We start from the raw sequence: 56,487 nt of genomic DNA on the forward strand, positions 1-56,487 counted from the left end.
AGCAGCCACATCCAGTCGTCAAAATTGACCCGCATGGTGCCGTCCTTGACCGGCAGATCGATCTTGTATGTCCAGTTGAAGGTATCACCACGCTCGACCCCGCTGGCAGCGCCCAGAACGCCAGGCGCAGTTCCGGACCAGGTGTCCTGACCGGTTTTGATCAGGGTCCAGATGCGTTGTTCGGTGGCGCCGTCGTCATAGACGAAATCCTCGATCAGGGTCAGGGTTTCACCATCCCAGGTGCCTTGGATATCCACCGTAAATCGGCGGGGGACATTGCCCAGAACATCCTGAAACTGACCATAGGCTACGGTTTTGCCTTCAAAGAACTCCTCAAGGTTCAACTGCCGGTCGGACAGAAAGCTTTTAGGTAGGCGCGGCTTGGCGGAACAGGCGGTCAGCGCGGCAAGCCCCGCGATGGCAAGGGCCGCGATCAGGATGCGGCGGGGCGTCATTGCAAGGTCCTCGTTTCTGCCGCGGTGTCATAGCCATTTGAACCGCTGACATGCGCAGCTTTAGCTTCGGGCGCGGGGCGCATGGTGGCGACCAGTTCAGCGACCTTGATGCCGAATTTGCGCATCTCGGACCGGTTCATGATCACACCGTTCTCGGTCAGGTACATCCAATCGGTGACGTCCAGTGTGTGCCCGCCCGCGTCTTGGGGCAGGATGATCCGATAAGTCAGCTTCACGGTCGATCCCGAAATTGTGCCGTGACCCTCACCGACGATATCTTCTGCCGTCGCGGTAAACGTGTTGCCCGTGCCCAGCGTCAGATGCCATTTGCGGGTCATCTTCTTGCCGTTGGAATAGGTGAAATACTCGGTCAGCGTGCCGGTGTTGCCATTCCATTTCCCCACCATACGGGCGACAAAGCTGTTCGACATCTTCCCATTGGGGCCATAGACCAGCCCTTCGGACAGGATTTCGCCGTTCAGGACTTCTTTCATTTTAAAGGCAGGCCCGGTGCCGCTGTAATCGGCAGGGGATTGCGAGCGAAAGCTTAGGAACCGGCGCTGAGCTGCAACTAGAACAAGGATGGCAAGCAGTAGGATAGCTACGATAGTCATTTGGCTGAGACCTCAGAAGGCAACGTCAGGACCAGCCCGAACGCGCCGAGTTTCAGGATGCAGGGCAGCACGGCATAGGCGAGGGTGAGCGTCCGCAACGCCTCGGCCGAGTTTGCCTGTCCTGGGGTGAACCCGCTGCGTTCCAGCAGCGGCAGAGTGAAAAAGGCAGCGAGCGCGAGGCCCAGCTTGCCAGCGAATGACCAGATGCCAAATGCGGCGGATGCGTTCAGCCCCGCCCGCGTCAGCGCGACTGAGAACATCGCGGGCAGCACCACCATATCCGCCCCCAGTGCCGCGCCCGAGGCCAGGCAGATTGCGGCGAACCCGGTCAGATTACCGGCGGACAACAAAGCTGCGCCAACAAATCCCGCGATCGACAGGGGCATGGCGATGATCAGTGTTCGTTTCGGGCCAATCCGGTTAGCCAGCTTTGCCCAAAGCGGAACGCTGGCCCCGGCGCTGAGGAAGAACAGGATCAGCAGTGGTCCGGCTTTTCCCGGCAATTGCAGGCGATCTTCGACAAAGAACAAAAACAGGGTCGAAGTGATGGCCACTGGCAAGCTGTTGACCAGCGCCAGCAGCAGCAAGCGCAGCGCACCAGCTTGTGCGAGCCCATTGAACGACAGGCCATCGCCAGTAATCGGGGGTCGGCGCCAGATTGGGATCGTCAGGGTCAGGGTGAAGATCGCGATCAGGCCCAGAAACAGGCCAAAGGCGGGATAGCCCTGCGCGCTGGCTCCGAATCCTACGAAGAAGGCTGGGGCGCTGGCTGCAAGGATGACGCCTGTCAACTGCCCGCCTTCGCGCCATGCGGCCAATCTTATCAACTCTTTCGGCTCTGGCTGTATGGCAAGCGTCGCGCTGCGACCGTAAAGCAGGATGGTGCCTAAGCTGTAGGCTGAGAATAGTAGAATTAAAACAGAGACTAATAAGGCAATATTTGTTCCCGGCGGCAGTCCAAACAGCATTGGAAACCCGATCGCCAAACCAATCGCAGCGGTCGCAGCAAACAGCAGTTGCGCGTTTGGCCATCGGTCTATGGCCCAACCAATCAGCGGATCCTGCACCAGATCGATTAACCGGATCACCAGCAGAACGGTGCCGATCACACCCAACCCGATACCAAGATTAACGGCAGCAAATCGCGGCAGATGGATATATAGCGGTATCCCCGCCGCAGCGAGCATCAGCGCATACAGACTGACACGCGGGTACAGCATCATCCGCCCTTCAATTGCCGGGTGAAACTGCCCGATCGGGTGTTGTCGCCCAGAAAAATGGACATAAAGGCGCTTTTGGCGCCGGGATAGGACAGGGTACAGGTCTTTTGGCCGTTTCGCCAAAATCCAACTTTGTTCGGGCCTTCCGAGATTGCAATATAGTTGTCGCCCTTGCTAACCGCCTGAAAACACTTCTGCAACTGGGCCTGCGTCGGGGCAGGGTTTCCTTGTCGAGCCATCTCATCCAACGTCGATTCAACCAGTGCTTTCTGTTTCAGGGATTTGCGATAGGTCAGCTGCAATGCAAAGTCCTGCGTCCAATTGAGCGTGCTGCCTTGCGGCGTATACAGCTTGGCTTCGTAGATCGGCATGCCCAAAAACCGGAAGGTTGCGCTGCCTCTGAGTTGCGCATCAGTCAGCGTCTGGGTGATCGGTGACGCGGCCAACCCGCCCGGGGCCAGCACGATCACAGAAAACAGTGCAGCGCGGCAGGTATCAGAGATCAGCCGAGGCAGGGATGGCCGGGTCTTGTGCAGGAATGCCATTGTCAGCTCCGAGTGTGTGCGGGGTGCCGTTAAGGCGCTCAACAACATGCATCGCGCTGGCAATCCCGTCTTCGTGAAATCCATGCCGGTTGTAAGCCCCGGCAAACCAGGTTCGGTTCTGTCCCTGCATCTCGCGGATTTGCCCCTGAGCTTTCAGGGCCGCTTTGTCGAACACCGGATGGGCAAACTCGACCTTGTCATAGATTTTACCCGCAGGAATTTCCGAAGATGCGTTCAGCGTCACAAACAGCGGATCGCTGTCTGGAATATTCTGCAGTCGGTTCATCCAGTAAGTCACGCCAACATTCCCCGCTTGCGAACGGTAGGTCCAGCTGGACCAGCACGCGCGACGGCGGGGCATCTGGCTTGGGTCGCAATGCAGGATAGCCGTGTTCGGTTGGTAACGAATAGAGCCTAACGCAGCTCTTTCCGCATCTGTTGCGGTCTCGCCCAGAATGGCAAGGGACTGATCGGAATGGGTGGCCAATATGATTTCGTCGAACAGATCAACCTGACCTTGGCTGTGGACAGTCACACCGGCATCGCCGCGTTGAATATGCTCAACCGGGCAGGCCAGACGGATTTCACACCCGCGCTCACGTAACGCGGCATCGATGCGGCGGACATATTCGATGCTGCCGCCCTTGACAGTGTACCATTGATGCTGATTGGCGCGACCACTGGCCAGCAGGGCATGGTTGCGGAAGAATTGTACCAGCGAGCGGGCCGGGAACTGATCCACGAACTCCACCGGAGTGGACCAGATCGCGCCGCACATCGGCATCAGGTAATTGTGGCGGAACCAATGACCCAGACGCAGCTGATCGACCAGCTCTCCGATCGTGGTGTCATCGTCACGTGCGGCTTCGGGGGCTTCTTTGCCAAAGCGCAGGATGTCCGCGATCATCTTATAATAGGCAGGCCGCGCGAGGTTGCGTTTCTGCGCCGTCAGGGTGCGCAGGTTGTTCAGACCGTATTCAATGCGGCCGTTGTCGATGGTGGCACCAAAGCTCATCTCGGATTTGATGACGGGCACGTTCAGCTCATCGAACAGGCGCGTCAGATAGGGGTAGGTGGCATAATTGAAGACGATGAAACCGGTATCGACAGGTTGGTCGCCGTTTTTGCCTGCCATGACGGTTCGGGCATGGCCGCCCAGCCGAGGTTCGGCTTCGAACACGGTCACATCGTTGTTTTTTGACAAATAGTAAGCGGCCGACAGACCTGAGATACCTGCACCTACTACCGCGATTTTCTTGCGTACGCCTCGGGTTTCGTCGAACATGCCATCCTCTTTGTGCGACATTTTACAATAGGATACGCAGGAAATGCCGGGGTGGATCAATCGGATTAGAAGTTTTTCGCAAAAGCACTATGTTGTCACGGCTGGAGTTTTGATCCAGTGCGTCGCTCTGGCCGTAAAATCTTAGACACAACTGTATTGGTCAGGGCATGAGCAGCTTTGAAGGAAAAACCTATTGGATCGTTGGCGCCAGCGAAGGGCTGGGCCGTGCTTTGGCCGAGGCGCTGAGCCGTCAGGGCGCACATCTGATCCTGTCTGCCCGCAATACCGAGCGTCTGACCGAGATTTGTTCTGCCCTGCCAAATGCGCAAGCTGTTCCGTGCGACGTGACAGATCTGGACGCTGTACGTCGTGCCGCGGTCGAGGCCGGAGAGGTGGACGGGTTGGTCTATAACGCCGGAGCTTATGAACCGATGCGCTCTGCCGATTGGAATTCCGAGGCCGTGCTGGCGATGACGGATGTGAATTACACGGGTGCCCTGCGGGTTCTGGGTGAGGTTGTACGCAGGTTCGTACGCAGGGGTCGGGGGGATATCACGCTGATCGGGTCTTTGTCGGGGTATCGGGGTTTGCCCGCGGCGGTGGGGTACGCGGCCAGCAAGGCAGCACTTGTTTCGTTGGCCGAGACCATGCGGTTCGACCTGGCGGGCACAGGGGTAACGGTGCGCATCGTCAATCCGGGCTTTATCAAGACCCGCCTGACCGAGAAGAACACTTTCAAGATGCCGATGCTGATGACGCCCGAGGATGCAGCGGACCGGGTGGTCAAAGCGATGTCACGTCGCCGATTCCGTACTGATTTTCCAGCACCATTTTCCTGGCTGGTGCGTCTGATCGACTATCTGCCTGATTGGCTGGTTTATCGTGGAAAATAGACTCTAACAAAACTGTCCCTGGCAAAACCATCCTGCCGACATGGTACCGCCATGGCCATAAAACAGCCACAGCCGCTCGCCCTGTTCGGTCACCACCACCCAGTAATCGCGCACGCCGCTGCGCCAGTTGGGATCGTCCAGCCACCATTCCGGCGCAATGCGTTCCGGGCCCGTGGCTTGTGCCAGTTGCCAGTCGCGCCCACGCCAGCGAAAGGCGCTGGGCACGTCCGGGGTTTCCGGCGCCATCACCGGTTCGGGTTGCCACATCTGCAAGGGGCGGGGACGCGGAGGGGCAGGCCAGTCATGCGCCGGTTCCGACCAGGCTGCGGCCAGCGTCTGCGCCGTCTTCTCGGGGATATGTGAGGCCGCCGGGTGCCGCCGCGTGATCGCCTCCAGCCCCACGCGTGCGCCCAGCTTACCGATCAGGTCGTCGACGGCGGTGTTGCCCTCAAGCCGATCCCGCACGGCGCGGTGGGCCTCGGCATGACCCGCCATGGTGCGGGCGTGGATAGGCTCGGTCTGGACCGCCACAAGCCGCAGCATGTCGATGCCATAACCTGCATCAATCTTGTCGATTTTCATCTCTAACAAAGGGCGAATGCGGTATTTGTCAAAGGTCGGGCGGGCCAGACCAACCTCGATAATCTCAGCCGCCTGATCGGCGCGATGTGCCTCAAGCCGCAGGGTGCGAACGCCGCGGCCTTTCTCCTCCAGTTTTGCGCAAAGCGTGGGCAGTATCCGATCAATGGCGGCCATGACGTCTTCGATCAGACCGATTGGGTTGGGCAGGGTCATCCGCACCGCAAAGCGATGGGGCGGACGGGCGGGCGAGACCGGTTCGGGCGCGCTGCCCATGGCCTGATCCAACCGCAGCACCAGACCCCGCCCGAACCGCCGCGCCAAACTGGCACGCGGCTGGCCCAACAGATCGCCGATCCGGCGCAGGCCCAGCCGGTTCAACTGCGCCACGGTCTGATCCTCCAACCGCAGCGCCGCGATGGGCAGGGGGCTGAGCGCGCCATAGGATTGTCCCGGCGCTGCAATCCGCGCGCCACCACCCAAGGCCATCACCTGCGGCGCGGCGCCACCTTTGGTCCAGTGCCGCCGTTTGGTGGCGCGGGCACGGGTGGCACGGGCCTCTTGGCTGATGGCGTCGCCGTTGCGGTCGGATGTGGCCTCTTGCCCGGCGTATCGCGCCAACGCCCAGGCCGCGCCCAGCGTGTCGGCGATGCCCATCTGTACGCTCAGGCCCATATCGGCGCAGTCGACCTCAAGTACGCTCAGCAACGCCTCTTCGCCGCCGAACAGATGGGCGCAGCCCGACAGGTCGACAATCAGCCCGTCCGGTGATTCTTCGGCCACCCAGGGGCTGAATTTGCCTGCCCAGCGGCGCAAAGCGGTTAGAAACGCGGTCTCGGCGGGGGTATTGCGAGGGCGCGTCACAAGATTCGCGCACATGGCATGGGCATCGCGCACCGGCTGACCCACGCGCAACCCGGCGGCCTGAGCCTGTGCATTCAGCGAGGTGACAACCTGCATGTTCGCCTGCTCGGCCACCACGGCCAAAGGCCCATCCTGCAGGCCCCGCGCAGCGCGGACCAGCCGTTCAGCCCCCAGACGGGGAAACCAGAGTGAGAGTATTCGTCGTTTGGGCATCGGCAGACATCAAAATGTTCCCATTTTGTTCTTACCGTAGAATCATACCCCGAGTCCACGCCTACCCGCAGGTCAGACGCTGAATGATCCCGGCGTCATTGACGAACACGTTCAACCGGTCGATGCGGTAATCCTGCGTGGCCAAATCATCCGGCCCTAACACACGCGCGCGTTCAGGCAGCTGGCCCTGAATGGTCGAAACCGGTTGACCAATGGAATCGCCAAAGGGTTCACCCTCGCAAAAGGCCAGATCGACCGGTGCGGCTTCGGGTGCAAGGCGGGCGTCTTCCGGTGCGGGTGGCGTTTCGGCACAAGCGGCCAGCAAGATCAAAATCGGAATAAATCGGCGCATTGGCGTTCCTCTTTGCGGCAATGTCGTTTCTGCAATATCAAATCATTAGCCGATCTGTCACCAAAGCGCAGTTGAAAACCCTCTGCGATTGACGCAGGGTCGGGGCAAAGAAGACAGGGAGACAACGATATGCGTACCCGTGCCGCCGTCGCCGTTCAGGCCGGCAAACCCTTGGAAGTGATGGAAGTAAACCTCGAAGGCCCCAAAGCGGGCGAGGTTCTGGTGGAAATCAAGGCCACCGGCATTTGCCACACCGATGAATTCACCCTGTCGGGTGCTGACCCCGAAGGGTTGTTCCCCGCCATTCTGGGCCACGAAGGCGCGGGCGTGGTGGTCGAGGTCGGCCCGGGAGTGACCAGCCTGAAGCCGGGCGATCACGTGATCCCGCTCTACACCCCGGAATGTCGCGAATGCGAATATTGTCTGCACCCCAAGACTAACCTGTGTCAGGCGATCCGCGAAACCCAAGGTAAGGGCCTCATGCCCGATGGCACCTCGCGCTTTTCGACGCTGGATGGCGATCCGATCCTGCACTACATGGGTTGCTCGACCTTCGCTAACCACACGGTCCTGCCCGAGATTGCGCTGGCCAAGGTGCGTGAGGACGCTCCGTTCGACAAGATCTGTTACATCGGCTGCGGCGTGACGACCGGTATTGGCGCGGTGATCAACACCGCCAAGGTCGAGATTGGTAGCCGCGCCATCGTGTTCGGTCTGGGCGGTATCGGCCTGAACGTGATCCAGGGCCTGCGTCTGGCCGGAGCTGACCAGATCGTTGGCGTTGACCTGAACCCGTCCAAGGTGGAAATGGCCACCAAGTTTGGCATGACCGATTTCGTGAACCCCAAAGAGGTCGAGGGCGATCTGGTCTCCTATCTGGTCAACCTGACAAAGGGCGGTGCGGATTATACATTCGACGCCACCGGTAATGTCGGTGTGATGCGTGACGCGCTGGAATCGGCGCATAAGGGCTGGGGAGAATCGATCATTATCGGCGTAGCGCCTGCTGGTGCCGAAATCTCGACCCGCCCCTTCCAGCTGGTCACAGGCCGGTCGTGGCGCGGCACCGCCTTTGGCGGTGCGCGGGGCCGGACCGATGTGCCCAAGATCGTTGATTGGTACATGGACGGGAAGATCGAGATTGACCCGATGATTACCCACACCATGGGTCTGGACGACATCAATCACGGCTTTGACCTGATGCATAAAGGTGAGAGCATCCGGTCGGTGGTTGTTTACTGATAAAACTTGAAAAATCTGAAAGGGTGGGCTTTTGCCCGCCCTTTTTGTCATTACATTCCATGTTACGAATAAAATTTATAGTTGAGGGATTGAGGTGACAACAGGAAGGACAGACCGCCTTGCGGTTCTGATTGATGCGGACAACGTGCCCGCAAAACATGCCGAAGAGATTTTTGAAGAAATAGCTACTTTAGGCGAAGCTGGCCTGAGGCGCATTTACGGTGATTTCTCGAACGGGTCGCCACAAGGTTGGGACGCTAAGTCATTGGCCAAATACGCCATTGTTCCCCACCAACAATTTGCCAATACATCCGGTAAAAACTCCAGCGATATCGCGTTGGTGATTGATGCCATGGACATTCTGCACTCGGAACGGTTTGGTGGGTTTGTTCTGGTGTCGTCTGACAGCGACTTCACCCGACTTGCTAGTCGGATCCGGGAACAGGGATTGGATGTTTTTGGTATTGGAGAACGTAAGGCACCCAAAGCCTTTGTCACAGCGTGCAATAGATTTATTTACGTTGAGAATATCGAAAAAACTGCATCAGTCAGCCAGCCGGCTGAGACTGCGGCCCCCCAAAAAACAAAATATGATCTGAACCATGCCTTCCAGTTGATTCACAATGTGGTTCGGAACACAGATGAGCCAGACGGATGGGTTAGGCTTGGGCTCGTTGGCAGCCAACTCAGCAAAATCTACGCGGATTTCGATTCCCGTACTTACGGTTACAAGAGGTTGAGCGATTTGGTGCGTGCGACCGGAAAATTTGAAGAAAAAGGGGCGAACGGCCACTTTATGATCAGGCATAAGGACAGCTGAAAAAGGCTGTCAGAGATCCCTGAATTTGCGTGTTTTTGCCCTTACTCCCCCGGCCGTGACGCCCCGGTATCTGACCGCGGTGACCGTACCCGCAGAACAGGGGTGTTGGCCGAGGTGGTGTTGGTGCGGCTTTCGCGCCAGACTACATAGACACCGGACGCGATGATGACGCTTGCGCCAACCGCCACCCAGATGTCCGGGCGTTCACCAAAGAAAACCATGCCAAAAATCGTGGCCCAGATGATCTGGCTGTACTGGCTGGGGGCAATAACGCCCGCAGGCGCGGCGCGATAGGCGAGAATGATCAGGTGCTGGGCGATCACCGAGAACACGCCGACCAGCGCCATCATTGCCAGATGCAGCAGCGAGGGCGGCAGATACACGGCGGGTTGGGCAAGGCTCATCGCCACAATGGCCAGCAGCATCGGGTATAAGATCAATACGGCCGAGCGTTCCTCATTCCCGATCTTGCGCACCAGAACGGATGCAAAGGCGCTGCAGAACGCGGCCGTCAGGGCGGCGAGGTGGCCCAATGTGATATCGGTCGCGCCAGGACGCAGGACGATCAGCACGCCGATCAGGCCGATGCCGACAGCGGCCCAGCGTTGGGCGCGGACGACCTCTCCCAAAATCGGAATCGACAGGACGGTGACGATCAGCGGGAAGGAAAACAGCAGCGAGTAGACCTCAGCCAGCGGCAGAACCGAAAAGGAATAGAAAGCACAGACCATGGACGAAACCATCAAGGCCGAGCGAAGCAGTACCAGCCAAGGGTGATGGGGCAGGAAGTTCCCGGTTGTCCGGTCGGTCAGGATTGTCACCGCCATCGGCACGAAGGAAAACAGCGTGGCGAAAAAGATGATCTGCATCACCGAATAGGTCCCGCCCAGCACTTTGATCAGTGCGTCATGGCTCGCAAAAACTGCAAAGCCCGCAAACGCATAGCCAAGACCCCGGAGGGTGGTGTTTTGAGTGCTCATGAGTCTGGCCTCGGGTGATGTGCGGTGTTTAGGACGGCACGGAGTGATCTCGGGCTGTCTATTCGCGCTGCATAAACCCATTTTGCAGAGTCTGATAGCCCCTATTTTACCGCTAACATGTCAAAGCCGGTATGATATCCGATCATCGCAGGATCGGCGGCGCGTCCTTAGGCTGACGGGCAGACTGAACACCCGCTTTCATCCCCACACCGATACGACGCGCCAAGGCGACCCAGGGAATGGCGGTTTCCGGTGGCAGCATCCGGGTGGCGACCTCTTCGAACAGATCTAGCCAATGGGCGAAGAATTCGGGTTTTACATCGGGCCGCTCGATATGAACCCGCTGTGGATTGCCGTCATAGCTACGCTCGAACAGGATGGCGTTGCGCCAGAAGGCGGCAATTTTTTCCTCATGCGCGGGCCAGTCATCGACATGTCGGTTGAATATTGGCCCCAGCACATTGTCTTCCCGGACACGCGCATAGAAAGCGCTGACCTGCGCGTTGATTTGCTCGGGAGTCGCGGGAAATCGCGGAGGCAGGGGTGGTCTGGACATGGGTGATCTCGGGGTTTCGATTCTGTTCGCGGTCAATAGCCGGTTCAGGGGTTACGCTACAGGGGTGGTTTTGTCGCGCTGGTCCGGTGTCAGAATATGCCGCAGCAGGGCCACCGGATGCGCCTTGAGGCTGAGGCGGGTGGCGACGTAATCCTCGACCACCTGTTCGCCCAGTGTCATCTGCGGCAGGTAGGCTTCGGGTTCATCCAGCGCCTCGCCTTCCAGATCCCGCGAGAACAGCGGCAGCGGTTTCGCGGTGGCAATCGCCTTGGCCTGCCACAACGCCTCGCGCCGGGTCAGATCGCAGGCGGCGAAGGCATCGGCTTCGGCCAGTCGTTCGATCACCGACGGTCCAAGGCCCGCACGACGCCAGACATCGTCGACCTGATGGTAGCCGTTGCCGCGCGCGGCGGTCAGCCAGCTGGCGTCTTCCTCGCTAAGGCCTTTGATCTGGCGAAACCCCAGCCGCAGGGCCAACCCGCCATGGCCGTCGGGTTCCATCACATTGTCCCAGAAACTGGCATTGATGCAGACCGGGCGCACCTGAACCCCATGTTCGCGTGCATCCCGCACGATCTGGGCAGGCGCATAGAACCCCATCGGCTGCGAGTTCAGCAGCGCGCAGGCGAAGATGCCCGGGTGATGGCATTTGATCCAGGCCGAGGCATAGACCAGCAGCGCAAAGCTGGCGGCGTGGCTTTCGGGGAAGCCATAGGACCCAAAGCCTTCGATCTGTGAGAAACAGCGCTCGGCGAATTCGTCATCATAGCCGTTGCGCTTCATGCCGCGCAAAAACAGCGCGCGGAATTCGCTGACATTGCCGTGTTTCTTGAAGGTCGCCAGCGAACGGCGCAGGCGGTCGGCCTGTTCGGGTGTGAACCCCGCGCCTACAATGGCGATCTGCATCGCCTGCTCCTGAAAAAGCGGTACGCCCAGCGTCTTTCCCAGCACCTCGCCCAACGCGTCCGAGGGGAAGCTGACCTCCTCTTCTCCGTTGCGGCGGCGGATATAGGGATGGACCATGTCGCCTTGGATGGGGCCGGGGCGGATGATGGCGACCTCGATCACCAGATCATAGAAATTGCGGGGCCGCATCCGGGGCAGAAAGTTCATCTGCGCACGTGATTCTACCTGAAACACGCCGATACTGTCTGCCTTGCACAGCATGTCATAAACCATTGGGTCCTCGGGCGGCAGGGTGGCCAGCGTATAGCTGGTCTGGTGGTGTTGGCCGATCAGGTCAAACGCCTTGCGGATGCAGGTGAGCATTCCGAGGCTGAGGACATCGACCTTGAGGATACCCAGAGAGTCGATGTCGTCCTTATCCCAGCAGATGACCGTGCGGTCCTCCATCGTGGCGTTTTCGATGGGGACCAGCTCGTCCAAACGCCCCTCGGTGATGATGAAACCGCCGACATGTTGTGAAAGGTGGCGGGGAAAGCCGTTGATCTCATAGACCAGCATTAGAGTCTGTTTTAGGCGGCGATCCTCGGGGTCGAGACCGATTTCGCGCATGCGTTCAGCCTCGAGCCCGGCGGCAGAGAAAAAGCCCCAGAGTTGTGAGGATAAGGCTGAAATGGTGTCTTCGGTCAGGCCCATCGCCCGCCCGACCTCACGAATGGCGCGTTTGCCGCGATAGTGGATCACGGTGGCGCAGAGACCCGCACGGTGGCGGCCATAGCGGTCGTAGATGTGCTGGATCACCTCTTCACGCCGTTCATGTTCGAAATCGACGTCGATATCGGGGGGCTCATCGCGGGCCTCGGACACGAAGCGTTCAAAGACCATGGTGCCCATCTCGGGGCTGACTTCGGTGATGCCAAGGCAGAAGCAGACCACCGAGTTGGCCGCCGAGCCCCGCCCCTGGCACAGGATACCGCGTGAGCGGGCGAAATGGACGATGTCGCGCACGGTCAGGAAGTAGGGTTCGTATTTCAGCTTGCCGATCAGGGTCAGTTCATGCGCCAGCATCTTTTGCGCCTTTTCCGACGCGCCCGCCGGATAGCGCCATTTTAAACCCTCATGCGCCAGGCGGTGCAGGCGTTGAGTCGGGGTTTCCTGTTCGCTACCTTCGCTGGGATATTCATAGCGCAGCTCGTCCAGAGAAAAGGTTAGTTGTTCGCTGAGTTGATGGGCGCGGGTGACCGCGCCTTCGTGGCCTTTGAATATCCGCAGCATCTCGGCCTCAGACCGCAGGCGCTGTTCCCCGTTGGCCAGCGCTTCGCGACCGAGCTCATCGACTTTGCGGCGTAGGCGGATGGCGGTCACCACATCGGCCAGCTTGCGACGGGTGCCGTGATGCATCAGCGGTGTGCCACTGGCTAGGGTGGGAATGCCGAGTTGCTTTGATTCAGTCTCTAATAAAGAGAAATAGACAGTATCTGCACCATCATACCGGGGATGCATCAGCAGATGCATCCGCCCGGCAAAGCGGCGCGTTAGCTGTTGCGCCTGTGTCCGCCATCCGTTCGCGCCGCCCGGAGACGGTGTCGCCTGTGGCCAGAGCAGCAGGTGGAGACCGTCGGAGAATTCCAACAGGTCGGACAGCTGTAGAATGCAGTCGCCCTTTTCGGCGCGCAGGCGGCCTTTGGACAGGATACGGCACAGGTTGGCCCAGCCCTGCCGGTTCAGGGGTAGGGCGGTGACGGTGGGCGCGTCGGTAAAGATCAGCCGCGCCGCTGGGATCAGGCGCGGCACCGCGTGGATGGGGTAAGAGAGCGGTTTGGGGATGTGATCGGGGCAAGGTGGGCCGATAGAGGTGTTCTGCGCTTCCCACTCCAGCCGTTCACGTACCTTGCGGGCGATTTCGCGCGCTTGGGTATGGGCACGGACGATTCCGGCGACCGAATTGTCATCGGCAATCGCGATGGCCGGTAGGCCAAGGGTGACGGCACGCTCCATATATTCCTCGGGATGTGAAGCCCCGGTGAGAAAGGTAAAATTCGACGTGATCGACAGTTCGGCATACATGGCGATTCCATATTATATTCACGTTTTGTTCTTTTTCGAGTCCTTTGCGCAGGAAACGGGTCGATTGGGATTTTCCGGGTGGGCATGATTGGGCAAAAGGAGACGCAAAATGTTCAAGATCACCGCATTGGCAACCGACGAAGTGCGCGCCCTTCAGGCTGGTCACCCGGATGCTTATGGCGCCACGCCAGAGCGCGCGACATCCACAGGCACAGGCAATCCATGCCGCCATTGCCTGCAGAATATTCCTGAGGGCGAAGAGATGTTGATATTGGCGCACCGGCCTTTTCTAGAGACACATCCTTACGCGGAAACGGGTCCGATATTTCTATGCGCTGCACAGTGTGAGCGGTACGAGGGGAAAGGGCTGCCTGAAATTCTGACCACGTCACCCGACTATCTGATCAAGGGCTACGGAACCGATGACCGGATCGTCTATGGCACCGGAGCGATCACAGCCACAGACCAGATTGCCACTGCGGTCAGGGATATCTTTGCCCGCCCCGATGTGAGCTATATCCACGTCCGATCCGCGCGAAACAATTGCTACCAGGCCCGAATCGACCGGGTCTAAAGCTTGACCCGGTGCATGCCCCGGCGCGGCTGATCCTGATCGTCCGCCGGGGTTTCATTCGCGCGGGATGAGGTGAGGGCGAGGAAGACATCCTCGAGATCCGCTTCTTCGGTACGAACATCGCGGATGCGAATGCCGGCAGAGCGTACGGATTCCAGAACCTGTTCGGCGCTGGTCTGGGCGCTGCGATAGCTCAATACCAGGGTGCCATCGTCTCGCAAAGCGGCTTCGACGCCTTCAGTTGTGGGAAGATTCACAATCGGGCTGTCCGGAGCAATCACCATGGTGCGGCTGTCCACCCGGCCCAGCAGGTTGGCGGTGCTGTCCTGCGCGATCATTTCGCCGTGGTTGATGATGGCGATCTCGTCGCACATTTCCTGTGCTTCTTCCAGATAATGCGTGGTCAGGATGATGGTCATGCCCTGTTCATTCAGATTGCGCACATTGGCCCACAGCATCTGACGCAGTTCGATATCCACGCCCGCCGTCGGTTCATCCAGCACAAGGATCTTAGGATGATGCACCAGCGCCTTGGCCAACAGCAGCCGCCGCCGCATCCCGCCCGAGAGGGTTCGCGCATAGGCCTCGGCCTTGTCGCTGAGGCCAACAAGCTCCAGAATCTCATCGCTGCGGCGCTGTGCTTTGGGCACGCCGTAAAGGCCAGCCTGTACCTCAAGCGCACCGCGCGGGGTGAAGAACGGGTCGAGGTTCAGTTCCTGCGGCATCACGCCAATGGCAGCACGGGACTGGCGAGGGCTCTGGTCCTGATCGTAGCCCCAGATCGACACATGGCCCGAGGTTTTCACCACCAGCCCGGCCAGGATGTTGATCAGGGTCGATTTTCCGGCCCCGTTCGGCCCCAGCAGGCCAAAGACTGACCCTCGTGGAACGGTCAGGTCGATGCCTTTCAATGCGCTCTTCTCGGGCTGGCCCTTGCCGCCACGATAGGTTTTGCGCAGCCCTTCGATCCTGATTGCCGCATCGGCCATGTGACCCTTGCCCCCGGTTTGCTCATCGCTCATAAACGCACCTAATGCATGCCCGCGAGGCCGACAACCGAAGAAGGATCGCCAGCCGTGACAATCGAAGCGCCGGAAACCAAGATCGTCGAAACCGCCCGTGTCGCCTGTGACGGCGGGGAAGGCGCATTGGGCCATCCGCGCGTCTGGCTGCAAATCCCCGGGGATATCGGTTGGGTCGAGTGTCCGTACTGTGATTGCAAATTTGTGCTGTCCGGCAGCCAGGCACAAAGCTGACAGAGTGGCAGGTGCCGCGCGAAACGGAGGCCGGATGCCATATGCAGTGCAGCTTTTGCGGCTATCGGATCAGGAGCCACTGGCAAAAGGCGGCCACAGAAATGTGTATGCCTACCCGGATCAGCCCGCGCTTTTGATCAAGGTGACACGGCCCCGTACACGCCGGAACCGCTCGTTCTCTAAACGGTTGGTGCGGCGGATATTGCCGGACACCGCCTTTCGCAACGCCTTGAAAGAGATCGAATGTGAGATGAAAGCCGCGCTGAAAAGCGGTGAGGAAATCGCGCAGCTGCCATTGGCACGGTCGTTCGGCGTTGTGCAGACAGATGTCGGGCCGGGGGTTGTGGTTGAACGGATTCAATCCAGCGATGGCCAGCTTGCGAACCATCTTTTGTCGATGTGCCGACAGCAGGGGCTGAGCGATCAGATGCTGGGTGACCTCAACCGTTTTGTGGAAAAGTTGTTCGAACTGCAGATTGTGGGCCGTGACATCCACGCGGAAAACATCGTCTACGGGTTGCGCGGTCAGACCCGGATGTTTCTTCTGATCGATGGGTATGGTGAGCGTAACCTTGTTCCCTTGCGGTCACTGAGTCGTCGTTTGAATGATCGGTCCCTAAACAAGCAGATGCAGCAAATCGCAGATCGTACAGGGCTGGTCTGGGATAAGGCGCGCAGGGTATTCATCCTCGGCTAAGCAAGCGGATCCGCAGTTTGTTTGTCTTCTGCGCTGGTCACCTGCACGGCCCTGTGGCAGAACCGTTCCCAACCAGAACGGAGCGCGTACATGAGCAATTTCGGAAAAGGATGTCACCTGCATCTGATCGACGGATCAGCTTTTATTTTTCGGGCCTATCACGCGCTGCCCCCACTGACGCGGAAATCCGACGGGTTGCCGATTGGCGCTGTGTCTGGGTTCTGCAACATGCTGCAGAAATATGTCGAAGGAAACGCCGGGCCGGACGCGCCGACCCATGTGGCCGTGATTTTCGACAAGGGATCGCACACCTTCCGCAATGACCTGTATGACCAGTACAAGGCCAACCGCGAGGCGATGCCCGAAGATCTGCGCCCGCAGATGCCGCTGACGCGCGAGGCGACGCAGGCGTTCAACATCGCTTGCAAAGAGTTGGAGGGCTATGAAGCCGACGACATCATCGCGACCCTCGCCGTGCAGGCGCGCGATGCCGGCGGACGGGTGACAATCGTTAGCTCGGACAAGGATCTGATGCAGTTGGTCGGCGGCGGCGTGGAAATGCTGGACGCGATGAAGAACAAGCGCATCGACCGCGATGGGGTGTTCGAAAAGTTCGGTGTTGGGCCGGAACGGGTGGTCGACGTACAGGCGCTGGCAGGTGACAGCGTCGATAACGTGCCGGGCGCGCCTGGGATCGGGATCAAGACGGCGGCGCTGCTGATTAATGAATATGGTGATCTGGAAACCCTGTTGGACCGCGCCGAAGAGATCAAACAGCCCAAACGCCGCCAGACGCTGATCGAAAAGCGCGATCAGATCGAGCTGTCGAAAAAGTTGGTGCAGTTGGACGAACAGACGCCGCTGGATTTCACCCTTGATGATCTTGAGGTGAAAGACCCCGAACCGGACACTTTGCTGGGCTTTTTGGCCGAGATGGAGTTTCGCACCCTGACCAAGCGCATCGCCGACAAGTTGGGGGCCGAGGCCCCGGTAATCGCTGATGCGCCCGCACCTGCGGCCGAAGAGGCCGAGGCTGAGGCCGTCCCCTTTGATGCGTCGAAATACGAATGCGTACGCGATGCCGGGGCGCTGCAAAAGTGGATTGATCAGGCATATGAGCGTGGCTGGATCGCGGTCGATACCGAAACCACCGGGCTGAATGAAATGATCGCTGAGCTTGTTGGTATCTCACTGAGTGTTGAGGCGGGTGAAGCTTGCTATGTGCCGCTGATTCATCGCGAAAGTGCAACGGATGATCTGTTCGGATCGGATGCGCTGGCCGATGGGCAAATGCCGTTGGATGAGGCTCTGACCCTGCTGAAACCGATGTTTGAGGATCCATCGATCCTGAAAATCGGCCAGAACATGAAATACGATGCCAAGATATTCAAACGGTATGGCGTCGACGTGGCCCCGATCGATGACACCATGCTGATGTCCTATGCGATGCATGGGGGCGAGCACGGACATGGTATGGATACCCTGTCCGAACGGTATCTGAGCCACACGCCGATCCCGATCAAACCATTGCTGGGCTCGGGCAAGTCGGCGATCACCTTCGACAAGGTTCCGATTGATGAAGCTACGGCTTACGCTGCCGAGGATGCGGATATCACTCTGCGCCTGTGGAAACTGTTCAAGCCGCAACTGCATCAGGTGCAGGTGACCACAGTATATGAGACGCTCGAACGCCCTCTGGTGCCGGTTTTGGCAGAGATGGAGTTGCACGGCATTAAGGTCGACCGCGACGTCCTGAGCCGCATGTCGAACGCGTTTGCACAGAAAATGGCGGGATTAGAGGCTGAAATCCATGAGCTGGCGGGAGAGAACTTCAATGTCGGCTCACCCGCGCAGCTGGGTGAGATCCTGTTCGACAAGATGGGTCTGGAAGGCGGCAAAAAGGGCAAGACCGGTAAATATTCGACCGGGGCGGATATCTTGGAAGATCTGGCAACCGAGCATGAGTTGCCGCGCCGGGTGTTGGATTGGCGGCAGCTGTCCAAACTGAAATCGACCTACACCGACGCGCTGCAGACCCATATCAATCCGGATACGGGCCGGGTGCATACTTCTTATTCGATCACTGGGGCGAACACGGGGCGTTTGGCCTCGACCGATCCCAACCTGCAAAACATCCCGGTGCGCACGGAAGAAGGGCGGCGCATACGCGAGGCGTTCATTGCCGAGCCGGGCAATGTGCTGGTCAGTCTCGACTATAGCCAGATCGAATTGCGGATTCTGGCGCATATCGCCGATATTTCGGCTCTGAAACAAGCGTTTTCAGATGGTTTGGACATTCACGCTATGACCGCGTCCGAGATGTTTGATGTGCCGCTGGACGAGATGACGCCGGATATCCGCCGTCAGGCCAAGGCGATCAACTTTGGTGTGATCTATGGCATCTCGGGTTTTGGACTGGCGCGCAACCTGCGCATCCCACGAGCCGAGGCGCAGGGTTTCATCGACCGTTATTTCGAGCGGTTCCCCGGTATTCGCCGCTACATGGACGACACCGTCGCCTTTGCCAAAGAGCATGGTTACGTGCAGACGCTGTTTGGGCGCAAAATCCATACGCCCGAAATCAATGCCAAGGGCCCACATGCTGGGTTCTCGCGCCGGGCGGCAATCAATGCGCCGATCCAAGGTACAGCAGCAGATGTGATCCGCCGTGCAATGGTGCGAATGCCTGATGCGATCAATGGGTTACCCGCAAAGATGCTGTTGCAGGTGCATGACGAATTGCTGTTCGAAGTGGCTGAGGACGCGGTGGATCAGGTGATCGACGTGGCGCGCGACGTGATGGAAGGCGCCTCGGATCCGGCGGTAAAGTTGGACGTGAAGCTGAGCGTGGACGCGGGGCAAGGGGCCAACTGGGCCGAGGCGCACTAGCTGCTAAAAACAAGGGCAGCGCAGTTCATCAGGCCCGGCGGGCCCTCTTCACAGCGGGTCAGTCCTGTGGCCTGACCAGGCGGTTGACCAACCGTTGCACGGATGGGCCAAGCAGCAGGATGACGGTGAAGGCGATGGGCCAGCAAAAGGCCCAGGACGCTATCCAGTCGCTGACGGTGTTGGGGCCAAACCCGATGGCTTTTACCGTCGCGATCCCGGTCACCAGGCAGGACATGAGGCCCGACATGATCAGGCTGAACAAGGCGCGGGAAAAGCGGGCGGGGATCATTGCGGGCATCCTGATGGTCTTGTTTCCCCTGATGTGCTGTATTTTCCGTCAAAACGCCAGAGCTAGCCCCGCATCCAGTCAAGGCTGTCCGTTGTTCGTGACGTGGAGGCAATATATTCGGCGCTGACCCAGCCGGAATAACCCGTTGCGTCCATCGCTGCGAACAGACGTTGGAAATCTGTCGGTCCGCGCCCCGGTTCACAGCGGTCGGGGGCGGCGCCGATCTGGGCGTGAACGATCCGCGGGTGAAAGCGATTCCAGACAGTTTCCGCGTCATCGTGGATCATATGAGCATGAAAGCTGTCATATTGCAGGCCGACATTGGGGCGGTTCACACGGTCCAGCACCTGCATTGCCAGATCGTAATCGTTCAGAAAGTACCCGGGCTGGGAAACCGGATTCAGCGGTTCGATCGTGAACTGCTGTTGCGGGGCAAAATCGGCGGCCCATTGCAGGTTGCGCACGAAACAGTCCTGCGCGTCCGAACCCGCGGCATAACCCGACATGATGTGGATCAGCCCTGGTCGTAGGATCTCGGCATAGCGCAAGACACGGCGGATATCGGATTGAAACCGCGCCTCGCCGCCCGGAACTGCGGCATAGCCGGGCTCACCCCCGGTGTAATTGGGCGGCGGCGCGTTGATCAGAACAAGTTCCAGTCCATTTGCCAGCAGCGCGCGGCGCGTTTCCTTTGCAGCCGGTTCATAAGGAAACAGAATTTCGACCGCTTTGAACCCGGCGTCGGCCGCCGCCTGGAAACGCTCCAGATACGGAAGCTCAGCAAAGAGCAGTGAGATATTGGCGGCAAATTTGGGCATGGGCGGTCTCGGGCAACTGTTGGCCGGACCTTAGCGGGACGGCGATTTTTGGGGAAGGGGATCAAAAACGACAGATTGTCGAAAATCGGCCAGATCGCCTGGATCAAATTAGAGACTTTTGGGGCAACGCGGCGAATCATTTTTGCGCGCCGTGCCAACAGAAGGTTTGAACACGATGGCAATGAGCCCTGACCCCGTGCGCGGGAACGCCCTTACTGTGTCTGGCGGACGGACATCCGCGGTGTCTGGCAATGGTCTGGCGGTTGCATCCATGCTGACTTGGGCGGCGGGATTTCCGGCCGCCGAGGTGCTGTTGCAAAGCTGGCCTCCGGTGGCCCTGTTTGCAGCACGATTGGTATTGGCGGTGGCGTTTCTGGTTCCGGTCTGGTTGCTGATTGACGGTGCGTCACGCGTATTGCGCGCCCGTTGGGGACATGCGTTGTTTGTTGGCGGCACGCTGGGCGCTGGCATGTTCCTGATCATTGTGGCGCAAAAACTGACTGACCCGGTAACAGTGGCCATCATCGCCTCTTGCGCGCCTTTGTTCGCGACGCTGTTGGAGCTGGCGACCGGTACACGGCGGTTGCGGTGGAATTTTGCGGTTGGTCTGGTCGTGTCGATCGTCGGCGGACTGATCGCCACCAGTGCGGTGGCTCCGGCGCAGCTGGGGTTGGGTGCGGGCTGTGCCATCCTGTCAACCGGGCTGTTTTGTTGGGCCAGCATGGCGACAGCGCGGGATTTCCCCGACCTCAGCCAGACCGGGCGCAGCACGATTACCTTGGTTGGGGGGCTGATCGTGGCTGCATTCCTGTTCTTTGCGGCAGGTCAGGCTGGCATGGATATCCTGCCCTCGGCACCGATTGATGTGCAGCAGATGGGGATGCTGGTCATCTATGCGCTGGTTTCGCTGGGGCTGAGTCAGGTGCTGTTCATCGCGTCGGTGGGCAAGCTGGGCGTGGCGTTGGCCTCGTTTCATATCAACATCGCGCCCTTCTATGTGATGCTGATCATGCTGGTATTGGGCGAAGAGTGGAATTGGACCCGCGCGCTGGGCGCGAGCATCGTCGCTGTCGCTGTGGTTCTGGCGCAGGATCGCCGGGTCCCGCGACGGGCTTAATCCGGCAGGTCCTCGGACGGAATCAAAGGAAAAAACCGCCCCCCCGACCGAACGCCGAACCAGCCATCCTGATGCTGGGCAAGGTCCACAAGGCGGTAAAAGCTTTTACGATCAATCCGCGCCTCAAGGTTTGTGCGCACCAATACATAGGGCGACGGCTCTTCTGTTTCCTTGTCGATGACAATGCGGATGGGATGATCCGGCCCCGCCACAGCGCGGTCACCGACATGCGTGCTAAAAGTCACGCTTTGCCCGTCACCTTCCCCTTCGATATCGAAATCGACGGCCACAAAGGGCGCATCCTCGACGGTGATTCCAACTTTTTCCACCGGGGTTACCAGGTAATACTTCCCGTCTTCTTTCTTAAGAATTGAGGAAAAAAGCTTCACAAGCTCGAACCGGTTGATGGGCGACCCTAAATAACTCCAGGTGCCATCTTTTGCGATCTTGATGTCCAGATCGCCGGAAAACGGAGGATTCCACAGGTGAACAGGCGGCAAACCCTTGGATTTGGTTGCTTTGACTGATGCTGCCAGACCATCAGGTGAAGGGGTCACAGGTTTTTGTCCGCTCATTGCTTTTGCCATTTCCTCTCAGCGCGATACACTTCAATCATAATAGTCCACGGAAGGGAAAGTCATGAGCGAACCTGCCGACCTCGTGTCCGAGATCGAAGCGCTGGAAAACAAGCTGCAAGAGGCCAAGGCCTCGATCACCCGTCGCTTTATCGGACAGGAACGGGTCGTTGACCTGACCCTGACTGCGCTGTTGTGCGGCGGTCACGCTTTGTTGATCGGCTTGCCGGGGCTGGGTAAGACGCGATTGGTTGAAACCTTGTCGACGGTGATGGGCCTGCATGGCAATCGTATCCAGTTCACGCCCGATCTAATGCCTGCCGATATTCTGGGGTCCGAGGTTCTGGACACCGCTGATGACGGCACCCGCCACTTCCGCTTCATCTCTGGCCCGATCTTCTGTCAGTTGCTGATGGCGGATGAGATCAACCGCGCCAGCCCGCGGACTCAGTCGGCTCTGCTACAGGCAATGCAGGAACGCACCGTAACCGTGGCGGGCGAAGATCGCCCGCTGGGCGAGCCGTTTCATGTTCTCGCCACGCAAAACCCGATTGAACAGGAAGGCACCTATCCCCTGCCCGAGGCGCAGCTGGACCGGTTCCTTGTTCAGGTCGATGTTGAATACCCTGACCGTCAGACCGAACGAGACATTTTGCTTGCAACCACAGGGGTCGAAGAAGACGAAGCCCATCAGATTTTCACCAAAGATGAACTGCTGGCCGCGCAGGTTTTGCTGCGTCGCATGCCGGTGGGAGAGTCGGTTGTGGAGTTGATTCTTGATCTGGTTCGTGCGTTCCGCCCAGAAGAGGCGGGTGCGTCCGAGCGCGTCGCAGAAACAGTTGCCTGGGGTCCAGGTCCCCGTGCGGCGCAGGCGCTGATGATGACGGTGCGGGCCCGCGCGATGTTGCAGGGGCGGTTGGCGCCAAATGCCGAAGATGTCCTGGACATGGCCCGCCCGGTGCTCAGCCACCGGATGGCGCTGAACTTCGCGGCGCGCGCGCGTGGTGATAGTCTGGCTGAGCTGATCGACTCGACGGCCGCCGGGTTAATCCGTACCGAGGCCGCGGCGTGAATGCCGCGCTGACCCTTCGAGAAAGATCCGAGGCCGAGGCATCCCGGCTGCCGCCGCTGTTGGCGCGCGCAGAACATCTGGCCGGAACCGTTTTGCTGGGCGATCATGGACGCAGGCGCTCGGGCCTTGGTGACGATTTCTGGCAATACCGCCCAGCGCAGATCGGTGACAGCCGTCGGATGATCGACCACAGGCGTTCGGCCCGCGGGGATCAGCAGTTTGTGCGTGAACGGGAATGGCAGATCGCGCAATCGGTGATGCTGTGGGTGGATCAGGGTGCCTCGATGCGGTTTGCGTCCAACAAGAACCTTCCCACGAAAGGTGACAGGGCCCGTTTGCTGGGTTTGGCAATCTCGATCCTGCTGGTTCGCGGTGGAGAGCGCGTGGGCCTAACCGGCACCACGCTGCCGCCCCGGCGCGGAAACGCGCAAATCATCCGACTGGCGCAGGCCTGGTCAGGCGATGTGCAGGACGATTACGCCTCGCCCGAGCATCGCGCCATGATCCCGCGCGCGCGTGCCGTGTTCATATCGGACTTTCTGGGCCCGATGAGCGAGGTGGAGCTGGCCCTGACCAAAGCTGCCGACCGTGGTGTACGGGGCGTTTTGATGCATGTTCTGGACCCCAGCGAGGAATCTTTTCCCTATCACGGCCGCACCGTGTTCGAGAGTGTCGGACGAACCTTGAAACACGAGACCCTGAAAGCTGGTGCTTTGCGTGGCCGGTATCTTGAGCGGCTGGCGGAGCGCAAAGAAGCGCTACAGCAATTGTGCCGGGCGACAAATTGGCAATATGGCCTGCACCACACTGAAGACAGCGCACAGGCGGCGCTGCTGTGGCTGTACCGCGCTTTGGACGGGAGCTTGCGATGACGGCATTTCTGTCAGTGATCAGCTTCACATCCCCTTGGGTATTGCTGAGCCTGCTGGCCCTGCCGATCCTGTGGCTGATTCTGCGCGCAGTTCCACCTGCACCGATCCGCCGCTTGTTTCCCGCGGTCACTTTGCTTTTGGGACAGAAGGACAAGGAAAGCGTTTCGGACCGTACCCCGTGGTGGTTGCTTTTGCTGCGGATGGTGGCAGTTGCCGCGATCATCATCGGATTAGCCGGACCGGTATTGAATCCGTCACGTATTCAGGCCGGGTCCGGCCCGTTGCTTTTGGTGTTGGATGCAAGCTGGGCCGGGGCTACTGGATGGCCAGCAACGCTGGAGCAAATTGACGCCCAGTTGGTTGAGGCCGGACGCGCGGGCCGTCCGGTATCCATTTTGCGCCTTACAGAGCCGGAAACCCCTGTCTTTCAGGCGGCAGAGGCCTGGCGCGGGCGGTTGCCGGGGATGGTTCCGGTGCCATGGCAACCAAGCGAAACCCAGATCACGCAGGCAATTGACGTGCTGGATCAGATCGAAGAGGACTTTGACACATTCTGGTTCAGCGACAAGCTGGCTTACCCGAACAGCGCCCGAATTCTGGACACTTTGCAATCGCGTGGTGACGTGACGGTGTATCAATCTGCCGCCCCGGTGCTGGCGATGGTTCCGGCAGTGTATCAGGATGGGGTTATTCAACTGACTGCAAGACGATCTGAACCCGGGCCGGCGACGGCTGTCACGCTTGTGGCTCAGGGCCGCGACCCGGCGGGTGTCATGCGCATTCTGCACAGCGCTGATGCCGTTTTCGAAGAAAATGAAACAACTGCGCAGGTGGAGCTTGCCCTGCCATCCGAATTGCGGGGACGGATCACAAGGTTCGAGATTCAGGGGCAGCGTTCGGCCGGTGCGGTAACGCTAACGGATGACAGCCTTCGCCGACGCGAGGTCGCCCTGATCGCCGGAACGTTGAACCGTGAAGGGTTGGAACTGCTCTCACCGCTGCACTATCTGACCCAGGTCCTGAGTCCCACTGCGGATTTCGTGGATGGAGGGTTGCTGGAAGTTTTACCTGCCAATCCTGATGCCATCGTTCTGGCCGATGTGGCCAAACTGTCGCCCGGGGAACAGACGGCATTGGTGGAATGGGTCGAACAGGGCGGATTATTGCTGCGCTTTGCCGGTCCGCGCATGGCCGCCAGCGACCTGGGCCGCGATTCCGAAGATGTATTGCTGCCGGTACGTCTGCGCAGCGGCGGTCGCTCGGTCGGTGGCGCGATGAGCTGGGGTGAGGCCAAGGGGCTGGCACCCTTCCCGGAAAACTCGCCTTTCTACGGCTTGCAGGTGCCCGGCGATGTTACGGTCACAACACAGGTCATGGCGCAACCAGACCCTAACTTGGCGGATCGGGTGATTGCGTCGCTGTCCGACGGCACGCCCCTGGTCACACGCAAGGCGCTGGGCTTGGGCCAGGTGGTTCTGTTCCATGTGACGGCAGATGCAGAATGGTCCAGCCTGCCGCTTTCGGGGCTGTTTGTTGAGATGTTGGACCGTCTGGCCGTGGCCTCAGCGGCGAAATCCCGGCAGGATTCGCAGCTACAGGGCACCACGTGGGAGCCGCTGCAAGTGATGGACGGCTTTGGCGCCCTGTCTGATGCGGGCAATCTGGCTGGCGTGGACGGGGTCGAGCTGATCTCGGGCACAATCGGCCCCGAATTGCAGCCCGGCCTTTATGAAAGCGGCAAACAGAAGCTGGCCTTGAATGTTCTGACAGAAGAGGCAGTGGTTAGCCCGGCAATCTGGCCTTCGGATGTACCGATCAAAGGGCAGGAGGTGAACTCTGAGACACCTGTCGGGGGCATCCTGCTCAGCCTCGCTCTGCTATTTCTGACGATTGATGTGATCGCCTCATTGGCCTTGTCTGGCCGCCTTGGTCTGGCCAAAGCGGCGGCGGTTGCGCTGGGTGCCATGCTGTTGGTGCCCGAGGCGCAGGCGCAGACGCCCGAGGATACAGAATTCGCACTGAATGCCACGCATGAGCTGGTGCTGGCCCATGTGCTGACCGGAAATGCGCAGGTTGACGATGTGGCAGGTGCTGGTCTGCGTGGCTTGTCGCAAACGTTGTTCTATCGCACATCAGTTGAACCTGCCGAGCCCTTTGGGGTGGATCTAGAGCGCGATGAACTGGCGTTTTTCCCGCTGCTGTATTGGCCGATCACTCCGGATCAGCCGCAGCCTTCGGCTGAGGCCTATGTTAAACTGAACGCTTATTTGCGGTCGGGTGGCATGATCCTGTTCGACACACGTGATGCGGATATCGCGCGCTTTGGGGCCTCGAGCCCCAATGGGCGCAAACTGCAACAACTGGCGGCCCCGCTTAATATTCCCGCGTTAGAGCCTGTTCCGGGTGATCATGTTCTGACCCGAGCCTTTTACCTGCTGCAGGATTTCCCGGGTCGCTACGCTGGTACAGAAATCTGGGTCGAGGCCGCCCCGGTGGATGCCGAACAGATCGAGGGCATGCCATTTCGCAATCTCAACGACAACGTCACCCCTGTGGTGATTGGCGGCAATGACTGGGCCGGGGCTTGGGCAATTGACCGCAACGGACAGGCGCTGTTGCCAGTCGGGCGTGGTTATGCCGGGGAACGTCAGCGTGAACTGGCCAATCGCTTTGGGGTCAATCTGGTGATGCATGTGCTGACCGGGAATTACAAATCGGATCAGGTACACGTGCCTGCGCTTTTGGACAGGTTGGGACAATGACCGGAACAGTCATCTTTGATCCGCTGATCCCGTGGCCAGTACTGGCCATTGTCGCCGCGATTGCGGTCACAGGGGTTCTGCTGGCCCTTTGGCGCGGCCTGTCTGGTTGGGCCTTGCGCGGGCTGGCGGCGCTGGTGGTGATCGCGGCCCTGGCGGGTCCGGTCTATCAGGTCGAAGACCGAGCGCCGCTGACTGATATCGTGCTGATGATCGAGGATGAAAGCGCCAGTCAGGCCCTTTCGGATCGCGCCGACCAAACCGCGCAGGCGGCCGAGGGTTTGGCTGCTGAAATCGAAGCCCGTGACAATACCGAGCTGCGCCGAATCAAGGTCGCCGACGGAGACGGGGACGAAGGCACGCAGGTCATGGCCGCGTTGAGCGCCGCACTGGCCGAAGAGCCGCGCGCACGGATTGCGGGTATTCTGGTGGTTTCAGACGGTCTGGTGCATGATGTCGAGCAGGCCCCCGACCTGCCCGCGCCGATGCACTTGCTGCAAACCGGACGTGAAAGCGACTGGGATCGCCGCCTGATCGTCCGCAATGCCCCCGCCTTTGCCATTATCGGTGAACCTGTCACCCTGACCTTGCGCGTGGAAGACAGCGGCGCTGCGCCTACCGGGGCGACCACTGCGCCGCTTGAGATATCAGTAGATGGGGCCGAGCCGGAACAATTCACCATTCCCATCGGCGTCGATGTCGAATTGCCCATCGCTCTGCCGCATGGTGGGCGCAATGTCATCCAGTTCACTGTGCCTCAGGCCGAGGGCGAATTGACCGACCGCAACAACACCGCGCTTATCCAGATGAACGGGGTGCGTGACCGGTTGCGCGTGCTGCTGGTGTCGGGTGAGCCGCATCCGGGTGGGCGGACCTGGCGCAATCTGCTGAAATCCGACAGCTCGGTCGATTTGGTGCATTTCACCATCTTGCGCCCGCCCGAGAAACAGGATGGCGTGCCGGTGGACGAGTTGTCCTTGATCGCTTTCCCAACGCGCGAGCTGTTTCTGGAAAAGATCAACGATTTCGACCTGATCATCTTTGATCGCTACAAACGGCGCGGCATCCTGCCCGCGATCTATCTGGACAATGTCACCAATTATATCAACGAAGGCGGCGCTGTTCTGATTGCGGCAGGGCCGGATTTTGCCAGCGCCGACAGCATCTTCCGTTCACCTTTGGCGCCGATTCTGCCGGCACAACCCACTGCCCGAGTGATCGAGGAACGTTTCGTGCCCATGGTGACCGATCTGGGCCATCGCCACCCGGTGACGACAGATCTGGGGGATTCCGAGGATTGGGGTGCATGGCTGCGCCAGATCGACGTCAACCACCGCACGGGTGAGCTGTTGATGACCGGTGTGGATGAGCGACCCCTGCTGGTGCTGGACCGCGTGGGCGAAGGGCGCGTGGCGCTCTTGGCGTCGGACCATGCCTGGTTGTGGAGCCGGGGTTTTGAGGGCGGCGGGCCGCAATTGGAACTGTTGCGCCGTCTGGCCCATTGGATGATGAAAGAACCCGAGCTTGAGGAAGAAGCCTTATGGGCCGAAGCCAACGGGCAGGTCATGCGTATCATCCGTCAGACATTGGAGGATGAGGTCGGACCGGTGACCATCACCCGCCCCGATGGCGAAACGCTTGAAATAACGCTCGATGAGGTCTCCCCTGGGCGGTTCGAGGCGACATATTTTGGACCCGAGATTGGCCTCTACCGTCTTCAGGAAGGTGACCAGATGGCAGTGATCGGGCTGGGCCCCGCTGCGCCGAAAGAGTTTGAGCGCACCATCGCCACTGATGAGGTGCTGAAACCCGTACTGGCCGAATTGCGCGGGGGTGCAATCCGACTGGAAGACGGGTTGCCGTCTATCCGCAATGTCCGCGCCGGGCGTCCGGCTGCTGGGCGCGGATGGATCGGCCTGACCCCGCGAGAAGCCTATGAGACGCGCGATGTCACACAGGCCGGGCTTTTACCGCCCTGGCTGGTGCTGGTGCTGGCCGGTGGCTTCTTGCTGGCCGGATGGTTGCGCGAAGGGCGACGTTGATTACTCGAACACCACGCTGACCGTGGGATCACCGGGCAGACCCGCATAGGTGACGGACGCCCCGCCTTTGCCCTTTGCAGGCGGCACAAGCGGGCCGAAAGACCCGACCGAAATCAGGTCGCCGGCTTGAAACTCGATACCTTTCGACATCAGCCATAGGGCCGCATTTGCCGGGTGCCCCAAAACGGCCGCCCCTGGGGCTTGCGCCAGTACCTCGCCATCCGCGGCGCGGAGTGTGACCGTCATATCCTGCAACGCCTGCGTCATCGCTGTAGGATCGGATACGGGAATTTCAGAGCCTAACACGCCGAGTTTCGGGGCAACGCCAATGGCGGTTAGGGTAACCGGCGTGATTGGCTCCCCCTCGGCCAGGGTAAGATCCGGCAGCTCGATAAAGGGGCGGATGGCTGAGATATGGGCAAGAACTTCGGCCGGGGTAGTCGCCTGATTGATGCCAGCGTCGCCGACAACCAGCACCAAATCGGCCTCAAAAACCGGACGCGCACCCCATGTGGCGGGTACAGTGGCCCCGTCGTCCAGCATCATATCGCGGTACAGAACGCCCTGAACCGGTTCAGATGCGCCGAACCGCTCTTGCGCGGGGGCGCTGGTCAGGCCTGCCTTATAGCCGATGATCGGCCCCAAATGTGGTTCTAACACACTGACTATCTTGGCCTGTGTACACAGCGCGTCTTCCATGCTGCCATCCGCAGAAAGGGCCGCCGTCGGCGTGTTGGTCAGATAGTCCTGCACATATTGGTCGATCTGCGCTTCTGTGGCGCAATCCGCCACCGCATGAGAACCCAGCGTGATTGCGCAGAGTATTGGCAAGTATGTTTTACGCGGCATGGCAGACCTCCAGGTTTTCGAAAACTCTGGCACGATGGTCCGTGTTCGGGCAACGGCTTAAGCACTTTTTCACGCTCTGTCTGGATGCTGGGCGCAAGTTACCCGGGATCAGCAACGATGAGTCTAGCAACCAAACTGGCACAGGAACGGCGTGCGCGGCTGGCGGCCGAGCGGCTGTTGGAAATGAAGCAGGTCGAATTGTCAGCCGCCAATCGCAAGCTGGGTTTGCATGCGATGGCCCTGACCAAACGCATCGGTGAAACCCAGGCCGAGGTCGAAACGGTCAGGGATGAAAATGAAAAGGTCAAATCCGACCTGACCGAAGCCAATGCCAAGATCGAAGTGGCCGAGCGCCGCTTGTGGCATTCGATGCAGACCATTCAGGACGGTTTCGCCTTTTTCAATGACCAAAGCAACATGATCGGGGCCAATGCCGCCTATCTCAGCCTGTTTGACGGTTTGGAAGAAGTGTCGCCGGGTATTGCCTATGCCCGTATCCTTGAGATTCTGACCGACGAAGGGTTGATTGACATTGGCGCGGAATCTCCGGCCGATTGGCAGGCCAGAATGCTGAACCGCTGGGCACAACCCCAGCCGGAATCGGTGGTGATCAAACTGTGGAATGGTGAATATTTCAAGTTGATCGACCAGCGCGGCAATGGCGGTGACGTGGTCAGTTTGGGCCTGAACATCACCGCCTCGGTTCGGCATGAGGCTGAGTTGAAGGCCGCCCGCGAACGGGCCGAGGCCGCAAACCGGGCCAAATCTGCCTTTCTGGCCAATATGAGCCATGAAATCAGAACCCCGATGAACGGCATTGTCGGCATGACCGAGTTGATGTCGGAAACCCCGCTGGACGAGGAACAGCGGCTCTATCTCAACACCATCCGCAACTCGGGCGAGGCGTTGTTGGTGATCATCAACGACGTTCTGGATTATTCCAAGATCGAGGCGGACAAGCTGATCCTGCACCCTGAACAGTTCGATTTTGAACGCTGCATTCTTGAGGTTGCGATGCTGATGCAACCCAGCGTGCGCGACAAAGGGCTGTCCTTGTTGGTCGATTATGATTTGTTCCTACCGACCTTGTTCGTGGGCGATCCCGGTCGCGTGCGGCAAGTATTGACCAATCTGGTGGGCAATGCGGTCAAGTTCACCACCGAAGGCCATGTGTTGATCCGCGTCACTGGTGTGCCGAATGCAGACACGAACACATGCGATATTCACGTTGCGATCGAAGACACCGGTATCGGCATCGAAGAGGACAAGATCGGGCACATCTTCGGTGAATTCAATCAGGTCGAAGATGAAAAAAACCGCGCATTCGAGGGTACAGGGCTGGGGTTGGCGATCACCAAGCGGCTGATCACACTAATGGGCGGGTCGGTCTGGGTGGAAAGCGAACCTGAGCAGGGCTCCTGTTTTGGATTTCGCATCTCGTTGCCCACCATCGAAGGCCCGCAACCCACACCGCCTGATTTGGCTGATCGGCTGCGCCACGTGGTCGTTGTCGAGGATCTGGCGGTGAACCGTGCCATCCTGTCGAAACAGCTAGGGCGATTGGGATCGAAAGTCACCGTTTGCGCCTCGGGGGGTGAGGCGCTGGCCGCTGTTGATGGCAGTGTGGACCTGTTGCTGTGTGATCACGACCTGCCGGACATGGATGGGTTGGAACTGGCGACCACGCTGAAAGACCGGGGCTGGGGGGATTTGCCCGTGGTGGTGATGTCGGCCAATCCCGGTGTCATCCACGCCAACCCGGCACGTAACCTGATTGACGGGGTTTTGCAGAAACCTATTCCCCGCGCCGAACTGTATTCGCGCTTGACGACATTGGGGCGGCTGCCTGTCACGCCTGAAGCTGCTTCAAGTGATCCCGAGGCACCGTCAGAGCCGCAGGGTGAACGCCAGATGCGTGTTTTGGCAGCCGAGGACAATCGGACCAATCAGTTGATCCTGCAAAAGATGGTCAAGGATTTGAATATTGACCTGCAATTCGCTGCGAATGGGCTGGAAGCCGTAGACCAGCATCAGAAATTCGACCCGGACCTGATTTTCATGGATATTTCGATGCCCAAGATGGATGGGAAACAGGCCACGGCGGAAATCCGGCGGCGCGAGATTGACACAGATCGGCATGTGCCGATTGTCGCATTGACGGCGCATGCCATGGCTGGGGATGATCAGGGCATTCTGTCGGCCGGATTGGATCACTATCTGACCAAACCGCTGCAAAAGCGGAGAATCCACCAGATGATATTGGACCATCAGCCCGAGGATGTTTTGCCTGTCATTGCCGAAGATGCACAGGCTGAATAGGGTAAGCCATGACTGATCGTGGATTTCAGCCTCGTGCCTTGGGTGAGATTGCCATTCGCTGTGCCGATATGGGCGCGATGATGGCGTTTTATGAAGATGTAATCGGGCTGGAACGCCTGAGCGGTGATCACAACAGCGCCATCACCTTTTTCCGCATCGCCGAAGGGTTTGGCGGACATACACAGGTGTTGGCTTTGTTCGACCATGCGGCCGCCCCGCGGCCTGGGTTGCGCCCGACCGGCGCCGACAAGCCCACTACCGGCGCCGGGTCATCGCTGCATCATATTGCTCTGTCATTGCCCTTTGCCGAACAAGAGGCCGTTATGCGCTGGTATGACAAAATCAGTCAGCCTTACCGCGTTGAACAATTCGGCTGGATCGGATGGCGGGGCATTTTCACCGAAGACCCCGAGGGCAACACGGTTGAGTTGGTTGCTTACGACCCATCGATGCTGGATCAGGCCTGATAGGGGCGCACGAAAACGAGTCTGTCCTCTTGCGACAGGTCCGAGCGGTATTCATATCCACCAGTGTCGAAATCCAGCAACCCTTTGGGGTCGGTCAGACGGTGTTGAACGATATATCGGGCCATCGCACCCCTCGCTTTTTTGGCAAAGAAACTGACGATCTTGGGGGTGCCGGCCTTGTCTTCCATAAAGACCGGCGTGACCACCCGCAGCTTCAACGCCTTAAGGTCAACCGCGCCGAAATACTCCTGACTGGCACAATTCACCAGAATGTCCGATCCAACCTCATCAGCTTGTGCGTTCAGCGCCTTGCTCAGCTGATCGCGCCAGTATTCATACAGGTTTTTGCCGCGCCGGGTTTTCAGCTTGCTGCCCATTTCAAGACGATAGGGTTGAATTGCGTCCAGCGGGCGTAACACCCCATACAGACCGGACAGGATACGCAGATGGTCTTGTGCCCAGGCCATTTCTTCGGCATCCAGCGAGGTCGCTTCCAGCCCCTGATAGGTATCCCCAGCAAAGGCCAGCGCTGCAGGTCGGGTCAATTCAGCGCCAGGCGAGTCCGAAAATGCTCGATACCGGTCACGGTTCAGACGGGCCAGATCGTCGCTGAGGTCCATCAGTTTTTTCAAATCGCCCAGTGTCAGATTGCGGGCGGTTTTCGACAGTCGGATCGCGTCGTCCTGAAAGTCGGGTTGCGTGACCTCAACGTCCCGCTCTGCCCAATCCAGCCGCTTGGCCGGGGAAACCACTACCAGCATATCCGCCCTCGTTTCTTGCCTGATGCTGGGTATCTAGCCCGCCTGACGCAGCACGTCCAGAAACGCGGCACCAAACCTTTCGTGACGACGGTTGCCCAGCACCTGTTCCATCCCGCGCGGGTCATTGGGGCGCAGTTGTGCGACCTTGGCCAGTTGTGAGGCCGAACAGGTCAGCGGTTTGTCAATCCCGTCGGAGCCGCGTGAAAGCCGTGTTTGAACCTCAAGCAGTCGGTCATAGATATCCCCTTGTTCGCGGCCCGCCAGTTTGCGGCGTGCTGGGTGCAATTCTTCAACCGCGCCGGTCAGCACCTCAAGGAAGGTGTCGCCGTACCGTTCCAGCTTTTTTGCGCCAACTCCGCTGATCCGGGCCATATCGTCCAAAGAGGCCGGGCGTTTTTCGGCCATTTCAATCAGGGTGCGATCGGGAAAGATAACATAGGCCGGAACTCGCGCGCTTTCCGCCAGCGCGCGACGTTTGGCCTTGAGCGCAGATAGCAGCGGCGCGTCTTCCTCGGACACCATCATCTTGACGGCGGGCCTCCGGGTGGCCTTGCGGATCGTGTCTTTGCGCAGGTTAATCTGCGCCTCACCCTTCAGGATCGGCTTGGCTGCTTCGGTCATGCGCAACGCGCCGTGGCGTTCGGGATCGGGGCGAACAAGATCGTGGCCCATCATCTGCCGGAAGATCGCCTGCCATTGCGGGCGCGACCAGTCCTTGCCGATGCCCCATGTGGACAGGTTGTCGTGCCGCCGGGCGCGAATCTTGTCGGTTTCATTACCCAGCAGAATGTCGATCAGATGGCCCGCGCCAAACCATTCCTCGGTGCGCAGGATCGCCGACAAGGCCATGCGAACGGGGGTGGTGCCATCGAACATTTCCGGAGGGCTGTCGCACAGGTCGCATTTACCGCAAGGTTCGATCTGTTCTCCGAAATACCCCAGCAGGGTCTTGCGTCGACATTCGAGCGCCTCGGCCAGCCCGAGCAGAGCGTTCAGCCGCGCGTGATCCGCCATGCGCCGTTCCGGTGGGGCGAGCCCCTCATCGATCTGGGACCGGCGCAGGCGAATGTCTTCGGGGCCGAACAGGGTCAGGGTTTCAGCAGGCCCGCCGTCGCGTCCGGCGCGGCCGATTTCCTGATAATAGGCTTCGATGGACTTGGGTAGGTCCGCATGCGCGACCCATCGGATATCGGGTTTGTCGATGCCCATTCCAAACGCAACGGTGGCAACCACGATCAGCCCATCCTCGCGGGCAAAGCGGGTTTCGACGATGCGGCGGTCTTCGGCCTCCATTCCGCCGTGATAATGACAGGCGGTGTGGCCTTCGGCGCGCAAGGCCTGGGCCAACACTTCGGTTTTGTTGCGGGTGCTGCAATAGACGATACCCGATTGGCTTTTGCGTGCCTCGGCGAAGTCGAGGATCTGTTTGCGCGGCCCGTCCTTGGCGGCAAAGGCCAGATGGATATTGGGCCGGTCAAAGCCGTGCAGGAATTTGCGCGGGGCGGTGCCGTCGAACAGTTTTTCGACGATTTCATCTTGCGTTTCGGCATCCGCTGTGGCGGTGAAAGCGGCCAAAGGCACGTCCAATGCGCGCCGTAATTCTCCAATCCGCAGATAATCTGGGCGGAAATCATGGCCCCATTGGCTGACGCAATGGGCCTCGTCCACTGCGATCAGGCTGACATTGATCCGACGCAACATGCCCAAGGCTGACCCGGCGGCCAGACGCTCGGGGGCCATGTAGAGCAGTTTCAGACGCCCGGCCTCCAACGCCTCCCACACGGCGTCGGTTTCTTCGGGGGTGTTGCCCGAGGTTAGCGCACCGGCCTCGACCCCGGCCTCTTGCAGCCCGCGCACCTGATCGCGCATCAGAGCAATCAGAGGAGAGATAACCACCGTCACCCCGTCGCGCATCAAGGCAGGCAGCTGAAAACACAGGGATTTGCCGCCGCCTGTGGGCATGATTGCCAGCACGTTTTCACCCAGCGTGACGGCATCGACGATCTCTTCCTGACCGGGGCGGAAGTCGTCGAATCCAAAGACATCTCGCAGCAAAGGCGCGGCGTCGAACATGTGCGGGGTTGCCCTGTTTTAAGGTTTATCTGCTCTTAAGACAGGACAATCACATACTAAGATTCGGTGAACAAGAGGGAACACGCGCCTCTAGATGAACCCAAACAATGTCGGCAGGATGAATTCTCGTAACGAGATAATTACAACCAATACCACAAGAGGAGTCAGGTCGATTCCACCGAGGTCGGGCATAATTCGGCGGATCGGCCGGTAGATTGGTTCAAGGATTTTGTTGAGCCCATACCAAATCTGAGCAACCACCTGTTGATGTAGATTTAAAACCTGAAAGTTGATTAGCCAACTCATGATCACGTGAATGATGACAAACCAATAGACAATGCTGAGGATGAGCATCAAGGGACCGTAAATCGCCATCATCTTCGTGAACTCCAAGTTTGTTTCGGGAGAGTTAGTAGTTGGGGCGACAAAGAGCAAGCCCGCGCCATAGAACGCTTGCGAATTGGCCCAAAGCCCCGTCATATGAAAACAACAATAAACAGGGGCGGTTATGGCAGAGATTTCCAAACGCAGGCGCATCTGGGGCTGGTGGTTTTTCGACTGGGCCAGCCAGCCGTATCACACCCTTCTGGTCACCTTTGTGTTCGGCCCCTATTTCGCCGGGGTTGCGGCGGGGTATTTTTCGGGCACCGGGCTAGAGCCGCAGGCCGCCGCCGCGCGGGCGCAGACGGTTTGGGCCAATTGCCTGACCATCACCGGGTTGATCATCGCCTTTGGCGCGCCTTTGCTGGGTGCGATGGCGGATGTGTCGGGGCGGCGCATTCCGTGGATCTTTGCCTTTTCGGCGATGTACGCGGTGGGATCTGCCGCGCTTTGGTACACGCTGCCCGATGGCTCGAACATGTGGCTGATGCTGTCGGCCTTTGGGCTGGGTTTTGTCGGCGCGGAGTATGCGCTGATCTTCATCAACTCTCAGCTGCCTGATCTGGGCGATGACAATGAAGTGGGCGAAATTTCGGGTTCGGGCTTTGCGTTTGGCTATTTCGGCGGGTTGATTTCATTGGCGATCATGCTGTTGCTGTTCGTCGAACAGCCCAACGGCAAGACGCTGATTGGCATGGACCCGATGTTCGGGCTGGATGCGGCGAGCCAGCAGGGCACGCGGTTCGTCGGTCCCTTTACCGCCGGTTGGTTCATCCTGTTCATGGTGCCCTATTTCCTTTGGGTGCGTGATGACCCGGACAGTAACAAGACTGGCAGCCTGCGTGAGGCGCTACACTTGCTGGGCAAATCCATCTCAGACTTGCGGCACCGGGTCAGTCTGGCGACCTATCTGGGTTCCTCCATGTTCTACCGCGATGCGCTGAACGGGCTGTACAGTTTCGGCGGTGTCTATGCACGGCTGGTATTGGAATGGGGGCTGATCAAGATCGGAGTGTTCGGGATTGTCAGTGTTCTGGCCTCGGCCATCTTTGCGTGGGTCGGTGGCAAGATGGATAAGAAATACGGCCCTAAACCAGTTATTTTGGTCGCGATCTGGGTGCTGATCTTTGTCTGCATCACCGTGGTGTCGATGGATCGGACGCAGATTTACGGCATCTCCTTGCCCGAAGGGTCAGGCCTGCCGGATCTGGTGTTCTTTGGCTGCGGAGTTCTGATCGGCGGTATGGGCGGTATCCTGCAATCGGCCAGCCGATCCATGATGGTGCGCCATACCGACCCAAACACGCCAGTCGAAAGCTTTGGCCTTTACGGCCTGTCCGGCCGCGCGACATCTTTTGCCGCGCCTTTGCTAATCGGGATTGCCACAACTGTTACGGGCAGTGCGCGGTTGGGGGTGTCACCGATCATTCTGTTGTTTATTCTGGGCCTGTTCCTAATGCGCTGGGTTAAACCGGAAGGGGATCAGAGCAGATGATTTTACTACGTTTTTTAGCAATAATCGCCGCGATGACATTGGCAGGAGCAGCCGGGGCGCAGCCCTTGGCCAAGCAATTGTTCGGGGCGCAAAAGCAAAGTTCACAGCAAAAACCGGCCGCGTTCGGCAGTTATTCGCGCGGATGTGCCGCGGGGTCGGTGCAACTGCCCGAAACGGGGCCGACATGGCAAGCCATGCGCCTGTCGCGTAATCGCAACTGGGGCCACCCGGAGGCGGTGGATTACGTACAGGACCTCAGCAAGTTTGCGGCCCGGCAACCGGGGTGGAATGGTCTCTATATAGGGGATATCAGCCAACCGCGTGGTGGTCCGATGACTTCTGGTCATCGCAGCCACCAGTTGGGGTTGGACATTGATATCTGGATGCTGCCCGGCGACAACATGCGGCTGTCGCGCAAAGCGCGCGAGAATATCTCGTCGATTTCCCTGCGCCGCGCCAACGGGGCCTATGTGAATGGCAATTGGACGGCACAGCACCACGCCGTGCTGCGTGAGGCGGCAAAGGACAAGCGCGTGGCGCGGATTTTCGTCTTTCCCGGCGCCAAGGTTCAGATGTGCAATGATGAGAAAGGCAACAAGGCCTATCTGCGCAAGATCAGGCCATGGTGGGGGCATCATTATCATTTCCACGTGCGTCTGAAATGCCCCAAGGGCTCGCGCGGCTGTGTCAATCAGGACGCGCCGCCCAAAGGTGATGGGTGTGCCGAGGCGCAGCAATGGGTGCGCAACATCCTCAACCCGCCGCCACCTGACCCGAACGCGCCTGCGCCGAAGAAACGCCGCGAGTATGTTCTGACCGATTTGCCCCAGCAATGCGCCGCAGTCTTGCAATCCAACTGATTGCTACTTTGCTGGCGGGTGCGGTTTGGGCGGTCGAGGTCAAGACGGCCACATACTTAAACAGCTTTGTCTGGCGCCACCCGGCGGAATGGTTTGGCGGGTTTTCAGCCCTGTATATCTCGGACAACGGTCGGCATATGCTTGCGCTTAGTGACCGGTCGGTTCTTGTCCGCGCGACCATTGCGCGGGATGAGGATGACATTACAGGGGTCCGGATCACCGGGAACTGGCCGGTTCTCTCCAGCACAGGACGGCCCTTATCCGGCGAAGCAGGGGATTCCGAAGGCATTGCGGTCGCACCGGACGGTAGCCATTACATCTCATTTGAGTCAGTGCATCGCGTTGCCCGGTACGCGACTCCCGACGCCGAAGCGCGGGTGCTGCCGCGCCCAAAGGCGTTTGAAAATCTGAAACTGAATGGGTCGTTCGAAGCCTTGGCAATCGACAATCAGGGGTGGCTGTATACCCTTCCCGAAAGAAGCCGGACCGAAGCAGGCGATATCCCCATTTATCGCTGGGACGGGCAGGGTTGGTCGACCCCTTTCGTGTTGCCACAGCGGGGCAAATTCTTGCCTGTATCTGCCGATTTTGGTCCGGATGGTCGGTTCTATTTATTGGAACGAGCCCTGTCCCTGACAGGGTTCCGCACCCGCCTGCGGCGGTGGCAGATCACAGAGGATTCTGTCGGTGCCGAAGAAAACCTGTTTACGACCGGCACAGGCACGCATGATAACCTCGAAGGGTTGTCGGTTTGGCGCGATGATCAGGGGCGGTTGCGCGCCACGATGATCTCGGACGACAACTTTCTGGTCCTTCAGCGCACTGAACTGGTGGAGTATCTGCTACCGGATTGACACATCCCAACCAAAGGTCTAAACGCACGGCTTGCCTTGGGACGGTCCCTAGGCCAAGTCGCCGCTACCTTGTCAAAACGGGCATCTGAAAACATGCAACGCGCTTATATACCCGGCATTATTGCCATGGCCGCCATTGTTGTGGCCTCGAACATTCTGGTTCAGTTCCTGATTTTTGACGGGCTGCTGACCTGGGGTGCTTTTACCTATCCGCTGGCCTTTCTGGTCACCGACATCATGAACCGCGTCTATGGCGTGGCCACGGCCCGCAAGGTGGTGTTTGCTGGGTTTGTCACCGGCATCATCTGTTCGCTGATCGGCAGCCAGATCATGCTGCAAGGTGACGGGTTCACCTATGCCGCCGTACCGCTGCGGATCGCTGTTGCCTCGGGGACGGCGTTTCTGATTGCACAGCTGACCGATGTCACCGTGTTCAATTCGCTTCGCGGTGGTCGCTGGTGGCGCGCGCCGCTGGTGTCGACCCTGGTTGGCTCGGCGCTGGACACCGCGCTGTTTTTCACCATCGCATTCTCAGCTTCTGTCACGGTTTTCGGTGCCAATGCTGATGCGGCGATCAACTGGGCGTGGGAGCCTGTGCCCTTCATGTTGACTGGTCCGATGGTGCCCCTGTGGGTGACGCTGGCCTTTGCCGACTGGCTGGTGAAGTTGTCGCTGGCGATGATTGCGCTGATCCCGTTCAAGGTGATTGTTGCGCGGTTGACCGCGCACCCGGCATAAAGGCGCGGTTGACCGCTTAGCTTGCAAAAAAAGTGCTTTGAGAATGGCGCATCTTGTGTCAGGCTCAAAGTTAACCGCAACAGATAGAAAAGGAGGTGATCCAGTGTCGAGAAAGAGATTGGAGAGAGGTGTCGGAACAACCGGGGGGATCGCCTGTTAGGGCAGCCCTTGGCGGAGCGCTCGCTCCGGCTGGTCGATTGATCTAACCGACCCAACCTCCTGTACTTTCGAAGGGCCGTCCCGCCGGGGCGGCCCTTTTTGTTTCTGCTTGTGCCGGATAAGGTCCACTTCATGTTGCGCATCACCGACGATATCACCCTGCAGGACTGGGAAATGACCGAGAGCTTTGTCCGCTCGTCCGGTCCCGGTGGTCAGAACGTGAACAAGGTCTCGACCGCAGTTGAGCTGCGGTTCGAGGCTGCGCGCTCGCCCTCCTTGCCCGATCCGGTCAAAAACAGGCTGAAACGGTTGGCCGGGCGGCGCTGGACCAAAGATGGCGCGATCATCATTCAATGCGAAGAAACCCGCAGCCAAGCCCGCAACCGCGAGATTGCCCGCGCCCGTCTGGTTGAACTGATCGTCCGCGCGCTGGTGAAACCCAAGCGGCGGATTGCGACGAAACCCACCTATGGCTCGGTCAAACGGCGGCTGGCGGCCAAAAAAGCGCGCTCGGATGTGAAGGCGCTGCGCGGCAAGGTCGCAGAAGATTGAACTGGCAGTTTCACGGTGCCTTGCTAGTTTGATAGGGCAAGGGAGAGCAAGATCATGAGGTTAGAGGGGAAAACCGCGATTGTAACCGGTGGCGCGTCTGGCTTTGGTGCCGGGATCGTGCAGAAATTCCTGTCCGAAGGCGCGCGGGTCATGATTGCCGATATCAATGGTGACGCGGCCGAGGTTCAGGCAAATCAGCTTGGGCCGAATGCGATTGCTCAGATGGTCGACGTGGCGAATGCAGTCTCGGTGCAGGCCATGGCGGATATGGCGATGGATCGGTTCGGGCAATTGGATATTCTGGTGAACAATGCCGGTGTCACGCATCTGCCGACGCCGCTAGAGAATGTCACCGAAGAGGAATTTGACCGCGTCTTCAACGTGAACATGAAATCGGTCTATCTGACCGCACGGGCGCTGGTGCCAGCGATGAAAGCGCGCGGGGCGGGTGCGATCCTGAACGTGGCCTCGACCGCGGGGCTGTCGCCACGTCCGAACCTGAATTGGTACAACGCGTCCAAGGGCTGGATGATCACGGCCACCAAGACAATGGCGGTGGAACTTGCGCCTTCGGGGGTGCGTGTAAACGCGCTCTGCCCGGTGGCCGGGGAAACACCACTGCTGAAATCCTTCATGGGAGAAGATACGCCTGAAATGCGCGCCAAGTTCCTGTCGACCATCCCGCTGGGGCGTTTCTCGACCCCCGACGACATGGCCAACGCCGCCTGTTTCCTGTGTTCGGACGAGGCGAGCATGATCACCGGCGCTGCTTTGGAGGTCGACGGTGGCCGTTGTATCTGAGGTCCATCCATGATCCCCGGACCCTGTAACCTGATCACCGATGTCTCTGGCCTGAGGGTCGGAAATGCGCAGGACGCTGCGTTGAAATCGGGAACAACTGTCCTGACGGCAGATCAGGCCTTTACCGCGTCGGTCCATGTGATGGGTGGTGCGCCGGGTTCGCGGGAAACCGATCTGCTGGCGCCGGATAAATCGGTCTCGCAAGTGGATGCAATTGCTTTGTCCGGTGGGTCGGCCTTTGGACTGGATGCCTGTTCTGGCGTCTCGGATGCATTGCGGTCGCGGGGCAGGGGGTATCCAGTGGGCGATACCGTGGTGCCCATTGTGCCCGGAGCGATCCTGTTTGATTTGTTGAACGGCGGAGACAAGGATTGGGTTGAAAACCCATATCGCGCGCTGGGACGAGCGGCTTTTGACGACGCAGATGTGGATTTTGCGTTAGGCACAGCGGGGGCCGGAACCGGCGCTTTGGCGGCGCGGCACAAGGGGGGGCTCGGGTCCGCCTCATTGGTTCTGGACAATGGGGTGACCGTCGGTGCCCTGGTTGCGGCCAACCCGTTGGGCAGTGTGACAACACCCGGCGACCGCCATTTCTGGGCAGCGCCGTTCGAGTTTGGAGACGAATTTGGCGGTTTAGGATCTGATTCAAGTGCCGGTCTTGGCTTTCCTGCTCCCAGCCTCAAGGCGCAGGCGATGCGACTTGCCGAGCCGGATAAGGGCAACACGACAATCGCTATTGTGGGCACGGATGCTGCCTTGTCGAAATCGCAGTGCCAGCGACTGGCAGTGGCAGCACATGATGGCATTGCCCGCGCCATTCTGCCGGCACACACACCAGGGGACGGAGATCTGGTCTTTGCGGTCAGCACTGGCGCGCAGACTATCGACGCCGAAGCCGGCTTGGGGCTGATCGGACATGCGGCCTCGGTCTGTCTGGCACGAGCTATTGCGCGGGCTATTTATCTGGCGACCCCGGCAGCGGGCGATCTATTGCCCTGTTGGACCGCACCACATGACAAAAGTTAAGGACTGTCTTTATGCCGCAGGGCACATTACCCTCGCGCGGCAATCTGCGCGTTGACTCTTTTTTGCGCCGACGGTCCATTCGGTGCAGCCAATTCGTATCGGAGCAAAACTCATGAATCGTATCCTCGCTACCGCAATTGTCGGCCTGCTGGCCCTTCCTGCCTATGCGGAAGGTGACGCCGAGGCCGGCAAAAAGGCCTTCAATAAATGCAAATCCTGCCATCAGATCGCTGACCCGGCCGGTGAAGTCATCGTCAAGGGCGGTAAGACCGGTCCGAACCTTTACGGTATCGCGGGCCGCACCGCGGGTACCGTCGAAGGGTTCAAATACGGAGACAGCATCGTTGAGGCTGGTGAAAACGGTCTGGTCTGGGATGAAGCCACCTTTGTCGAATACGCGCAGGATCCCAAGGCGTTTTTGAAAGATTACCTGGGTGAGACATCGGCCAAGTCGAAAATGACCTTCAAGTTGAAGAAGGGCGGCGAAGACGTCTATGCCTATATCGTCAGTGTCTCGGGCGAATAACGTCTGAAAAACCAGACCATTCGAAAGATTGCAAAAGGCCGCAGCCCCCTGCGGCCTTTCGTGCGATTGATAACAGCTTGGATCAAGGTCACCTTGGGGATACGCGGTTCATCATGCCCTTGCATGACTTCGCAAAGCCAAGCCGGTCCGGCGGCAGCCAATTCCATACATCCCGCCGCCCTGGCGGATCGGCAGCAGGAGACGACAGATGGGAATCATGATCCCGGCCTGGGTTGATGGTGAATTGACCCCCGTGGACAAGCTTGAGGCGCATGAAAAGGGCCTGCGGCACAAGGCAGTGTCGGTCTTTGTCGTGCGCGGCACCGAGATCTTGATGCAACGCCGGGCTTTGGGCAAATACCATACGCCGGGCCTGTGGGCGAATACCTGCTGCACCCATCCCGATTGGGGCGAGACGCCCTCGGAATGTGCCGTGCGTCGTTTGCGCGAAGAGCTGGGGATCACCGGCTTGTACCCGGAATACCGGCACCGGCTGGAATATCACGCCGATGTTGGCAACAACATGATCGAACACGAAGTGGTCGATATCTTTCTGGCTCATGTTCGTGGGCCGCTTAAAATCGAGCCTAATCCAGACGAAGTCATGGATATCCGGTGGATCGACTACCATGATCTGCTGGCTGAAGTGCAACGACATCCGCAGCGGTTCACGCCGTGGCTGAAGATCTATCTGCACAGTCACGCCGACACGATTTTCGGTCCTGATCTGATCATCTCGGCCACGTCCTGACCGCAACGGCTTGCAAGGGCCGCCCAAGCCGCCTAAATCAACGCGTCATGGCCAAGCAAAAGACAGACCCGAATTACAAAGTTATCGCCGAAAACCGGCGTGCGCGCTTCGATTACGCGATCGAGGACGATATCGAGTGCGGCATCGTGCTGGAAGGGTCCGAGGTCAAATCCCTGCGCGTTGGTGGGTCAAACATTGCCGAAAGCTATGCTTCGGTCGAGGATGGCGAGCTGTGGCTGATCAACAGCTATATCGCGCCTTATGAGCAGGCGAAGGTTTTCAAGCACGAAGAACGCCGCCGCCGCAAGCTGCTGGTGTCGCGCAAAGAGCTGTCGAATCTGTGGAATGCCACCCAGCGCAAGGGCATGACGCTGGTGCCGCTGGTTTTGTATTTCAACCACAAGGGCCGGGCGAAGCTGAAGATCGGCATCGCCAAAGGTAAAAAGCTGCACGACAAGCGTGAGACTCAGGCCAAGCGGGACTGGTCACGGCAGAAACAGCGGCTGATGAAGGATCACAGCTAGAAGGCCATCGCGGCCTCAACCGCGCGTTTCCAGCGATCATATGCGGCGTCGCGTTCTTGGGCGGACAATTCCGGTTCAAACCGACGATCCAGTGCCCAGGTTTCGGAAAAACCCTGTTGGTCCGGATAAACACCGGCGCGCATGCCGGCCAGCCAGGCCGCCCCTAATGCGGTGGTTTCCTGCATCACCGGGCGGTCGACCTCGGCCCCCAGATAGTCCGACAGCCCCTGCATCGCCCAGTCCGAGGCGCTGGCACCGCCATCCACGCGCAGGGTGACATCGGTGTCCGCGCCCCAGTCGCCCTGCATGGCGTGCCACAGATCGCGGGTTTGATAGGCGATGCTTTCCAGCGTGGCCTTGGCGAACTCCGCGCGGCCGGAATTGCGGGTCAGGCCAAACACCGCGCCACGGCAGTCGGGCTTCCAATAGGGCGCGCCGAGGCCGGTAAAGGCAGGTACCAGCACCACATGCTGGTTTGGATCGGCTTTTTGGGCAAGTTCACCACTTTCCGGGGCGCTCTCAATGATCTGCAACGCATCGCGTAGCCATTGCACAGCGGCCCCGGCCACAAAGATCGACCCCTCCAGCGCATAGGTGCGCTTGCCGTCCAACTGATAGGCAATCGTCGTCAGCAGGCGATTTTTGGATTCAACCGGTTTGTCCCCGGTATTCAGCAGGGCAAAACACCCCGTACCGTAGGTCGATTTCATCATGCCGGGTTGAAAACAGGCCTGCCCGATGGTTGCGGCCTGCTGATCTCCCGCCACGCCCAGAATTGGGATATCCCCCCCGAATAGGGTCGTATTTCCGAAGTCCGAGGCACAATCATGCACCTCTGGCAGCATGTTCATCGGTACGTCCAGCAGGTCGCAAATTTCGGCACTCCACTCGCCTTTGTTGATGTCGAACAACAGGGTGCGTGCGGCATTGGTCGCGTCGGTGGCGTGGCTGCGCCCCTCGGTCAGACGCCAGATCAGGAAACAGTCGATGGTGCCGAACATCAGCTCTCCGACCTCAGCCCGTTCGCGCGCGCCGGGCACAGTATCCAGCAGCCATTTGACCTTGGTGCCCGAGAAATAGGGGTCCAGCAGCAGCCCGGTCTGAGCGGTCACGTCATCTTCGCACCCCGCCCGTTTATAGCGCGCGCAAATCTCGGCGGTGCGGCGGTCCTGCCAGACGATGGCGTTGTGGAGTGGTTGACCGGTGGTGCGGTCCCAGACCACAGTGGTTTCGCGCTGGTTGGTGATGCCGATGCCTGCGATCTGGTCGGCGGTGACGCCGGTGGAGTCCATCACTTCGCGGCAGACGCGCAGAACGCTCTCCCAGATTTCTTCGGCGTCGTGCTCGACCCAGCCTTCCTGCGGGAAATGCTGGGTGAATTCGTGCTGCGCGGTGCCTACGCGCTGCATATCCGCGTCGAACAAAATGGCCCGCGATGATGTGGTGCCCTGATCAATGGCAAGAATATAGGTCACGCCTGCGCCCCCCTCCGGTCTGGTTTTGCCGGACTTTAGCGCAAACAATGACGATCGTGCCAGAGCGTTCAGACAGGAATATTGTCGATCAGCCGCACGCCATCCGCCCAAGCCGCCGCAAACAGCCGAGCGGGCCGTGTGGCATGGGTCAGCGGGTCCAGTGTGTCGGCGCAGCGCAGTTGAATATATTCAACTTGAGTGAAGCCTGCCGCCAGCAGATCAGACTCGGCCCGCGCGGCCACAGTTTCAAACGCGGCCCCTGCTTTCAGCGACTGGACCACACCCTGCATGATCCGGTGCTTGTTGGCCGCAATGTTCAACCCCTCGGGCGAGAGGAGGAGGTTGCGCGATGACATCGCCAACCCCGAGGGTTCGCGCACCGTGGGGCAGCCGATCACCTCGATGGGGATGTCCAGATCGCGGGCCATGCGGCGGACGATCATCAATTGTTGATAGTCTTTTTCCCCGAAATAGGCTCGATCTGCCTGCGTTTGCAGGAACAGCTTAGCGACCACAGTGGCGACGCCGTCAAAATGGCCGGGGCGGAATTCACCCTCCATCACATCGGTCAAACCGGCGACTGATACGGTGGTGGCGAAGCCCCGCGGATAGATCTCCTCGGGATCGGGGACATAGATCGCGTCGACACCGTAAGGGGCCAGTTTCTGCGCATCTTCGTTCTCGGTCCGCGGGTAATTGGCCAGATCGTCGGGGTTGTTAAACTGTTTGGGGTTCACAAAAACCGTAACGATCACCCGGTCGGTTCCGGCCTTGGCGGCTTCGGCCAGAGACAAGTGCCCCTGATGCAGCGCGCCCATGGTGGGGACGACACCGATCGTCTCGCCGTTGCCGCGCCATTTGGTCGTCAGCGCGCGCAAATCACTTAGGCGGCGCAGAATGGGTGCGGTCATGTCTTAGGTCCTTTGGCCGGAGCCTGATCGGCAAAGACATGTTCATCCGCTGGAAAGCTGCGGGCGCGCACATCGGAGGCATATTCCGCGATGGCGGCCTCGGCTTGCGGACCCAGTTCGGCATAGCGTTTGACAAATTTCGGTTTGAACGCGGTGAAAAAGCCCACCATGTCGTCCACGACCAGAATCTGCCCATCACAACCGGCTGAGGCGCCAATGCCGATGGTCGGAATCGCGACCTCGGCGGTGATCTGATCAGCCAGGCCTTGCGGTACCTTCTCAAGCACAACGGAAAATGCACCAGCCTCGGCCACGGCATGGGCATCGGCCAGCACGGCCTTCGCCTGTTCGTCGCGACCCTGCACCTTGTAGCCGCCCAGCGTGTTGATCGATTGTGGCGTCAGGCCGATATGCGCCATCACCGGGATACCGCGCTTGACCAGAAAGCGGATGGTCTCGGCCATTTCGACGCCGCCTTCCAGCTTGACCGCACCTGCGCCGGTTTCGGCCATCAGGCGAGCGGCATTCTTGAAGGCATGGGCCGGGTCGTGTTCGTAACTGGCAAAGGGCATATCGATAACCATCATCGCCCTGTCCAGACCGCGCGCAACGGCCTGACCATGCATCACCATCATCTCCATCGTCACACCCAGGGTCGAGGTCAGCCCATGCAGCACCATGCCGACGCTGTCGCCGACCAGAACAAAGTCGCAATGGGCATCCATCAGCCGTGCCATCGGTGTGGTATAGGCGGTCAAACTGACCAATGGTGTGCTGCCTTTGCGGGCACGGATGTCCTCGGCATTCGGGGCTGTTTTGCGGGCGGTGGCGCTCATGATCGCTCCTGCGGGGTTCATGTTGCAGTGCGGCATAGCAGATTGCACAAGGTTATAGAAACCCCGGTTGCGCGAACATTTCCTTGATTGACCCGAGGTTTAAAGGGACATTGAGTGCAGAAAAGCCTGTAAAACAGCCGGTTCCAAGGATTCAAACAGGGAGAGTTTTTCATGACAAAGCAGATGTTTCGGAGTATTGCGTCGGCTCTGGCGGTGGGCGCCAGCCTGTTTGCCTCGCAGGCTTTGGCCAAATCGGACATTACGATTGCGATGCAGTTGGAGCCGCCACACCTGGACCCGACCAGCGCCGCCGCGCAGGCCATTGATTCGGTTGTTTACACAAATATCTTCGAGGGTCTGACCCGCTTTATGGGTGACGGCTCGGTCGTGCCCGGCCTGGCCGAAAGCTGGGAAATTTCCGAGGACGGCACTGTCTATACATTCAAGCTGCGTGACGGGGTGACCTTTCATGACGGCACCGTCATGGATGCTGAGGACGTCAAATTCAGCCTCGACCGCGCCACGGCCGAAGACAGTGCCAATGCGCAAAAGGCGCTGTTTGCAGGCATCGAAAGCGTTGAGGTTGTGGATCCGCTGACCGTAAAGGTCACCCTGTCCGAGCCGAACGGCAATTTTCTGTTCAACATGGCTTGGGGGGATGCGGTGATCGTCGCGCCCGAAAGCATCGACAACATCAAGACCAACCCGGTGGGGACCGGTGCCTTTACCTTTGGTGACTGGGTGCAGGGCGATAGCATCACGCTAAACCGGAACCCCAACTATTGGGGCGAACAACCTGCGTTAGAGACTGCTACGTTCAAATTCATCTCGGATCCCACTGCCGCCTTTGCCGCGGTGATGGCCGAAGATGTGGACGTCTTCGACAACTTCCCCGCACCCGAAAACCTGCCTCAATTCGAGGCTGACCCGCGCTTTCAGGTGCTGGTGGGGTCGACCGAAGGGGAAACCATCCTGTCGACCAACAACAAGAAACCTCCGTTCGATGATATCCGCGTACGGCAGGCGCTGGCCCATGCCATCGACCGGCAGGCGATCATTGACGGGGCGATGTTCGGCTACGGCACGCCCATCGGTACCCATTTCGCACCGCATAACCCGGCTTATGTCGATCTGACCGGCAACTCGGCTCATGACCCGAAAGAGGCCGCCAAGCTGCTGGCCGATGCGGGGTACGCAGACGGGTTTGAAACCACCTTGCACTTGCCGCCGCCCTCATATGCAAGGCGCGGGGGCGAGATCATTGCCGCACAACTCGCCGAGGTTGGCATCAAGGCCGAGATCATCAATGTGGAATGGGCGCAGTGGCTGGAATCGGTGTTCAAGGGCAAGGATTACGGTCTGACCATCATCAGCCATACCGAGCCTATGGATATCGGCATCTATGCCCGCCCCGATTATTATTTTCAGTATGACAGTCTGGATGCCCAGACACTGATGGAGACATTGAACGCCACCACCGACCCGGATGAGCGTAAAAAACTGCTGGGCGATATGCAGCGCCTGATCGCCACGGATTATGTCAACGGATACCTGTTCCAGTTGGCCAAGCTGGGGGTCGCCAAGGCCGGTGTTCAGGGCCTGTGGAAGAACGCGCCAACAGCTGCCATCGACCTGACCCAGATCAGTTGGTCCGAATAATCTGATCCGGGGCTGTATCCGGCCCCGGATTGCCTGTTCCCGAATGAGCCCGAAAATGAACCTGGTCCGATTTTTGTGTTTTGTTGCTGTGACTGCCTGCTTCTGTGTGCTGGGCGACAAGTCGCAGGCGCAAAACGTGCTGGATGGCGGGCTTGCGGCGTTGGTTGGCACGCCGGAAAACCCGCTGAAGGTGGGGATCGGTATCCGGATAGATCAGGTCACCAGCGTAGATCAAAAGGCAGAGAACTATGGTGCCGTTGTCGTTCTGCGTGTCGAATGGACCGACCCGGCCCTGGCCTTCGACCGCGAAGAGGTCGGCCGCGAGTTTCAGGTTTTCAATCCGAGGACGCTGGCCAAACATACCTCGGATATTGGGGCGGTGGTTCCGGCCTTTGTCATTCACAACCAGCAATCCAACAAATGGATACATGAATCTGCGGCCTCGCTGCACTATGACGGGCATGTGGTCTATGTCGAGAAGTCCTCTCTGACGTTGCAGGCCCCGCATTTCGATTTCCGAAAATACCCGTTCGACACCCAGGAGTTTTTCTTCGAAGTTGTCTCGATCTTCCCGTCCGAATACGTATCCTATTATCCGCTGGAAAAGTATTCTGGCCTGGGTGATCTGCTGGGCGAGGAAGAGTGGATACTGGACAACCCACAAGTCCTGCATTCGACGGTCATTGGCCTTTCGGGCCGGGACAGCGATCAGGTTGTGTTGGCGTTCGAAGGAAAGCGGCACCTGACCTATTATGTGATCCGGGTGTTCCTGCCGATGCTGGTTCTGGTTTCGGTGGGCTGGGCGCTGTTTTTCCTCGACGAATACCGCCGCCGGATCGAGATTGCCGGGGGCAATCTGCTGGTCTTCGTGGCCTTCAACTGGGCCATCTCTGCTGACCTGCCCAAGCTGGGCTACCTGACGTTTCTGGATTTCATCCTGCAATGCATGTTCCTGATGACAGGGGCACTGATCGTGTTCAACGTGGCCTTGCGCAAACTGAAAGTGTCCGGGCATGAGGACGGGGCCAGAAAGCTGGACAATTACGCAATTAAGTGGATTTATCCGCTGGGCTATGCGTCCATCGTCGCTTACGCGGTTTTTGCCTATCTGTTGGTGCCTTAGGTGCTGGACCCGCGCGATATGTGATCCTAACGTGGCCTCAATGCTCCGCTATGCCCTGAAACGTCTGATATCGCTGTTTATCAGCCTTGTGGTCGCCTCGGTGGTCATCTTCGCCGTGATCGAGGTGGCGCCAGGCGATCCGGCCTCGTTCATGTTGGGCGTCAACGCGCAAGAGGACACACTGGCCGCCCTGCGGGCCGAGCTGGGATTGGACGGGTCCAAGATCCAGCGCTACTTCAACTGGATTGGCGGTATGATGGTGGGGGATTTTGGGACCTCTTACACCTATCGAACACCGGTGTCGCAGATGATTTCGGACAGGCTATGGGTGTCATTGCCGCTGGCGCTTTATGCCCTGACCTTATCGACCCTGATTGCCTTCCCCGCCGGTATTTACGCCGCAGCCCGTCGTGGCAAGCCGGGGGATCTGACGGTGATGGGGGTGACGCAATTAGGTATCGCAGTACCGAATTTCTGGTTCGCGATGATGCTGGTGCTGATCTTTGCCATCAACCTTCGCTGGTTCAACGCCGGAGGTTTTGCGGGTTGGGACAAAGGCGTCTGGACCGGCCTGCATTCTCTGACATTGCCCGCCATTGCGCTGGCCTTGCCGCAGGCGGCGATCTTGGCGCGGGTCATGCGGTCTTCGCTGCTGGATATACTGGGCGAAGATTTCATGCGCACTGCCCGCGCCAAGGGATTGTCACGCCGTCAAGCACTGTGGCGGCACGGTGTGCGCAACGCGCTGATCCCGGTTCTGACCATCATCGGGCTGCAATTCTCGTTTCTGTTGGCGGGGTCGATCATCATCGAGCAGGTGTTTTATCTGCCCGGACTCGGGCGGCTGGTGTTTCAGGCGATCTCGGCCCGCGATTTGGTCGTGGTGGAATCGGTGGTCATGCTGCTTGTCTTTGCTGTCATCACCGTGAATTTTCTGGTCGATCTCGCCTATGCCGCCGTGGACCCAAGGCTGAGAGGTCGGTCATGAGCCGCAACCTGCTTCTTGGTTCAGTATTGTCCTCGTTGGTCTTGCTGGCGGCGCTGATGTCCTTTGTCTGGACGCCGTATGAATATGCGGCGCTGGATATCCCCAACAAGCTGGAGCCGCCTAATGCACAGCATTGGTTCGGCACAGATCATTTCGGGCGTGACATGTTCTCGATGATCATGGTGGGGGCTCGTACGTCCATCGCGGTGGCATTGGTGGCGGTGGGGATCGGTATGGCTCTGGGCGTACCGCTGGGCCTGACGGCGGCAGCGCGTAAAGGATCATGGCTGGATGAGGTGATCATGCGCGGCAACGATTTGGTCTTTGCCTTCCCCTCGCTAGTCATCGCCATTCTGATCACAGCGGTGTTCGGAGCAGGCGCGATCAACGCGATCATCGCGATCGGTATTTTCAACATTCCCGTCTTCGCCCGCATCACCCGTGGCGCGGCCTTGTCCCTATGGGAACGCGAGTTCATTCTGGCCGCGCGTGTCGCGGGCAAAGGCGCGGCGCGGATATCGGCAGAGCATATTCTGCCCAATATTGCGAACCTGCTGATCGTTCAGGGGACCATCCAGTTCTCTCTGGGTATCCTAGCCGAAGCGGGCTTGTCTTATGTCGGTCTGGGTGCGCAACCGCCCACACCCAGTTGGGGTCGAATGCTGGCCGATGCGCAGACAATGGTCAGTTTTGCCCCGCATTTGGCTCTGATTCCGGGGCTGGCGATTATTGTCACTGTGCTGGGACTGAACCTGTTAGGCGATGGGTTGCGCGATTGGCTTGATCCCAGAATACGAGTCGCGCGCGCATGAGCTTGCTGGAGATCGAAAACCTTTCTCTGACCATCCATGAGGCCGAGATTCTGAAGCGGGTCAGCTTGTGTGTTGGTGCCGGACAAATTGTTGCCGTGACCGGTGAAAGTGGCTCGGGCAAGTCGATGACCGCGCTGGCCGTGATGCAATTGCTGCCAAATGGCGCAAAGACAGAAGGCGCGATCTGGCTGGGACGTCAGAATCTGCTGAAACAGTCTGAACGCGAAATGTGCGCCCTGCGCGGGGCCAAAATTGGGATGGTGTTTCAGGAACCCATGACCGCCTTGAACCCGGTCAAAACCATTGGCGATCAGGTGATCGAAACCATTCTGGTCCACAAGGCCATGTCGCGCACCAAGGCGCGGGCCCGTGCACACGAGGTTCTGAGCCGCGTTGGCCTGCCACCTGACCGTTTCCCGCTGTCGCAATACCCGCATGAATTGTCCGGCGGTCAACGGCAGCGTGTCGTGATCGCCATGGCTATCGCGCTGCGCCCCAAGCTGCTGATTGCGGATGAGCCGACAACCGCGCTGGATGTGACGACGCAGGCGCAGATACTCGACCTGCTCAAAGGACTGGCGCGCGAATATGGCATGGGGCTGCTGATGATCACGCACGATCTGGCGGTGGTGGCAGACATGGCCGACCAGATTGTCGTGATGCGCCATAGAGAGGTGGTCGAAAGCGGTGCAACCACTGACCTGCTGCACAATATGCAGCACCCCTATACACGGAAGCTGTTTCAGGCCTCGGGGCATCAGGTTTCGCTGCCTGAACCGCCCGAGTCCCTGCCATTGCTAGAGGTGAGAAATGTGGTGCGCGACTATAGCTTGCCGCGAAAAGGTCTGTTCAGCAGACCGGATCACCACCGCGCGGTCGATGAAGTCAGCTTTACCCTGCACCGGGGTGAGCGGTTGGGCCTGGTCGGAGAATCTGGTTGTGGAAAATCGACCCTAACACGGGCAATTTTGGGTTTGGAGGACGTGCAGAGCGGTGAAATTTTACTGGACAACCAGCCTGTCTTTGCCGGTCACAAGCCGAACCCCGCTGTGCGACGTAAGATGCAGGTGGTGTTTCAGGATCCCTATGGCAGTTTCAACCCGCGCCACCGCGTCGCCCGCCTGATCACCGAGCCGTTTCACCTGTTGGAATCCCCGCCCACCGGCACAGAGAGGCAAGACCGTATCGCCGAAATGCTGACCGCCGTGGGCCTCAGCCCGGATGATGCGAACAAATACATCCATGAATTCTCGGGCGGGCAACGACAGCGGATTGCCATTGCCCGCGCCTTGATCATTCGCCCCGAACTGATCGTGTTTGATGAGGCGGTCTCGGCCTTGGATGTATCCGTCCGGGCACAGATTCTGGATCTGCTGGCCGAGCTGTGTGCCACCTACAACCTGACTTACCTGTTCATCAGCCATGATCTAAGTGTCGTACGGACAATCACGGACCGGGTGATGGTGATGCAGGCGGGCAGAATTGTTGAACAGGGTGAGACCGAACAGGTATTCTCTTCCCCGCGGCACGCTTACACTCGGACCCTGATCGATGCCGCACCGGTCTTGCCCGGTATCGGTGTAAATGTCGCGTAATTCCTTTGTTAGAGTCGATATGGAGGCCAAAATGCCCAATTCTCTCTGGTTCAATCCCGGCCTTTGCCTGATCGGCGGTGATTGGGTCGCGCCTGCGTCACAGCAGACGATTTCGATGATCAATCCGTCTGACGGATCCGAGATCTGCCGGATTGCTCGCGCGAATGCCCCAGATATAGATGCCGCTGTGCAGGCCGCCCAAACGGCGTTGGATGGGGATTGGGGGCGAAAGACGGCGTTGGAGCGCGGCCGCGTCCTGACCCGACTTGGCCAACTGGTTTTGGAACGCGTAGAGGACTTGGCGCAGCTTGAGGCGATGGATGTAGGAAAACCGCTGACACAGGCCCGTGCGGATGCCGTGGCGTTGGCGCGGTACTGCGAATTCTACGGCGGCGCGGCGGACAAGGTGATGGGCGAGACGATCCCCTATCAGGACGGCTACACCGTGTACACGCTGCGCGAACCGCACGGAGTGACCGGGCATATAGTGCCGTGGAACTACCCGATGCAGATCATTGGCCGCTCTGTCGGGGCAGCTTTGGCGATGGGCAATGCCTGCGTGCTAAAGCCAGCGGAAGAGGCGTGTTTGACCGCGCTTGCCTTTGCCCATCTGGCGCAACAGGCGGGCCTACCTGCCGGAGCGCTGAACGTGGTGCCGGGGTTAGGGGCCGAGGCCGGGGCGGCATTGTCAGCGCATCCAGGCATGCAGCATATTTCATTCACAGGGTCAGTTGCCACCGGCGCGCTGGTTCAACAGGCGGCGGGGCGCAACGTGGTGCCAGTGACGCTGGAACTGGGCGGTAAATCGCCCCAGCTGGTATTTGACGATGCCGATCTTGATGCCGCACTGCCGTTTCTGGTGAACGCGGGTATTCAGAATGCCGGGCAGACCTGCTCGGCCTCGTCCCGTATTCTGGTGCAGCGTGGGGTGTATGAGCAGGTCAAAACCCGCATGGCAACCGCCTATGCCGATCTGACTGTTGGTCCAGCACCCGAAGATTTGCGGGTCGGCCCCCTGATCTCGGCCCGTCAGAAACAGATCGTCGAGGGGTTTTTAGCCAAAGGCGCCGACCTCAACATCGCAGGACAAGGGCGTATCGTAGATCATGCACCCGGCGAGGGGGCATATGTGCAGCCAACCCTTTTTGCCGATGTCCCGTCAGATCACCTTCTGGCTCGGGATGAAATTTTTGGACCGGTGCAGGTTCTGATCCCCTTTGAAACCGAGGAGGAGGCGGTTCAGATCGCCAACGCCACCGAATACGGGTTGGTTGCCAGCATCTGGACCCGCGACGGTGCGCGGCAGATGCGGTTGGCGAAACAGCTGCGTTCGGGACAGGTGTTCATCAACAACTATGGTGCGGGGGGCGGGGTAGAGTTGCCGTTTGGCGGTGTCGGCAAGTCCGGTCATGGCCGCGAAAAGGGGTTCGAGGCGCTGTTTGGGTTCTCGCAGGTGAAAACAGTAGCGGCTTACCATGGTTAGGGTCTAAACAATCACTTCGATCGACTGTTGTGCACCCACACCGAAGACGCGCTTATAGCGCTCGATCTCATCCTTAGGGCCCATCGCTTTTTCCGGGTTGTCGGACAGTTTCACGGTTGCTCGGCCATTGGCGGACACCGCCTTGCAGACCAGCGAGAACGGTGCCAGCGCGTCTTGTGGGACCAGCCCACGGAAATCATTGGTCAGCAAGGTGCCCCAACCAAACGAGACCTTCGTGCGATGAGCGAACTGGCTGTGTAGTTCGTGGATTTTGTCTACGTCCAGCCCGTCCGAGAAGATTACCCGCTTTTGCAGCGGGTCCTCACCGCGCGATTTCCACCAGTTGATGGCAATCTCGGCACCTGTTGCCGGATCTCCGCTGTCGACACGAATACCGGTCCATCCCGCCAGCCAATCCGGCGCATTGTCCAGAAAGCCCTGCGTGCCATAGGTGTCGGGCAGGATGATGCGCAGATTGCCGTCATGTTCCTCGTGCCAGTCGCTGAGGACGTCATAGGGGGCCTGCGCCAGTTCGGTGTCGGATTCCGCCAGCGCGGAATAGACCATGGGCAGTTCATGGGCATTGGTGCCGATCGCCTCAACCTCGCGTCGCATCGCGATCAGGCAGTTCGAGGTGCCGGTAAACGCGGGCCCCAGCCCTTCGATCATCGCCTGCACGCACCAGTCCTGCCACAGGAAGGAATGCCGCCGACGGGTGCCGAAATCAGCAATGCCCAGCCCATCGATGCTGCGCAATTGATCGATTTTTTCCCAAACGCGGGTCATAGCACGGGCATAAAGCACCTGCAGTTCGAACCGGCGCATATTGTTCAGAACGGCCCGGGATCGCAGCTCCATCAGCACCGCAAGCGCCGGGATTTCCCACAGCATGACCTCGTGCCATTTGCCCTCGAAGGTCAGTTCGTACTGATCGCCTTTGCGCTCAAGGTGGTAGGGCGGCAGGCGCAGATTCTCGAACCACTCCATGAAATCCGAGCGGAACATCTGCCGTTTCCCATAGAACATATTGCCGCGCAGCCAGGTGCTTTCACCCCGGCTGAGGCTCAGCGACCGGATGTGATCCAGCTGTTCGCGCAGCTCACCCTCATCGATCAATTTGGCCAGTGGAATGTGATTCGACCGGTTGATCAGCGAAAAAACCACATCCGTTTGGGGCTTATTTCGAAACACTGACTGGCACATCAGCAGTTTGTAGAAGTCTGTGTCGATTAAAGACCGTACAATCGGGTCAATCTTCCATTTATGATTGTACACGCGCGTCGCAATATCGACCATGGCAGAACTCCTGCGATTTCTATTGTTAGATCAATAGGTGCATGAATTGGCAAGAGTCGCTAGATTGAAGACAATGACAAGGTGAGGTCACAAATCGAGCATATTGTGTAATCTTTTCATTGGTTAGTGAAAAGAAGGGGTTGGAAGAACAAGGTTTAGTTGGTGAATGGGTCTCGAGTACGACTTTGATATTGTAGCGATTGCGCCTGATGAAGTGGATCCGGAACATGGCATGGCTGCCGTGACGGGCCACCGCGCCGTTCGCGCGACCTTTCGCAATACTCAGACTGTTGAGGCCTTGCACAGTGCATCCCCCAAGATTCGTCGTATTTTTCTGGAATCGGGCTTCAGCCTGGAATCCAAGGGTGGCAGCCTTCCACATGGTTATTTCCTGTCCGAAGATGCACCGGATCGTGAACGCATCCTGAAACGGCTGTTTTCGAATATCCGCAATATGGGTGTTCAGGGGGAATATTGTGGTGATTTCGACTTTTGGCATTTCCTGGACGACGTAAGGCGGGCACGCCCCCGGGCAAATGCCACGCGCGAGTTGCAGGAATTGACGCCAAGCCCTCAAGCGCCTGATGTGGTCAAACCAAAACGACGCTCGGTTCAGGGGCGTATC

53 protein-coding genes (2 of these 53 only partly in view) are annotated in these 56,487 nt (G+C 59.1%); 31 read left to right on the forward strand and 22 right to left on the reverse strand.

All coding sequences use genetic code 11. The features are described 5' to 3' along the window. The 5 genes in view from ACR0B0_RS10330 to ACR0B0_RS10350 are tightly spaced (each overlapping or abutting the next) and all read right to left on the reverse strand, a layout consistent with a single transcriptional unit that may run on beyond the window. A protein-coding gene (locus ACR0B0_RS10330) for a DUF3833 domain-containing protein (protein WP_480647645.1) crosses the window boundary here: on the reverse strand, positions 1-455 show its 5' portion. 88 nt of this gene lie to the left of the window's left edge; only the first 455 of its 543 coding nucleotides appear in the window; it begins with the start codon at positions 453-455; its stop codon lies off the left edge, out of view. After that, entirely contained in the window at positions 452-1,069 is a 618-nt protein-coding gene (locus ACR0B0_RS10335) for a DUF3833 domain-containing protein (RefSeq protein ID WP_480647647.1), read from the reverse strand. The genes ACR0B0_RS10330 and ACR0B0_RS10335 overlap by 4 nt, the downstream gene beginning before the upstream one ends. Next, positions 1,066-2,289, reverse strand: a complete 1,224-nt coding sequence (locus tag ACR0B0_RS10340; protein WP_170376714.1) for an MFS transporter — start codon at positions 2,287-2,289, stop codon at positions 1,066-1,068. The genes ACR0B0_RS10335 and ACR0B0_RS10340 overlap by 4 nt, the downstream gene beginning before the upstream one ends. After that, positions 2,289-2,834 (reverse strand): hypothetical protein, encoded by a 546-nt coding sequence (locus ACR0B0_RS10345; protein WP_170349686.1) that lies wholly within the window; start codon positions 2,832-2,834, stop codon positions 2,289-2,291. The genes ACR0B0_RS10340 and ACR0B0_RS10345 overlap by 1 nt, the downstream gene beginning before the upstream one ends. Next, positions 2,785-4,119: an NAD(P)/FAD-dependent oxidoreductase gene (locus ACR0B0_RS10350; protein WP_170396702.1), complete on the reverse strand. Its 1,335-nt coding sequence runs from the start codon at positions 4,117-4,119 to the stop codon at positions 2,785-2,787. The genes ACR0B0_RS10345 and ACR0B0_RS10350 overlap by 50 nt, the downstream gene beginning before the upstream one ends. Positions 4,120-4,286: 167 nt before the next feature. Here ACR0B0_RS10350 and ACR0B0_RS10355 point away from each other — a divergent pair, with 167 nt between their 5' ends. Continuing rightward, the gene (locus ACR0B0_RS10355) at positions 4,287-5,012 is read left to right on the forward strand and encodes an SDR family NAD(P)-dependent oxidoreductase (protein ID WP_480647649.1); all 726 of its coding nucleotides are present in this window, start codon (positions 4,287-4,289) and stop codon (positions 5,010-5,012) included. A 3-nt stretch (positions 5,013-5,015) separates the two neighbouring features. On the opposite strand, the gene ACR0B0_RS10360 is transcribed toward ACR0B0_RS10355, so the two are convergent. Continuing rightward, the gene (locus tag ACR0B0_RS10360; RefSeq protein ID WP_480647651.1) at positions 5,016-6,668 is read right to left on the reverse strand and encodes a DUF6504 family protein; all 1,653 of its coding nucleotides are present in this window, start codon (positions 6,666-6,668) and stop codon (positions 5,016-5,018) included. 61 nt (positions 6,669-6,729) lie between these two features. Next, complete coding sequence (locus ACR0B0_RS10365) at positions 6,730-7,020, reverse strand: I78 family peptidase inhibitor (protein WP_170349690.1); 291 nt, start codon at positions 7,018-7,020, stop codon at positions 6,730-6,732. A gap of 129 nt (positions 7,021-7,149) precedes the next feature. On the opposite strand from ACR0B0_RS10365, the gene ACR0B0_RS10370 reads away from it, so the two are divergent. Both ACR0B0_RS10370 and ACR0B0_RS10375 read left to right on the forward strand, forming a co-directional pair. Then, a complete protein-coding gene (locus tag ACR0B0_RS10370; protein WP_170349691.1) occupies positions 7,150-8,262 on the forward strand; it encodes an S-(hydroxymethyl)glutathione dehydrogenase/class III alcohol dehydrogenase in 1,113 nt (370 codons plus the stop codon). A 94-nt stretch (positions 8,263-8,356) separates the two neighbouring features. Beyond that, entirely contained in the window at positions 8,357-9,082 is a 726-nt protein-coding gene (locus ACR0B0_RS10375; RefSeq protein ID WP_170349692.1) for an NYN domain-containing protein, read from the forward strand. 41 nt (positions 9,083-9,123) lie between these two features. Here ACR0B0_RS10375 and ACR0B0_RS10380 read toward each other — a convergent pair whose 3' ends face one another. The 3 genes from ACR0B0_RS10380 to ACR0B0_RS10390 form a co-directional block, all read right to left on the reverse strand. Then, entirely contained in the window at positions 9,124-10,062 is a 939-nt protein-coding gene (locus ACR0B0_RS10380) for a DMT family transporter (protein WP_480647653.1), read from the reverse strand. Between the two features lie 142 nt (positions 10,063-10,204). Beyond that, positions 10,205-10,618, reverse strand: a complete 414-nt coding sequence (locus ACR0B0_RS10385) for a group III truncated hemoglobin (RefSeq protein WP_480647654.1) — start codon at positions 10,616-10,618, stop codon at positions 10,205-10,207. Between the two features lie 51 nt (positions 10,619-10,669). Next, a complete protein-coding gene (locus tag ACR0B0_RS10390; RefSeq protein WP_480647656.1) occupies positions 10,670-13,588 on the reverse strand; it encodes an error-prone DNA polymerase in 2,919 nt (972 codons plus the stop codon). Positions 13,589-13,697: 109 nt separating this feature from the next. Here ACR0B0_RS10390 and ACR0B0_RS10395 point away from each other — a divergent pair, with 109 nt between their 5' ends. Continuing rightward, complete coding sequence (locus ACR0B0_RS10395; protein ID WP_170410922.1) at positions 13,698-14,162, forward strand: DUF1203 domain-containing protein; 465 nt, start codon at positions 13,698-13,700, stop codon at positions 14,160-14,162. On the opposite strand, the gene ACR0B0_RS10400 is transcribed toward ACR0B0_RS10395, so the two are convergent. Further along, positions 14,159-15,151 carry an ABC transporter ATP-binding protein gene (locus ACR0B0_RS10400; protein ID WP_480647798.1) on the reverse strand — a complete coding sequence of 331 codons (993 nt, stop codon included), beginning with the start codon at positions 15,149-15,151 and terminating at the stop codon, positions 14,159-14,161. The two genes, ACR0B0_RS10395 and ACR0B0_RS10400, sit on opposite strands and share 4 nt — an antisense overlap. A gap of 87 nt (positions 15,152-15,238) precedes the next feature. Between ACR0B0_RS10400 and ACR0B0_RS10405 the strand changes: the two genes are divergently transcribed. The 3 genes from ACR0B0_RS10405 (at position 15,239) to polA (ending at position 19,004) form a co-directional block, all read left to right on the forward strand. Further along, positions 15,239-15,418 (forward strand): zinc-finger domain-containing protein, encoded by a 180-nt coding sequence (locus tag ACR0B0_RS10405; protein ID WP_480647658.1) that lies wholly within the window; start codon positions 15,239-15,241, stop codon positions 15,416-15,418. Between the two features lie 34 nt (positions 15,419-15,452). Next, a complete protein-coding gene (locus ACR0B0_RS10410; protein WP_480647660.1) occupies positions 15,453-16,115 on the forward strand; it encodes a YrbL family protein in 663 nt (220 codons plus the stop codon). Between the two features lie 90 nt (positions 16,116-16,205). After that, positions 16,206-19,004: a DNA polymerase I gene (polA, locus tag ACR0B0_RS10415; protein ID WP_480647662.1), complete on the forward strand. Its 2,799-nt coding sequence runs from the start codon at positions 16,206-16,208 to the stop codon at positions 19,002-19,004. A gap of 58 nt (positions 19,005-19,062) precedes the next feature. Here polA and ACR0B0_RS10420 read toward each other — a convergent pair whose 3' ends face one another. Together ACR0B0_RS10420 and ACR0B0_RS10425 are read right to left on the reverse strand one after the other, a co-directional pair. Further along, the gene (locus ACR0B0_RS10420) at positions 19,063-19,293 is read right to left on the reverse strand and encodes a DUF2798 domain-containing protein (protein WP_170349700.1); all 231 of its coding nucleotides are present in this window, start codon (positions 19,291-19,293) and stop codon (positions 19,063-19,065) included. Positions 19,294-19,355: 62 nt separating this feature from the next. Then, the gene (locus tag ACR0B0_RS10425; protein WP_480647664.1) at positions 19,356-20,111 is read right to left on the reverse strand and encodes a hydroxypyruvate isomerase family protein; all 756 of its coding nucleotides are present in this window, start codon (positions 20,109-20,111) and stop codon (positions 19,356-19,358) included. 181 nt (positions 20,112-20,292) lie between these two features. Between ACR0B0_RS10425 and ACR0B0_RS10430 the strand changes: the two genes are divergently transcribed. Then, positions 20,293-21,228, forward strand: coding sequence for a DMT family transporter (locus ACR0B0_RS10430; protein WP_480647666.1), 936 nt, complete (start codon positions 20,293-20,295; stop codon positions 21,226-21,228). Here ACR0B0_RS10430 and ACR0B0_RS10435 read toward each other — a convergent pair. After that, a complete protein-coding gene (locus ACR0B0_RS10435) occupies positions 21,225-21,803 on the reverse strand; it encodes a DUF1285 domain-containing protein (protein ID WP_480647668.1) in 579 nt (192 codons plus the stop codon). The genes ACR0B0_RS10430 and ACR0B0_RS10435 overlap by 4 nt on opposite strands. 64 nt (positions 21,804-21,867) lie before the next feature. On the opposite strand from ACR0B0_RS10435, the gene ACR0B0_RS10440 reads away from it, so the two are divergent. From ACR0B0_RS10440 to ACR0B0_RS10455, 4 genes are read left to right on the forward strand one after another with little or no spacing between them, the layout of a single operon-like run. Beyond that, positions 21,868-22,875 (forward strand): AAA family ATPase, encoded by a 1,008-nt coding sequence (locus ACR0B0_RS10440; protein ID WP_170349703.1) that lies wholly within the window; start codon positions 21,868-21,870, stop codon positions 22,873-22,875. Further along, positions 22,872-23,747 carry a DUF58 domain-containing protein gene (locus ACR0B0_RS10445; RefSeq protein ID WP_170349704.1) on the forward strand — a complete coding sequence of 292 codons (876 nt, stop codon included), beginning with the start codon at positions 22,872-22,874 and terminating at the stop codon, positions 23,745-23,747. The genes ACR0B0_RS10440 and ACR0B0_RS10445 overlap by 4 nt, the downstream gene beginning before the upstream one ends. Continuing rightward, the gene (locus ACR0B0_RS10450; protein WP_480647670.1) at positions 23,744-26,509 is read left to right on the forward strand and encodes a DUF4159 domain-containing protein; all 2,766 of its coding nucleotides are present in this window, start codon (positions 23,744-23,746) and stop codon (positions 26,507-26,509) included. Before ACR0B0_RS10445 ends, ACR0B0_RS10450 begins: the two co-directional genes overlap by 4 nt. After that, positions 26,506-28,548: a hypothetical protein gene (locus ACR0B0_RS10455; protein ID WP_480647672.1), complete on the forward strand. Its 2,043-nt coding sequence runs from the start codon at positions 26,506-26,508 to the stop codon at positions 28,546-28,548. Before ACR0B0_RS10450 ends, ACR0B0_RS10455 begins: the two co-directional genes overlap by 4 nt. On the opposite strand, the gene ACR0B0_RS10460 is transcribed toward ACR0B0_RS10455, so the two are convergent. Beyond that, positions 28,549-29,397 carry a 2-keto-4-pentenoate hydratase gene (locus tag ACR0B0_RS10460; RefSeq protein WP_170376322.1) on the reverse strand — a complete coding sequence of 283 codons (849 nt, stop codon included), beginning with the start codon at positions 29,395-29,397 and terminating at the stop codon, positions 28,549-28,551. Positions 29,398-29,514: 117 nt separating this feature from the next. Between ACR0B0_RS10460 and ACR0B0_RS10465 the strand changes: the two genes are divergently transcribed. Beyond that, on the forward strand, positions 29,515-31,716 hold the full coding sequence (locus ACR0B0_RS10465) for a response regulator (RefSeq protein ID WP_480647675.1): 2,202 nt from the start codon (positions 29,515-29,517) through the stop codon (positions 31,714-31,716). 8 nt (positions 31,717-31,724) lie between these two features. After that, positions 31,725-32,183, forward strand: a complete 459-nt coding sequence (locus ACR0B0_RS10470; protein WP_170349709.1) for a VOC family protein — start codon at positions 31,725-31,727, stop codon at positions 32,181-32,183. Here the strand turns inward: ACR0B0_RS10470 and yaaA are convergent. The 3 genes from yaaA to ACR0B0_RS10485 form a co-directional block, all read right to left on the reverse strand. Further along, complete coding sequence (gene yaaA, locus ACR0B0_RS10475; RefSeq protein ID WP_170349710.1) at positions 32,174-32,944, reverse strand: peroxide stress protein YaaA; 771 nt, start codon at positions 32,942-32,944, stop codon at positions 32,174-32,176. The two genes, ACR0B0_RS10470 and yaaA, sit on opposite strands and share 10 nt — an antisense overlap. Before the next feature lie 33 nt (positions 32,945-32,977). Continuing rightward, positions 32,978-35,017 (reverse strand): DNA helicase RecQ, encoded by a 2,040-nt coding sequence (gene recQ / locus ACR0B0_RS10480; RefSeq protein ID WP_480647677.1) that lies wholly within the window; start codon positions 35,015-35,017, stop codon positions 32,978-32,980. Between the two features lie 90 nt (positions 35,018-35,107). Next, positions 35,108-35,395, reverse strand: a complete 288-nt coding sequence (locus ACR0B0_RS10485) for a YggT family protein (protein WP_480639028.1) — start codon at positions 35,393-35,395, stop codon at positions 35,108-35,110. Between the two features lie 130 nt (positions 35,396-35,525). Here ACR0B0_RS10485 and ACR0B0_RS10490 point away from each other — a divergent pair, with 130 nt between their 5' ends. The 10 genes from ACR0B0_RS10490 (at position 35,526) to smpB (ending at position 43,684) form a co-directional block, all read left to right on the forward strand. Then, a complete protein-coding gene (locus ACR0B0_RS10490) occupies positions 35,526-36,893 on the forward strand; it encodes an MFS transporter (RefSeq protein ID WP_480647680.1) in 1,368 nt (455 codons plus the stop codon). Then, a complete protein-coding gene (gene mepA, locus ACR0B0_RS10495) occupies positions 36,890-37,753 on the forward strand; it encodes a penicillin-insensitive murein endopeptidase (RefSeq protein WP_170376310.1) in 864 nt (287 codons plus the stop codon). The genes ACR0B0_RS10490 and mepA overlap by 4 nt, the downstream gene beginning before the upstream one ends. Beyond that, positions 37,726-38,607 (forward strand): esterase-like activity of phytase family protein, encoded by an 882-nt coding sequence (locus ACR0B0_RS10500; RefSeq protein WP_480647682.1) that lies wholly within the window; start codon positions 37,726-37,728, stop codon positions 38,605-38,607. Before mepA ends, ACR0B0_RS10500 begins: the two co-directional genes overlap by 28 nt. A gap of 93 nt (positions 38,608-38,700) precedes the next feature. Beyond that, positions 38,701-39,345 (forward strand): queuosine precursor transporter, encoded by a 645-nt coding sequence (locus ACR0B0_RS10505; RefSeq protein WP_480647684.1) that lies wholly within the window; start codon positions 38,701-38,703, stop codon positions 39,343-39,345. A gap of 291 nt (positions 39,346-39,636) precedes the next feature. Continuing rightward, a complete protein-coding gene (gene arfB / locus ACR0B0_RS10510) occupies positions 39,637-40,056 on the forward strand; it encodes an alternative ribosome rescue aminoacyl-tRNA hydrolase ArfB (RefSeq protein ID WP_480647686.1) in 420 nt (139 codons plus the stop codon). A gap of 54 nt (positions 40,057-40,110) precedes the next feature. Then, the gene (locus ACR0B0_RS10515; protein ID WP_480647688.1) at positions 40,111-40,857 is read left to right on the forward strand and encodes an SDR family oxidoreductase; all 747 of its coding nucleotides are present in this window, start codon (positions 40,111-40,113) and stop codon (positions 40,855-40,857) included. Positions 40,858-40,866: 9 nt separating this feature from the next. Next, a complete protein-coding gene (locus ACR0B0_RS10520; protein ID WP_480647690.1) occupies positions 40,867-41,883 on the forward strand; it encodes a P1 family peptidase in 1,017 nt (338 codons plus the stop codon). A gap of 112 nt (positions 41,884-41,995) precedes the next feature. Then, entirely contained in the window at positions 41,996-42,409 is a 414-nt protein-coding gene (locus ACR0B0_RS10525; RefSeq protein ID WP_170349719.1) for a c-type cytochrome, read from the forward strand. Between the two features lie 208 nt (positions 42,410-42,617). After that, complete coding sequence (gene idi / locus ACR0B0_RS10530) at positions 42,618-43,160, forward strand: isopentenyl-diphosphate Delta-isomerase (protein WP_170349720.1); 543 nt, start codon at positions 42,618-42,620, stop codon at positions 43,158-43,160. A 47-nt stretch (positions 43,161-43,207) separates the two neighbouring features. After that, a complete protein-coding gene (gene smpB, locus ACR0B0_RS10535) occupies positions 43,208-43,684 on the forward strand; it encodes an SsrA-binding protein SmpB (protein WP_170360845.1) in 477 nt (158 codons plus the stop codon). Here smpB and glpK read toward each other — a convergent pair. The 3 genes from glpK to panB all read right to left on the reverse strand — a co-directional run bounded on the left by glpK (position 43,681) and on the right by panB (position 46,906). Beyond that, positions 43,681-45,159 (reverse strand): glycerol kinase GlpK, encoded by a 1,479-nt coding sequence (gene glpK, locus ACR0B0_RS10540; RefSeq protein WP_425081326.1) that lies wholly within the window; start codon positions 45,157-45,159, stop codon positions 43,681-43,683. The two genes, smpB and glpK, sit on opposite strands and share 4 nt — an antisense overlap. A gap of 68 nt (positions 45,160-45,227) precedes the next feature. Next, positions 45,228-46,070 carry a pantoate--beta-alanine ligase gene (panC, locus tag ACR0B0_RS10545; protein WP_170349723.1) on the reverse strand — a complete coding sequence of 281 codons (843 nt, stop codon included), beginning with the start codon at positions 46,068-46,070 and terminating at the stop codon, positions 45,228-45,230. Then, positions 46,067-46,906, reverse strand: coding sequence for a 3-methyl-2-oxobutanoate hydroxymethyltransferase (gene panB, locus ACR0B0_RS10550; protein ID WP_170349724.1), 840 nt, complete (start codon positions 46,904-46,906; stop codon positions 46,067-46,069). The genes panC and panB overlap by 4 nt, the downstream gene beginning before the upstream one ends. A 171-nt stretch (positions 46,907-47,077) precedes the next feature. On the opposite strand from panB, the gene ACR0B0_RS10555 reads away from it, so the two are divergent. From ACR0B0_RS10555 to ACR0B0_RS10580, 6 genes are read left to right on the forward strand one after another with little or no spacing between them, the layout of a single operon-like run. Next, positions 47,078-48,565, forward strand: a complete 1,488-nt coding sequence (locus ACR0B0_RS10555; protein WP_480647692.1) for an ABC transporter substrate-binding protein — start codon at positions 47,078-47,080, stop codon at positions 48,563-48,565. A 55-nt stretch (positions 48,566-48,620) separates the two neighbouring features. Then, complete coding sequence (locus ACR0B0_RS10560) at positions 48,621-49,688, forward strand: ligand-gated ion channel (protein WP_480647694.1); 1,068 nt, start codon at positions 48,621-48,623, stop codon at positions 49,686-49,688. A gap of 40 nt (positions 49,689-49,728) precedes the next feature. Next, complete coding sequence (locus ACR0B0_RS10565) at positions 49,729-50,676, forward strand: ABC transporter permease (RefSeq protein WP_480647696.1); 948 nt, start codon at positions 49,729-49,731, stop codon at positions 50,674-50,676. Beyond that, positions 50,673-51,488, forward strand: coding sequence for an ABC transporter permease (locus tag ACR0B0_RS10570; protein ID WP_480647698.1), 816 nt, complete (start codon positions 50,673-50,675; stop codon positions 51,486-51,488). Before ACR0B0_RS10565 ends, ACR0B0_RS10570 begins: the two co-directional genes overlap by 4 nt. Continuing rightward, positions 51,485-53,083 carry an ABC transporter ATP-binding protein gene (locus tag ACR0B0_RS10575; protein WP_480647701.1) on the forward strand — a complete coding sequence of 533 codons (1,599 nt, stop codon included), beginning with the start codon at positions 51,485-51,487 and terminating at the stop codon, positions 53,081-53,083. Before ACR0B0_RS10570 ends, ACR0B0_RS10575 begins: the two co-directional genes overlap by 4 nt. Positions 53,084-53,114: 31 nt before the next feature. After that, positions 53,115-54,566: an aldehyde dehydrogenase family protein gene (locus tag ACR0B0_RS10580; protein ID WP_480647703.1), complete on the forward strand. Its 1,452-nt coding sequence runs from the start codon at positions 53,115-53,117 to the stop codon at positions 54,564-54,566. Positions 54,567-54,569: 3 nt separating this feature from the next. Here the strand turns inward: ACR0B0_RS10580 and pncB are convergent, their stop codons facing one another. Continuing rightward, positions 54,570-55,862: a nicotinate phosphoribosyltransferase gene (gene pncB, locus ACR0B0_RS10585; RefSeq protein ID WP_170349731.1), complete on the reverse strand. Its 1,293-nt coding sequence runs from the start codon at positions 55,860-55,862 to the stop codon at positions 54,570-54,572. A gap of 166 nt (positions 55,863-56,028) precedes the next feature. Here pncB and ACR0B0_RS10590 point away from each other — a divergent pair, with 166 nt between their 5' ends. After that, positions 56,029-56,487: the 5' portion of a hypothetical protein gene (locus ACR0B0_RS10590; protein ID WP_170349732.1), read on the forward strand. 75 nt of this gene lie beyond the right edge of the window; the window shows 459 of its 534 coding nt (coding positions 1-459); it begins with the start codon at positions 56,029-56,031; the stop codon falls past the right edge of the window.

Source organism: Ruegeria sp. BA12, from assembly GCF_056539625.1.

Bases quoted from the DNA above. Each gene is read 5' to 3' on its own strand.
- ACR0B0_RS10335 (WP_480647647.1), bottom strand. From the start codon at position 1,069: ATGACTATCGTAGCTATCCTACTGCTTGCCATCCTTGTTCTAGTTGCA.
- ACR0B0_RS10340 (WP_170376714.1), bottom strand. From the start codon at position 2,289: ATGCTGTACCCGCGTGTCAGTCTGTATGCGCTGATGCTCGCTGCGGCG.
- ACR0B0_RS10345 (WP_170349686.1), bottom strand. From the start codon at position 2,834: ATGGCATTCCTGCACAAGACCCGGCCATCCCTGCCTCGGCTGATCTCT.
- ACR0B0_RS10350 (WP_170396702.1), bottom strand. From the start codon at position 4,119: ATGTTCGACGAAACCCGAGGCGTACGCAAGAAAATCGCGGTAGTAGGT.
- ACR0B0_RS10355 (WP_480647649.1), top strand. From the start codon at position 4,287: ATGAGCAGCTTTGAAGGAAAAACCTATTGGATCGTTGGCGCCAGCGAA.
- ACR0B0_RS10360 (WP_480647651.1), bottom strand. From the start codon at position 6,668: ATGCCCAAACGACGAATACTCTCACTCTGGTTTCCCCGTCTGGGGGCT.
- ACR0B0_RS10365 (WP_170349690.1), bottom strand. From the start codon at position 7,020: ATGCGCCGATTTATTCCGATTTTGATCTTGCTGGCCGCTTGTGCCGAA.
- ACR0B0_RS10370 (WP_170349691.1), top strand. From the start codon at position 7,150: ATGCGTACCCGTGCCGCCGTCGCCGTTCAGGCCGGCAAACCCTTGGAA.
- ACR0B0_RS10380 (WP_480647653.1), bottom strand. From the start codon at position 10,062: ATGAGCACTCAAAACACCACCCTCCGGGGTCTTGGCTATGCGTTTGCG.
- ACR0B0_RS10385 (WP_480647654.1), bottom strand. From the start codon at position 10,618: ATGTCCAGACCACCCCTGCCTCCGCGATTTCCCGCGACTCCCGAGCAA.
- ACR0B0_RS10390 (WP_480647656.1), bottom strand. From the start codon at position 13,588: ATGTATGCCGAACTGTCGATCACGTCGAATTTTACCTTTCTCACCGGG.
- ACR0B0_RS10395 (WP_170410922.1), top strand. From the start codon at position 13,698: ATGTTCAAGATCACCGCATTGGCAACCGACGAAGTGCGCGCCCTTCAG.
- ACR0B0_RS10400 (WP_480647798.1), bottom strand. From the start codon at position 15,151: ATGGCCGATGCGGCAATCAGGATCGAAGGGCTGCGCAAAACCTATCGT.
- ACR0B0_RS10410 (WP_480647660.1), top strand. From the start codon at position 15,453: ATGCCATATGCAGTGCAGCTTTTGCGGCTATCGGATCAGGAGCCACTG.
- polA (WP_480647662.1), top strand. From the start codon at position 16,206: ATGAGCAATTTCGGAAAAGGATGTCACCTGCATCTGATCGACGGATCA.
- ACR0B0_RS10420 (WP_170349700.1), bottom strand. From the start codon at position 19,293: ATGATCCCCGCCCGCTTTTCCCGCGCCTTGTTCAGCCTGATCATGTCG.
- ACR0B0_RS10425 (WP_480647664.1), bottom strand. From the start codon at position 20,111: ATGCCCAAATTTGCCGCCAATATCTCACTGCTCTTTGCTGAGCTTCCG.
- ACR0B0_RS10430 (WP_480647666.1), top strand. From the start codon at position 20,293: ATGAGCCCTGACCCCGTGCGCGGGAACGCCCTTACTGTGTCTGGCGGA.
- ACR0B0_RS10435 (WP_480647668.1), bottom strand. From the start codon at position 21,803: ATGAGCGGACAAAAACCTGTGACCCCTTCACCTGATGGTCTGGCAGCA.
- ACR0B0_RS10440 (WP_170349703.1), top strand. From the start codon at position 21,868: ATGAGCGAACCTGCCGACCTCGTGTCCGAGATCGAAGCGCTGGAAAAC.
- ACR0B0_RS10450 (WP_480647670.1), top strand. From the start codon at position 23,744: ATGACGGCATTTCTGTCAGTGATCAGCTTCACATCCCCTTGGGTATTG.
- ACR0B0_RS10455 (WP_480647672.1), top strand. From the start codon at position 26,506: ATGACCGGAACAGTCATCTTTGATCCGCTGATCCCGTGGCCAGTACTG.
- ACR0B0_RS10460 (WP_170376322.1), bottom strand. From the start codon at position 29,397: ATGCCGCGTAAAACATACTTGCCAATACTCTGCGCAATCACGCTGGGT.
- ACR0B0_RS10465 (WP_480647675.1), top strand. From the start codon at position 29,515: ATGAGTCTAGCAACCAAACTGGCACAGGAACGGCGTGCGCGGCTGGCG.
- ACR0B0_RS10470 (WP_170349709.1), top strand. From the start codon at position 31,725: ATGACTGATCGTGGATTTCAGCCTCGTGCCTTGGGTGAGATTGCCATT.
- yaaA (WP_170349710.1), bottom strand. From the start codon at position 32,944: ATGCTGGTAGTGGTTTCCCCGGCCAAGCGGCTGGATTGGGCAGAGCGG.
- recQ (WP_480647677.1), bottom strand. From the start codon at position 35,017: ATGTTCGACGCCGCGCCTTTGCTGCGAGATGTCTTTGGATTCGACGAC.
- ACR0B0_RS10485 (WP_480639028.1), bottom strand. From the start codon at position 35,395: ATGATGGCGATTTACGGTCCCTTGATGCTCATCCTCAGCATTGTCTAT.
- ACR0B0_RS10490 (WP_480647680.1), top strand. From the start codon at position 35,526: ATGGCAGAGATTTCCAAACGCAGGCGCATCTGGGGCTGGTGGTTTTTC.
- mepA (WP_170376310.1), top strand. From the start codon at position 36,890: ATGATTTTACTACGTTTTTTAGCAATAATCGCCGCGATGACATTGGCA.
- ACR0B0_RS10500 (WP_480647682.1), top strand. From the start codon at position 37,726: ATGCGCCGCAGTCTTGCAATCCAACTGATTGCTACTTTGCTGGCGGGT.
- ACR0B0_RS10505 (WP_480647684.1), top strand. From the start codon at position 38,701: ATGCAACGCGCTTATATACCCGGCATTATTGCCATGGCCGCCATTGTT.
- arfB (WP_480647686.1), top strand. From the start codon at position 39,637: ATGTTGCGCATCACCGACGATATCACCCTGCAGGACTGGGAAATGACC.
- ACR0B0_RS10515 (WP_480647688.1), top strand. From the start codon at position 40,111: ATGAGGTTAGAGGGGAAAACCGCGATTGTAACCGGTGGCGCGTCTGGC.
- ACR0B0_RS10520 (WP_480647690.1), top strand. From the start codon at position 40,867: ATGATCCCCGGACCCTGTAACCTGATCACCGATGTCTCTGGCCTGAGG.
- ACR0B0_RS10525 (WP_170349719.1), top strand. From the start codon at position 41,996: ATGAATCGTATCCTCGCTACCGCAATTGTCGGCCTGCTGGCCCTTCCT.
- idi (WP_170349720.1), top strand. From the start codon at position 42,618: ATGGGAATCATGATCCCGGCCTGGGTTGATGGTGAATTGACCCCCGTG.
- smpB (WP_170360845.1), top strand. From the start codon at position 43,208: ATGGCCAAGCAAAAGACAGACCCGAATTACAAAGTTATCGCCGAAAAC.
- panC (WP_170349723.1), bottom strand. From the start codon at position 46,070: ATGACCGCACCCATTCTGCGCCGCCTAAGTGATTTGCGCGCGCTGACG.
- panB (WP_170349724.1), bottom strand. From the start codon at position 46,906: ATGAGCGCCACCGCCCGCAAAACAGCCCCGAATGCCGAGGACATCCGT.
- ACR0B0_RS10555 (WP_480647692.1), top strand. From the start codon at position 47,078: ATGACAAAGCAGATGTTTCGGAGTATTGCGTCGGCTCTGGCGGTGGGC.
- ACR0B0_RS10560 (WP_480647694.1), top strand. From the start codon at position 48,621: ATGAACCTGGTCCGATTTTTGTGTTTTGTTGCTGTGACTGCCTGCTTC.
- ACR0B0_RS10565 (WP_480647696.1), top strand. From the start codon at position 49,729: ATGCTCCGCTATGCCCTGAAACGTCTGATATCGCTGTTTATCAGCCTT.
- ACR0B0_RS10570 (WP_480647698.1), top strand. From the start codon at position 50,673: ATGAGCCGCAACCTGCTTCTTGGTTCAGTATTGTCCTCGTTGGTCTTG.
- ACR0B0_RS10575 (WP_480647701.1), top strand. From the start codon at position 51,485: ATGAGCTTGCTGGAGATCGAAAACCTTTCTCTGACCATCCATGAGGCC.
- ACR0B0_RS10580 (WP_480647703.1), top strand. From the start codon at position 53,115: ATGCCCAATTCTCTCTGGTTCAATCCCGGCCTTTGCCTGATCGGCGGT.
- pncB (WP_170349731.1), bottom strand. From the start codon at position 55,862: ATGGTCGATATTGCGACGCGCGTGTACAATCATAAATGGAAGATTGAC.